We start from the raw sequence: 52,705 nt of genomic DNA on the forward strand, positions 1-52,705 counted from the left end.
AAGGCGAAGGATACAGGCTGAGCATCAAGCAGGGTGATGTTGATTTCGAAAGGCAGCGGAGCCATTTCGACCACCTTGCAGAGGAGGTGCCTTCCTACAGCGATTTTGTGGAGTGCCTGCTCGCAAGTGGCGTTATAACCTACGAAAACATGGAAAGGTTCAGGGATATGCTCAGTTCCTACCGCAGCCTGAGAAAGAGAGTGTATTTCTGTCCGGACACAAACGTCATCTACCACCGTTTCCTTACAGCCTCATCGCTTGTAAAGCATGGAGAGGTCATGCTCGTTGAAACAACGAGGGAGGAAATCGAGTCTTCCCTCAACTTCAAGTACACCCAGCCGACCATCTCGGAGCTGAAGAGACTCGCAAAATACCAGCCCTTCCTGCTGGACGAGTTCATCAACAGAAGGATGAAGAAGTCCAGACTGGCAGCGTACATAGCCATGAAAGAGTACAGGGAGCTGAGAAAACATGCGATCGAGATAGAAGGTGTGGAGCAGTCCACAGACGACAGAGAGGCGAACGACTTCACAATAGTCAGGACCCTCAGGAGATTTGAGAAGGAAAGGGCTGCGATGCCTGTTTTGCTGACAGCAGACAGACAGATGGCGGATATTTGCGAGGCAGAGAGCATAGAATACTTCCACTTCACAATACCCCATGCGGTCGATGCTGAATTCTGCAGCTGCAGATCCTTAATAGACCTGATCTACAGCCTTGCAAGCGTGTTCGGGGTTATAAGGCTGAACAGTGTCGTCATTTTCGGGGAGTTCAGGGGGAAGAAGAGCCATGACGAGCTTAAGCTGAGGTTCCTCGACGACCAGCTTTACCAGGACTTCAGCAGGCATTTCCGCATCTGCAGGAGGTTGATGGGGCTTGGCATCGAGAATTAGGGCCGTGATTTTCGATCTGGACAACACGCTGCTGGACTTTGTTGAGGCGAAGCTGAAGGCATGTAAAGCGGTGATAAGGCACCTCGGTCTGAATGAGGATGAGCATGAGCTGCTGGGCTACTTCCTCAGGGGGGTTCACGGTTTTGAGGACGTGAGGAGCATAGCCGACTACATGAGGGACAGGGGGGTTTACTGCGAGGAGAAGTTCAGAGAATGCTGCGAGATATACGAGAGGGTGAAGCTGGAAAATGTTGAACCATACCCGGGTGTCAGAGAGACTCTCGAAAGGTTGAGGAAACTGGGGCTCAAGCTGGCCGTTGTTACGGATGCAGTGAACGGCCATGCGATTGGCAGACTTAAGAAGGCAGGGATTCTGCACTATTTTGATGCTGTTATATCCTCAGACATGACAGGGAAGAGGAAGCCAGAGCCTGACTCGATTATTCTTGCTCTGAATAAGCTTGGGGTTGGGGCAGAGGAAGCAATCATTGTCGGAGACAGTCTGAGAAGGGACATTGAAGCGGGAAAGAGGCTGGGGATGATGACGGTGTATGCAAGCTACGGGGACAGGAATTTCTTTGAGGAGAGAAGTGGTGGGGCTGACTTCGTTATTGAGGACATCGGAGAATTGATTGGATTGCTGGATAGTTTTGTACCCAAAACTAAAATCAGCAATCGATAACCATGTTTCTCAACATTTCATTTCTTCGTGGCTCTCTGGTTTTGGGCCAATTGCTATCCTCTTATAGGCCCCTTACAAAATCACATCTCAGCCAGCCTCTGCAACACCTTCTTTTCCCTGAATCCCAGAGCAACAACCACGCCAACCAGAAGGACATTCAGAGCAACGAATTTATACACGGATCTCATCGTATAGCGATGCGAATTCCTCAATCCGAGTGATTTGGCCATCTTGACAGATACCCTCACGAGCTTAGCGGAGGAGAGCTGCAGAGAGCTGTCATTGCGAGAGCTATATCTCTGAAGCCGGAATTTATTGTATGCGACGAACCAACCTCAATGATCGATGTATCCACGCAGGCCTCAATAATCCACCTTCTAATGGAACTGCAGAGGAAATTCAAAGTGGCGTATCTTTTCATAACTCATGATGTCGAGCTTGCAAAGTTAATTGCGGACAGAATAGCGATTATGCATGACGGCAGGGTGGTGAAGGTAGTTGAGAATAATGGGGGCATTAAAAACGCTGACCTGCTTTCGGAAACACATACTCTTTCGACTTTTTAGATTTATGGATCCCTGAGCCTGTGTTTGCTTGCCTTTAACCACAGGCAGGGATTGGCTAATCAATCCTACCCTTCGTGCTCCTTACGTCTTCAGCTTCCTTCAAAGCCTGTCTTAACGCCAGAGCGAGAGCCTTGAATGCGCTCTCCATCTTGTGGTGTTCGTTCCTGCCCTTCACCTGAATGTAAACATTAACGCCGGCATTCCTGCAGAATGTGTCGAGGAAATGAACGGCGTTCTCTCCCCTTATTCCAGCATCTCCAAACTCTCCTTCAAGGACGAAATAGCCCCTCCCGCTTATATCAACTCCGCAAATGGCCACGCTTTCGTCCATCGGCACGATTGCCGAGCCGAACCTGGATAACCTCTTCCCCTCGATTGCCTTTCTGAATGCCCTTCCGAGGGTTATTGCGACATCCTCCACCGTGTGGTGCTCGTCAACGTGCAGATCCCCTCTGGCTTTGATCTCAAGCCCGATTCCCGAGTGAAAGGCGAAGCTTGTGAGCATGTGGTCAAGGAAGCCTATTCCCGTATCTATTTCAATCTCCCCACCTTCGAGAGACAGCTTCACGACAACTTCAACCTCTCTCGTCTTCCTCTCAACCCTGGTCATTTCAATCCTCCTCCAGGGGCAGCACATCTTCCAGCCTGAGTTTCCCGGTGTACAAAGCGCTGCCGATAACCACTCCGGCCGCACCGGCATTTTTAACCTTTTTGACGTCCTCTATGCCTGTTATCCCTCCTGACACTATTACTGGCCTGTTTGCAGCATCTACGACCAGCTTTATGGCATTCTCATCTATCCCCTTCATCAGACCCTCAACGTCCACATTGGTGAAGAGGAAGCTGACGTCAAAGTCGGAGTACATCCTCATGACCTCTAAAGGGCTCAGGCAGGTATTTTCCTTCCAGCCTTTCACGACAACCTTTCCATTCCTTGAATCTATCGCCACCATAACTCTTTCCGGATATTCGTCCGCAAGACTTTTCACGTCGTCCGACATCTCTATTGCCATTGTTCCAACGATAACTCTCTCAACTCCGAGGTCGAGCAGTCTTTTTGCCACTTCAATGCTTCTAATTCCTCCCCCGACCTGAACCTCTGCGAGCTCCGAAATTTTCAGTATCAGGTCTTCGTGAACGAGCCTCCCCTTAAAGCTCCCGCTCAAGTCCACCACATGCAGAACTTTCGCCCCTCTTTCAACCCAGGCTTCCGCGACATTTACCGGATCATCGCTTTCGAAAATAACGTCGTCCTCTTTTCCCTGTCTGAGCTGAACGCACTTTCCATCTTTGATATCTACGGCCGGAATAACTCTGAACATTCTTCAGGCTATACGCGAGAATAAATAAAAAATTTTCGTCAAAAAACAGCTCAGTACCTTATTTTTGGCTTCCTGTACTTTTTCCTCGGCGCATTAAGGAGCTCCTCAAATTCCTCGTCGCTCAGAGGCTTGAAATCGTCAAACTCACCGAACCTTTTTCTCCCCTTCAAGCCAGATCTGCCCCTCTTTCCAGCTTTTTTGTCAGATTCATGGTGCTGAATCAATATTTAACCTTTTTGTTCAGCCGGCGCGGGCACTCACATCGGTCGCGGCACATTTTTTAAGTCCTCGTTTCAAGAACTCCGGGATGGACATAGCAATACCCTCAAGTTCACTCATAAATGAGAGGGACGAAAAGCTGAAGGTGTACAAAATCGGAATGATAGCAAGAGCAGCCGCGATTTTCAGGATCAGGAGGATATATATTTACCATGACCCGCTGCTCGACGAAGCTGACATGATCAGAGAGGTGCTGGAGTACCTCGAGACTCCCCAGTACCTGAGGAAGTACCTGTTCCCCATCAAGAGGTCCCTCAGGTTCGCCGGGGTTCTTCCCCCCCTCCGCATCCCATCCCACAAGCCAAAAGATTTAAAAATCGGTGAAGTGAGAGAGGGGGTAATCGTCAGGGTTGCTCCTGACGGCACCGCGTGGGCTGATGTGGGTGCAAAAGCCCTGGCCCTCTACCGGGGAAATGCCAAGGAGAGGGCCCGCGTGACCGTCAGGGTCTGTTCGAAGAATCCGTTGGTGGTAGAAGACGCCCAGCCCGATGGGTACTGGGGGTACCGGGTTAGGAAGGCCCGGCTCAAGGATCTGGTGAAGAGGAAGGATGCGGTGATAGCGTCCCGCAGGGGTAATGTGCCGCACCTGCGGGATGTTGCGAAAAAGGGGCTGCTGATATTCGGCAGTCCAGCTGAGGGCGTGCACGAAATAGCTGAAAGGCTCGGAGTGAGCCTGAAGGGAGTGGATGTGTGGAACATGTTCCCTGATCAGGGTACTCAGACTGTGAGGCTTGAGGAGGCAGTAATGGGGAGCCTTGCGATAACAAACTATCTGAGGTATGTTGAGGGTGGTATGAGATGAAGGAACACAGGCCAAGAAGGGGTTCGCTGGGGTTTTCTCCCAGAAAGAGAGCGTCCAGCATCATTCCAAGGATAAGGGCTTGGCCCGTAACCAGTGAGGTCAAGGCACTTGGTTTTGCCGGGTATAAGGCGGGAATGACGCATGTTGTGATGGTGGATGACAGAAAGAACTCCCCCACGTACGGAGAGGAGATAGTGGTGCCGGTGACCGTTATAGAGACCCCGCCGCTCAAGGTGATGGGAGTCAGGGTTTACAGGAAAACGCAGTACGGTCTGCAGATAGCAGGAGAGGTGTGGGCCACCAACCTCGACGAGCACCTTGCAAGGAGGCTCAACCTGCCCAAGAATGGCAAGGATCCTGAGGAACTCAGGCAGATTGAAGACATCGCGGAGGTCAGGCTGATAACCTACACTCAGCCGTACAGAGTAACGGGTGTCCCCAAGAAGGTTCCCGACGTCATGGAGCAGAAGGTTGGGGGAGATGCTGCTGAGGCACTCGATTATGCGATATCCAGGCTTGGTGGGGAAATCAGGATCTCGGAGGTGTTCGGAGAGGGAGCCTTCGTTGACGTGCTGAGCATAACCAAGGGAAAGGGGTTCCAGGGTCCGGTGAAGAGGTGGGGCGTCATAACTCTCGACGCAAAGCACGCGAGAAGCAGCAAGCACAGGAGAGTCGGAACCCTCGGTCCGTGGAACCCGCACCACGTCAGGTGGACGGTCCCGCAGGCCGGTCAGATGGGGTTCCACCAGAGAACCGAGTACAACAAGAGGATTCTGAAGATCGGTGAGAACGGTGAGGAAATTACGCCCAAGGGAGGGTTCCCCCACTACGGCGTAGTCAGGAACGAGTATGTGCTTGTCGCTGGAAGTGTTCCCGGGCCCGTGAAGAGGCTCGTCAGGATGAGGGACGCGATAAGACCGCCGTTCGAGCAGTATGAGGGCGTCAATCTGATCTACGTCAGCACGTCTTCAAAGCAGGGTAGGTGATGTTGATGAGGGCTAACGTTTACGGTCTGAACGGAGAGGTTGTCGAGGAAATCGAACTCCCTTCGGCGTTTGAGGAGGAGTTCAGGCCCGACATAATCAGAAAAGCTGTTCACGCAATTCAGAGTCACAGGAGGCAGCCTTACGGGCCGAACCCCCTTGCGGGAACAAACTACTCGGCTGAAAACTGGGGTCCTGGACACGGATACGCGAGGGTGCCGAGGTGGAAGATTGGAAGCAGGGCGGTAAAGGTTCCGCAGGCTGTGGGAGGCAGGAAGGCTCACCCACCGAAGGTTCAGAAGAAGTGGGAGGAGAAGATCAACAGGAAGGAGATGAAGAAGGCGCTGAGGTCTGCACTGGCAGCGACAGTGAATGCTGAAATAGTGAGGCAGAGGAACCACGTTTTCGAGGGGGAGCTTCCGAAGATAGTTGTGGACGACTTCGAGGGAATTAAGAGGACGAAGGAAGTCGTTGACGTCCTAAGGGCTCTTGGAGTTTATCAGGACGTTGAGAGGGCAAAGGAGAGAAAGAGAGTCAGGGCTGGAAAGGGCAAGATGAGGGGCAGGAGGTACAAGATCAAGAAGAGCGTGCTCATCGTAACTGGCAACGACTCGGACGTGCTGAAAGCGGCGAAGAACCTCCCGGGTGTTGACGTTGTGGCTGCGAGAAATCTTAACGTCGAGCTGCTCGCTCCTGGTGGTCATGCGGGAAGGCTCGTGGTTTATACGAAATCTGCGATAAGCTATCTGGGTGAGTGGTTATGATCCTGAAGGCGTTCCTGATTACGGAAAAGAGTACGATGCTCCTGGAGAAGAACGTTCTCACGGCTATAGTTGACATCAGGGCCAACAAGAAGCAGATAGCAAGGGAGGTTGAGAAGAGGTTCGGCGTTGAGGTTGAGAAGGTCAACACGCTGATAACACCCAGGGGTGAGAAGAAGGCGTACATAAAGCTGAAGCCAGAGTATTCTGCGGAAGAGCTGCTTTCAAAACTGGGTGTGTTCTGAGGTGGTTTGAATGGGTAAGAGGATAATTTCACAGAATAGGGGAAGGGGAACACCAACCTACAGGGCACCCTCTCACAAGTATAAGGCTGATGTCAGGCATCTGAAATTCGGAGAGGGCGTGATAGAGGCGAAAATTGAAGACGTAGTCCACGATCCCGCAAGAAACGGACCGCTCTTCCTCGTCAGACTTCCAGATGGCAGGAAGGAGTATGTGCTTGCAGTTGAGGGCAAGGGCGTTGGAGACACGATAAAGGCTGGAGAGGGCGTGGAGATCGACGTGGGCAACATAACGGTCCTGAGGAACATTCCTGAGGGTACTCCGGTATGCAACATCGAGAGCGTGCCGGGAGATGGTGGAAAGTTCGCGAGGGCAAGCGGCACCTACGCGTTCGTGGTTGCCCATGAGGAGGACAGGGTTCTGGTTCAGCTGCCTTCGGGTGTGATGAAGTGGTTCCACCCCAACTGCAGGGCGATGATCGGGGTTGTGGCCGGAGCAGGAAGGACGGACAAGCCGTTCGTCAAGGCAGGAAAGAAGTTCCACAAGATGAAGAGCAAGGCCGCGAAGTGGCCTCGTGTGAGAGGTGTTGCGATGAATGCCGTGGATCACCCATTCGGTGGTGGTAAGCACCAGCACGTTGGAAGGCCCAAGACTGTAAGCAGGAACGCTCCTCCGGGCAGGAAGGTTGGTAGTATTGCTGCGAGAAGAACGGGTGTGAGGCGATAGCCATGGCGATGAAGGGTAAGGTTATCAGGCCGAAGGAGTTTAGGTATCGCGGTTACACGCTTGAAGAACTGCAGAACATGCCTCTCGACAAGCTCGCTGAGCTTTTGCCTGCAAGAGAGAGGAGAAAGATAAAGAGAGGCTTCACCGAGCAGGAGGAGAAACTTCTCAGAAAGCTCAGGAAGAAGGGACAGGCAAGGACGCACTGCAGGGACATGATAGTTCTGCCGGAGATGGTTGGCAAGGTGATTTTCGTCCACAACGGCAAGGAGTTCGTCAGGGTGGAGGTGAAGCCAGAGATGATCGGACACAGGCTCGGCGAGTTCGCTCAGACAAGGAGGTTTGAGAAGCACTCCGGACCTGGAGTTGGAGCTACGAGGAGCAGTAAATTCGTGCCGCTGAAGTGATGACCTATGGCGAGGGTGAAGTACGCTTACCAGCCTAAGGATGAACTGAACGCCGCAAGGGCAATGGGCTACGAGATGGACATCAGCTTCAAGCATGCAGTGGAGATATGCAGGGCAATCAAGGGGAAAAAGATTGACGACGCGATAGCGTATCTGGAAGACGTGGTTGCTATGAAGAAGGCGGTGCCGTTCAAGAACCACAAGAAGAAGGTGGCTCACAGGAAGGGTCTCGAAAAGTGGTACGCTGGCAGGTACCCTGTAAAGGCGTCGAGGGAGATAATAAAGGTGCTGAAGAACCTGAGGGCCAACGCCGAGTACAAGGGGCTCGAGGTCAACAGGCTCGTCATAACTCACGCACAGGCGAAAAAGGGCAGGGTCCTCAAGAGGTATATGCCGAGAGCGTATGGTAGGGCGACTCCGAGGTTTAAGGTTCTGACAACAGTAGAAGTTGTGGCCGAGGTGCGATAATGGCGGTGGAAAGAAAATTTGTTGAGGAGAGAGTTAGGAAGCTCAGGGTCAAGGAATGGATAGTGGACGAGGTCAGAAATGCGGGATTTGGAGGCATAGACATAGTCAGGACACCCCTCGGCACTCAGGTAACGCTCTTTGTTGAAAGACCGGGACTCGTAATAGGCAGGGGAGGAAGGAGGATACGGAAGCTCACAGAGAAGCTCAAGGAGTTCGGCCTCGACAATCCGCAGGTTGCGGTTGACGAGATCGAGAAGCCCGAGTTCAACGCTCAGCTCATGGCCTCACTCCTCGCGAGAGCACTCGAGAGGGGATGGTACTTCAGAAAAGCTGGCTACAGGTTCCTCTACAGGATCATGGAGTCCGGGGCGAAGGGATGCGAGATCGAGATAAGCGGCAAGCTCACGAGCGAGAGGGCCAGGACAGAGAAGTTCGTTGCTGGCACCATTGTGCACACGGGAGAGCCTGCGGAGAGCATGGTGAACGAGGGCTTTGACATTGCGATAAAGAAGCTTGGAGTTTACGGAGTGAGGGTCAGGATAATCCCGCCTGATGTGGAGCTTCCCGACGAGATTCACGTGAAGGACGTTGATCTCAGGAAGGAGGATCAGGCCGAGCAGCAGGTTGAGCAGACTAATGAACAGGAGCAGCAGGAGGGGGTGAAGGAGAGTGAAGATGCAGGAAATCAGGGAAATGAGTAGAGAGGAGAAGATAAAAAAATTGACGGAGCTGGAGAACGAGCTGCTGAGGCTGAGAACTCTGGTGAGGAGCGGAGGCGCTCTCGAGAATCCGGGACAGATAAGGGCTGTAAGAAAGGACATCGCCAGAATAAAGCTCGCGCTGAGAGAAGAAGGTTACAGGGTATAAGGGTGCTGGCGAGGGACTGGATAGGGTTAAGAGTGGAGGTTATGGAAAGTCCAAATCCATGTGAGGTGGGCCTGAAGGGCCAGGTCGTTGACGAGACGATGAACACGCTGAGGATCAGGACGGACAGGGGTGTGAAGACGGTAGCAAAGATGCACAGGGTCTTTGCTGTGGAGGTCGATGATGTCAGGTACAGGGTGGACGGGAAGCTGATAGCCTTCAGGCCCGAAGAGAGGATAATGAAGGGTATGGTGCTCGTTAGCAGGATAAAAGGGTGATCGGTATGAGGGATATTGGTATAAATGTTAAGGCTCCTGAAAAGGAATGCAGCGATAAGAACTGTCCGTTCCACGGGAATCTATCCGTTAGGGGTCAGATATTCAGGGGCAGGGTCGTGAAAACGTATGAAAAGTCGGCAGTAATTGAGAGGGAGCTCATAAGGTACGTGCCAAAGTACGAGAGGTACCTCAAGAAGAGGAGCAAGATGCACGCTCACAACCCTCCGTGCATTGACGCGAAGCCGGGAGACATCGTGACGATAGCGGAGTGCAGGCCAATTAGCAAGACCAAGAGCTTTGTTATAGTCGAGAAGGTGGTGGAAGAATGAAGGCGAAGAAGGCTTCAGTTCCAAGAGCCCTTCCGACAGGTGCAAGGCTCGTGTGTGCCGATAACACCGGTGCGAGAGAGCTGGAGATTATCGCGGTCAAGGGATACAAGGGTGTAAGGAGGAGGTATCCGGCTGCCGGGGTGGGTGACATAGTGATAGTTTCGGTCAAGAAGGGTGCTCCCGACATAAGGAAGCAGGTCCACTACGCCGTGATTGTGAGGCAGAGGAAGGAGTACCGCAGGCCAGACGGTACGAGGGTGAAGTTCGACGACAATGCTGCGGTAATAACAGATCCAAACGGAAATCCGAAGGGTAGCGAGATCAGAGGACCGGTCGCGAGAGAGGCTGCCGAGAGGTTCAGCAAGATCGGTTCTATAGCCACAATAATTGTGTGAGGTGGTTGAAATGTCCAAACAGCCCAGGAAGCAGAGGAAGAGGATCTACACCGCGAAGCTCCACCAGAGGCACAGGTTCCTGCACGCGACCCTCTCCAAGGAGCTCAGAGAGAAGTACGGCAAGAGGTCTCTGAGGGTCAGGAAGGGTGACAAGGTCAAGGTTATGAGGGGCAGCTATGCCGGCCACACCGGAAAGGTTCTGGAGGTCGACATGAAGAAGCTCAGAATCTACGTTGATGGTGTTGTCGTTAAGAAGGCCGATGGAACGGAAGTGGCGATGCCGGTGCACCCGTCGAACGTCATGATCGTCGAGCTTGGGGAGGAAGATTCTGTTAGAGAAAAAATCCTTAAGAGGTGATTGAGTTGCACCAGAAGAGGTTGAGTGCTCCGAGAACTTATAAGGTTCCAAGGAAGGTTAAGAAGTGGATAGTCAAGCCCTCACCGGGCCCTCACGATAAAAACGCAGTTCCGCTACTCGTTATGGTCAGGGACTTTCTTGAACTCGCGGATACTGCGAGGGAGGCGAGGAGGGTTATAGCAAAGGGCGAGATTCTGGTTGACGGTATCGTCAGGAAGAACTACAAGTTTCCGGTTGGCCTGTTCGACATAATAAGCGTCCCGAAAATGGACCTCAACTACAGGGTGGTTTTCGACGAAAAGGGCAGGTACGTTCCCATAGAGGTCGAGGATTACGACAGGAAGCTCTACAGGATCAACAACAAGACCATCGTCAAGGGCGGAAAGGTTCAGCTCAACCTTTTCGACGGAACAAACATCCTCGCGAGCAACGAGTACAGAACTAAAGACAGCATTCTTCTCAGGATCCCGGAGAAAGAGATTCTGCAGCACCTTAAGTTCGAGGAAGGTGCGCTCGTCATGGTCACAGGAGGCACGCATGCGGGTGAAATTGGGAGGCTCAAATCCTACAACGTCGTTAGAGGTTCGTCACCTAATCTGGTTACGATAGAGATTGGTGGCAGAGAGTACACCACTATAGAGCAGTACATATTCGTCGTGGGCTCGAAGGATGATGACAAGCCTGTGATTGACCTGGGGGTGTAGTTGAATGAACCCGATGAGGGAAGTGCTTATCGACAAGGTCGTGATAAACATTGGCGTTGGTGAGAGCGGAGAGAGACAGAAGAAGGCACTCAAGCTGCTTGAGGAGCTTACTGGCAGGACGCCAACCTCGACATACGCCAAAAAAACCATCAGGAACTTCGGCATCAGGAAGGGTGAGGCCATAGGTGCCAAGGTAACACTTCGCGGGGAGGAAGCACTCGAGTTTCTTAAGAGGGCTCTCGTGGTCAAGGAGAACAGGCTCAGCATCAGGCAGATTGGCGACGGGTATTTCTCTTTCGGCATTCAGGAGCACATAGATCTGCCGGGAGTGGACTACGATCCGGACATGGGAATATTCGGAATGGACGTTGCGGTTTCGCTGAAGAGAAGAGGTTACAGGGTTGCGAGAAGGAAGATAGCGCGGGGCAAGATCGGTAAGTCTCATCGCGTAACAAAGCAGGATACCGTGGAATTTCTCAAGTCGTTGGGTGTGGAGGTTGAATGATTATGGCGAAGGAAAGAACAAAGAAGTTTGGTAGGAATGCTAACCCCTGCAGGAGATGTGGCAGGAAGAGGGGTGTGGTGAGAAAGTACGGGCTGTACCTCTGCAGGCAGTGTTTCAGGGAGGTTGCGAAGGAGCTCGGATTTAAGAAGTACTGGTGAGGTGGTGGCGATGCAGAGCGACACGCTGTCAAATGCAATGTCTGCGATAAAGAATGCAGAGCTCGTTGGCAAGTCCAAGGTGGAGATCAGACCGGCCTCAAAACTGATAGGGAAGGTGCTCAACGTCATGAAGGAGTACGGGTACATCAACGGATTCGAGGTAAGGGACGACCACAAGGGAGGGGTGATAATAGTCGAGCTCAGCGGAAAAATAAACGACTGCGGAGCAATCAGACCGAGGTTCTCGGTGAAGAGGACTGAGTACGAAAGGTTCGAGAAAAGGTACCTTCCTGCAAGAGACTTCGGAATTCTGATCGTCTCGACAACTGAGGGAGTGATGTCTCAGAAAGAGGCGGTGGAAAGGGGGCTCGGCGGAGTTCTGCTGGCGTACGTGTACTGAGGTGGTAGCGATGGAGGAGAGGTTTGTGGAAGTGCCAGAAAACGTCACTCTCGAAATCACCGGTGATAGTGTTAACGGTTACACGATCAGGGTCTCCGGTCCAAAGGGGGACAACGAGAGGTTTCTGAAGTACAGAGGAGTGTTCATCGAGAGGACTGGGGATGGAAAGGTGAGGGTGTACACGCCTGAGAAGAAGTCCAAGGTAAAGGCAATGGTGGGTACCTTTGCTGCGCACATCAACAACCTGATAAGGGGCGTTACTGAGGGCTTTGAGTACAAGCTCAAGATTCTCTACTCGCACTTTCCGATGAAGGTCAGGGTAGAGGGCAGGGAGGTCGTGATCGAGAACTTCCTTGGCGAAAAGCACCCGAGGAGGGTGAAGATCTTTGGAAGGGCCGAGGTGAAGATCTCGGGGAACGAGATAATCGTCAGCGGTATTGACAAGGAGGAGTGCGGTCAGACGGCTGCGAATCTGGAGCAGGCAACCAAGAAGAAGAATCTCGACGTCAGGGTATTTCAGGATGGGATATACATTGTTGAGAAACCGTGAGGTGGTGTGAATGAATCCGAACCTTCCTAAGGAAAAGGTCAGGCTTCTCAGGCTCAGAAGAAGTCTCAAGTCAAGAAAGCCTGAATTCAGACACTTCGAGGCTCACAAAAAGCTCAGACTCCGGGACCTGGGCTGGAGGAGGCCGAGAGGAAAGCACAACAAGTGGAGAGAGAGGTACGGTGGGAAGTGGAGTGGCAGGGTACTCCCGAGTCCGGGATTTTCTGCACCAAAGGCTGTCAGAGGTCTGCACCCATCTGGATATGAGGAGGTTCTCGTGTTCAACGTGAAGGATCTCGAGAACGTTAATCCCGAAACTCAGGCGATCAGAATTTCGTCCAGGGTGGGGATGAAGAAGAGGCTGATGATTGAAGAGAAGGCAAAGGAATTGGGTTTGAAGGTGCTTAACCCCATTCAAAGGTGATTGAGATGAATCTGAAGTTCCAGAGGGAGATGGCTGCCAAAATCCTTGAGTGTGGCGTTAACAGAGTGTGGCTCGATCCCAACGCGCTTGATGAAATAGCGAGTGCCGCAACGAAGGATGATGTGAGGGAGCTCATAGAGAGGGGCCTGATAAAGAGGAAGCCCGTTAAGGGCATAAGCAGGGCGAGAATAAACAGGAGGAAGGCTCAGAGGAGGAAGGGAAGAAGGAGGGGCCATGGCAGGAGGAAAGGAAGAGCCACAGCAAGGATGCCGAGGAAGAGGCAGTGGATCATGAGGATCAGGGCCCTGAGGAAGAGACTGAGGCAGCTTAAGGAGGAGGGTGTTCTTGACAGCAGGACGTACAGGATGCTCTACAGGAAGGCCAAGGGTGGCGAGTTCAGGAGCGTATCCCACCTCAACCAGTATCTCGAGGCCCATGGTCTGCTGAGGTGATAGGAATGGCGAGGGGACCGAGATATAGGGTGCCGTACAGGAGGAGGAGAGAGGGGAAGACCAACTACAGGAAGAGACTCAAGCTTCTGCTCTCGAGAAAGCCGAGACTCGTCGTGAGGATCACAAACAGGAGGGTAATCGCTCAGATTGTTGAGTATCACCCTGACGGTGACAGGACACTGGTGTTTGCCGATTCCAAGGAGCTCGAGAGGTTTGGCTGGAAGGGCGATCTTAACAACACTCCGGCAGCGTACCTCACCGGCCTGCTGATCGGTAAAAAGGCCAGGGAGGCAGGAATAGAGGAAGCGATACTCGACATAGGTCTCAGAACACCATCGAGAGGTGCAAGAATTTTCGCCGTGCTGAAGGGCGCGGTTGAGGCGGGACTTGATGTGCCTCACAGCGAGGAGATTCTGCCGGACGAGTCGAGAGTGAGGGGTGAACACATCGCTGCTTACTACGAGCAGAATCCAGAGAGATTTTCAGAATACGAGAAAAGGGGTTTGAAGCCCTCAGATCTGCCGGGTCATGTTGATGAGGTAAAATCCAAGATAATGGGGTGATCAGATGGAGTGGACACCGAGAACAAGACTGGGAAGGCTGGTGGCCGAGGGAAAGATCAAGACTATCGATGAGGCCATAGCCAGTGGCCTCCCGATCAAGGAGCCCGAAATAGTGGACATCCTGCTTCCGGATCTTGAGGATGAGGTACTCGAGATAAATCTGGTACAGAGAATGACCGACAGCGGCAGGAGGCTGAAGTTCAGGGTTACTGCCGTCGTCGGCAACAGGAATGGGTATGTTGGAATAGGCGTTGGAAAGGCGAGCCAGGTGGCTCCGGCGATACAGAAGGCGATAAGGAACGCCAAGATAAACATATTCAAGGTCAACACAGGCTGCGGTTCATGGGAGTGCGGATGCGGTGGAGACCACAGCATACCTGCAAAGGTCACCGGCTCTGCGGGAAGCGTGAGGGTGACGCTGATTCCCGGGCCAAAGGGTCTGGGGCTTGTAGCCGGAGATGTGGCAAAGAAGGTTCTCGAGCTCGCGGGAGTCCGGGACGTATGGACGTTCACGAGGGGGCAGACCAAGACGACGATCAACTTTGCCAAGGCGACCTTCGAGGCGTTGAAGCAGACGGTTTATCTGAAGAGGTGATTGAGGTGTTCGCGGTAATCAGGCTGAGGGGAGAGATTGATGTTCACAGGAAGATAAAGGAGACTCTCAAGCTGCTCAGGCTCCACAAGAAGTACCACTGTGTTGTCGTTCCCGACACCCCTTCCTACAGGGGTATGCTCCAGGTGGTCAAGGACTACGTCGCCTACGGGGAGATTGACGCTGAGACACTCGCGCTTTTGCTCAGGAACAGGGGGAGACTCACCGGGAACAGGAGGTTGACCGACGAATACGTGAAGGAGACGACCGGTTACGAGAACATTGATGAATTTGCGAAGGCAGTTATAGAGGGAAAAGCGAGCCTGAGGGACATTCCGGAACTCAAACCCGTCTTCAGACTTCACCCCCCAAGAGGTGGGCTGAAGAGCATCAAGTGGCACTACGGGTACGGAGGAGATCTCGGCTACCACGGTAAGGACATCTCCAAGCTGATATACAAGATGAGGTGATGGTAATGCCGAAAAAGAAGGTCAAGAAGTATAGGGGTTCAAGAACCTGCGGCGGAGGAAGTGCAAAGAAGAGGCGGGGTGCCGGGCACAGAGGTGGCAGGGGAAACGCTGGCGTTCTCAAGCACAAGTACCTCAGAACGATCAAGCTCGTGAAGGAGGGGAAGTACGAGATCGGCAAGAGTGGGTTCACGAGACCCAGAGTGGTCACGAGGGAGTACAGGCTCGAAAAGGAGCTGAAAGAGAGGCTTATGGAGCTGAAGGCAGTCGGCGCGATTGACGATTACCTTTACGGCTACCTCAAGTCGAGACCCGAGATGAATGTTGGCGACCTGAGCGCAATTGCCGACAGGCTCGTCGAGAACGGGCTTGCGGAAAAGGAGGGAGATGTTTACAGGATCAACCTCGCAGACCTCGGCTACTACAGGCTGCTCGGCAGCGGGAAGGTGGACAAGAAGCTGCACATAGTTGTGGAGTACGCAACTCCCAAAGCCGTCGAGAAGGTCGAAAGCGCTGGCGGAAAGGTGGAGATACCTGAATAACTTTAAAATTTAAATTTTTGGGGTGTAATCATGGTAGGCCAGGCACTCAAGGCTTTGCAGCCGTATTTCGAAAGAATTCCGAGTGTTTCCAGACCAGTGGGGCATGTCCCCTTCAATCAGAAGCTGATGTGGACCATTGCAGTACTCCTGCTTTATTTCGTCCTGTCAAATGTTCCCGTTTTTGGCCTCGATCCCTCCTCTATCGACATATTTGAACAGTACAGGGCTCTTTTTGCCGGAGCCACCGGGTCCATAATCGCCCTGGGTATAGGACCAATCGTCACTGCGAGCATCATCCTTCAGCTCCTCGTTGGTGCTGGAATAATAAAGCTTGATCTGACTAATCCGGATGACAGAGCTGCGTATCAGGACTTTCAGAGGTTCCTCGTCTTCGTCATGATAGCTGTTGAGGCCCTCCCCCAGATCCTGGGTGGGTTCCTGAAACCAAATCCCGTCATTGCCGAGCAGCTCGGAGTATCGCTTGGCTTTATCGCGTTCCTCATCTTCATTCAGCTGTTCATCGGCGGCGTGCTCATAGTCTACATGGATGAGGTCGTGTCCAAGTGGGGTATAGGAAGCGGTGTATCGCTGTTCATACTCGCTGGAATCGCTCAGTCGATAATTACCGGTCTGTTCAACTGGGTCACACCTCCAAACGCAGAGATGCCGGCCGGAATACTCCCGAGGTGGTTCTGGATCGCTCAGAACTACGGTGTCGACGCTCTGCTCTCCGGCGACGGTCTTGCGTTCCTGATGATCCAGGGAGGTCTTCTCGCGCTGATAACGACAATCGTAATAATACTGCTCGTTGTGTATGCTGAGGGCACGAGAGTGGAGATTCCGCTCGCTCATGCTGCTGTGAGAGGTGCGAGAGGGAGATTTCCGATAAAGCTGATTTACGCCAGCGTCCTTCCCATGATCTTTGTCAGGGCACTTCAGGCGAACATCCAGATCATAGGGATGGTCTTGTACAACAGGGGAATAACAATATTCGGCGAGTACGTTGGAAGCCAGCCAATCAGCGGCATAATGTATCTTATCTCTCCAGTAACAAGTCCATATGACTGGGTACCCTCGCTCGTTAGGTCCAACCCCTACTTTGCCGACCTGCCGACCTGGATGATCGGCCTACACCTGCTTATAGACGCGCTCATACTTGTGGCTGGAGGTATACTCTTCGCAGTCTTCTGGGTGGAGACGAGCGGCATGGATGCGAAGACAGTGGCCAACCAGATTGCCAGGAGCGGAATGCAGGTTCCCGGATTCAGGAGAAGTCCGCAGGTGCTTGAGAGAATCCTGCAGAGGTACATTCCGAAGGTCACGATAATTGGAGGTGCGTTGATCGGAATTCTGACGCTCGTTGCAAACATGCTCGGAACAATCGGCAACGTGAGCGGCACAGGCCTTCTGCTTGCGGTGAGCATAGCATACAGGCTCTACCAGGACCTCGCCAAGGAACAGCTCACTGAAATGCATCCGATGATCAGGAGAGTGCTCGGTGAGGAGTGATGAAGGACATAGCCAAGAACTTCGTCAGGGCCCTCGGCATTACAATTTTTATAGGTATCTTTGTCAGCCACGACTTCAGGACAGCGCTTGGAAACATCCTCTCCCCAGTTCTGGATCCGCTGTACGCCAAGATTGGCGTTCTCTACACCATCATGGTTCTCGCGTTCATCACTGCCGGCTACAGCACCCTCATACAGAAGTTAACGGTTGACTACAAGAGGCTGAAGGAAATTCAGCAGAAGGTCATGGAGTTCAACAAGGAATACAGTGAGGCGGTCAAGAAGAACAACCAGGAGAAGCTGAAGAGGCTTGAAAAGGAAAGGGAGGAGATAATGAGGCTGCAGTCTCAGCTCATGAGCATGCAGTTTGACCCCATGTTTTACACGGTCGTGGTAACGATACCCATATTCATGTGGATGTACCACATATCCACCATGAATCCGGCTGTCCACGTTCCATTCGCTGGAGAGATCCACGTGGGGCAGTTTTACCTGATATTCCCCTGGTGGATATGGTGGTACATGTTCAACTCGATTGCCTTTGGCCAGATCGTAAGAAAAATTCTTAAAGTGGGACAGTAAACTGGGGGGAAATGAGGATAACGATCTCTGGTCCCCCGGGTAGTGGAACGACTACCGTAGCAAGAAAGCTTTCAGAAAAGCTTGACTTTCCCATGATTTCTGCAGGAGAGGTGTTCAGGAAGCTTGCGAGAGAACACGGAATGTCTCTCGAGGAGTTCAGCAGGTTTGCGGAGAACAACCCCGAAATTGACAATCTCGTTGATCAGAGGCAGAAGGAGGAGGCAGTGAGGTGTGAAAACGCTGTCGTGGAGGGCAGGCTCTCCGGATGGATGGTCCCAGCGGACCTCAAGGTGTGGATTTATGCCGACGAGGAGGTCAGGTACCGGAGGATTGCCAGGAGGGAGAAAAAGCCTGTGGAAATCGTAAGGCAGGAGACCCGACTCAGGGAGGAAATCGAGAAGCGGAGGTACATGAAGATCTACGGGATAGACATCGAGGACAGGCGAATATACCACCTCATGATCAACTCAGGACGGTTCAATGCGGATCAGGTGGTCGAAATAATTATGAGGGCTGTGGAGCTGATTGGAAATGAAGAACGGCGGGATAATCCCGAGAAGGAATTTTGAAGACACATTCTACGTGAAGGAAGAGGGGGAGCCGGGAGAACACGGCACGTACCCCTACAACAGGCCCTTGAGGGAGTACATCCGCAAGGGCATGGTGTGTGTGGACAAGCCCATGGGGCCGAGCAGCCACGAGGTTGTTGTGTGGGTCAGGAGGATTCTCGAGGTCGAGAAAACCGGGCACACGGGAACTCTCGACCCCAGAGTTACGGGCGTCCTTCCGGTGATGATCGAGGATGGAACAAAGCTCGTCAAGTACCTGCAGGAGTCGGACAAGGAGTACGTCACGCTGATGCACCTGCACGGGAATGCGAGGCGGGAGGACATAGAGAGGGTCGTTAGTACTTTTACGGGCAGGATATACCAGAGACCTCCGCTCAAGAGTGCGGTGAAGAAAAGGCTGAGGGTGAGGGAAGTTCGAGAGATCGAAATACTTGAGATCGACGGCAGGGATGTCCTGTTCAGGGTCCTGTGCGAGGCGGGAACGTACATAAGAAAGCTGTGCGTCGATATTGGGGAGGTTCTTGGCACCGGCGCGCACATGCAGGAGCTGAGGAGGACGAGAACCGGCATATTCGACGAGAGCAGGGCTTGCACTCTCCACGATCTGCTCGACGCGTACCTCTTCTGGAAGGAGGAGGGGGAGGAGAAGTACATCCGGAAAATCGTCATGCCGATGGAGGAGGCTGCGAAGACAATGAAGAAGATAATAGTCAAGGACACTGCCGTAGATGCCATCTGTCACGGTGCCCCATTGACTGCAAAGGGGATCCACTATGTGGAGAGGACGATCGAACCCGGGGACGTGGTTGCTCTGTTCACCCTCAAAAACGAGCTTGTGGCCATTGCGAGGGCCAAAATCGGTGCGGAAGACATTCTGAGGGTCAGGAGAGGCGTGGTGGCCGAAACCCTCAGAGTGGTTATGGAGAGGGGCACTTATCCGTCGTACTGGAAGGGAAGGCCGGATAAGTAAATTTAAAGAAAATTATAAATAATATTCCGTTTAATGGTCCCAAGAAGGTGGTAACGATGATCGACGTTATCATGGATGGCGATGTGCTGAAATCGATAACGAGGGCGATGGTCGCCCTTGTCAGCGAGGCGAGGTTTCACTTCAGGGAAGAGGGCCTCCACTCGAGGGCAGTGGACCCTGCCAACGTTGCAATGGTCATAGTGGATGTGTCCAAGGAGAACCTCGAGGCGTACAGCATAGATGAGGAGAAAACAGTCGGCGTGGATGTGAACAGGATCTACGACATCGCAAAGAGCATAAAGAAGAACGAGCTCGTTGAACTCAAGGTGGAGGACGAGGCGACTTTGAAGGTGAAGTTCGGCAGCGTTGAATACAGCGTGGCGCTCATAGACCCATCGGCGATCAGGAAGGAGCCGAAGGTTCCCAACCTGGAGCTTCCCGCCAGGATAGTGCTCGATGCGGGAGAGTTCAAGAAGGCAATCGCTGCTGCAGACAGGATAAGCGACCACGTCGTTTTCAGGAGCGACTCGACGGGCTTCTACATAGAAGCGGAGGGCGACGTGGACAGGATCGTCTTCCACATGAGCGAGGCGGAGCTCATCGAGTTCAACAGGGCTGAGGCGAGGAGCATGTTCAGCGTGGAGTACCTGAAGGAGTTTGTAAAGGTCGCGGGTTCTGGTGACCTGCTCACGATACACCTCGGCACCAACTACCCGGTCAGGCTCGTCTTCGAGACTGCCGATGGTAAGGCGAGGGTTGAGTACATCCTCGCCCCGAGAATAGAGGCAGAATGAAGCTTCTTCCGGTTTTACCAGTTATTTCCGACTATCCGTTTCTCAAACCCGCGAGGTTCATCGCAGCTGAGGTCAAGAGGGGGATCGTTTTCGACTACGCACTCGAAAGGGCTGAGGAGATGCTCGAACCCCTTCTGAAAAATGGGGTGGTTGAGCTAACTCCCTCTGACAAGACGCTTTACTGCTCTGCATGCGATTCCAGGTCATGCAGGGTGGTGTGCGAAAGAGGAGCGATGGCAGATGAGATACTTTGGGAGAGGTGCAATCTGTGTGGTGATTGCTTCAACAGCTGCTCCTACACGATAAGTTCTGACATCTACATGGAGTCTCTCGTAAGAGCGAGGGTGGCAGTTTACTCGTACATCATGATGAGGTCCGCGGTCTCTTCGAGTGGTGAGGCGGTCAGGAGGAGGTTTGCAACCTCTCTCGCGAGATCATACAGGATGATGATGGAAAACGATTCAAGCGACCTGCTCCCTGAGATCATGGCGTCAAACTTTTCAATAAAGGTTCGAAGGGATGATGGTCTGTGGGTTCACGTTTCCGATTACCTCACCGCATCGTCCAGAATCAGAAGTCCGGAGTGGAAGCTGGTGGCGAGAAACTTAAGAAAGGGGTACGTGGAGCTGAGCAGCAGGGAATTTTACAGGGTTGTTGAGGAGAGACTTAGAGATCTGTTTTTCGAGCCGTTCACAATACCCATAGAGGGCATAGAGAGCCTCAGGGAACTCGTCTCTGATTACGAGATGAGCAGAAGGGTGAGCAAAATCGATGGTGTGAAGGACTTTGAGCTCTTTCCACCGTGCATGAAAAAGATCGTCGCAGACCTGAAGGACTCCGCAAACGTCGCCCACACCGCAAGGTTCGCAATAACGACCTTCATGCTGAGCGTAGGGTACTCTGTGGACGAGATCCTTGACCTCTTCAGAAACGCTCCCGACTTTGACGAGGAGAAGGCGAGGTACCAGATCGAGCACATCGCCGGGCAGAGGGGGGCAGGAAAGGAGTATGATGTGCCGTCGTGCTCGACAATGAAGACCTACCACAACTGCGTGGCAAACTGCGGTGTTAGGCATCCAATGGAATACTACAGGAGGAGAGTTTATGAAGGTCGTGGAAGAAAGGCTGAAGGGGAGTGAAGGAGAGATAAAGCTGATTCCGGAGACTGTGGAGGACCTGTGGCACCTCAAGTACGTAATACAGCCTGGAGATGTGGTGTTTGCCCTAACAAAGAGGGCGAGCGAGAGCAGCGACAAGCTGAGAAGCGACAAGCAGATGGTGACAGTCAGACTCGGCGTTCAGGTGGAGAAGGTCGAGTTCCACAAGTTCGCAAACAGGTTGAGGATCTCGGGAAAAATAGTTGCGGGTGTTGACGACTCCGGGCACCACACAATCAACATCACGGAGGGAAAGGAGCTGAGCATAATAAAGGAGAGGTGGAGTGACGAGCAAATCGAAAGGATTAAGACTGCCGTCGAAAGCTCGAACAGACCGGAGGTCGTGGTTCTGACCATAGAGGAGGGGGAGGCATCCATAGGTCTTCTCAGGCAGTGGGGGATTGACGAGGTTGCGGTGATCAAAGGCAGTTACGGCAAGGACAGGGGAAACAGCAGACGGGAGTTCTTTGGGGACGTTTATTCAGCTCTTAAAAACTACGACTTCAGCTATCTGGTTGTGGCTGGTCCGGGGTTTACAAAGAACGACTTCTACGAATTCCTGAAGGAGAAGAGCCCGGAGATTGCCGAAAAGGTGGTGATTGCGGACACGTCCTCGATTGGAGTGCGGGGTTTCGTTGAGGTGCTGAGAAGGGGCGTAATCGACAGGATTGCCGGGGAGCTGAAGATCGCGAGGGACGCAGAGTACATGGAAAAGCTGCTTGAGGAAATTTCAAAGGATGGAAAGGCCGTGTACGGTATTGAAGATGTCAGGAAGGCATACGAATACGGAGCGCTGGAAATTCTGCTTGTTGCGGACGAATACCTCAGAAAGGAAAGGGAAAAGTGGGACATTGACAGCTTTCTGAGAGATGTGGAGAACATGAACGGAAGGGTTGTTATAATGAGCAGCGAATTTGAGCCGGGGAAGCAGCTGATGGCGCTGGGCGGGATCGCCGGGCTGCTGAGGTTCAAAATTTAGCATTTCTATCGCCTAACTCCTGTTTGTACGGTGCTGCTTCCAGTATTTATCAGCTTAGAGAAAATTCCATCTGACCATCCTTCATTTATCAGGTCTTCACACCTTTACGAGGTCATCACCTATGAATCTCCGGTAGAACTCCCACTGTCTTTTCGTCAGAATGTGGAACTCGAAGGGTGTGTGGAAGTATTTCTCAAAAAGCAGGTCGTAGACTTGGAGCTTTTTGTCTCTATCCTTGAACTCATCAGAAACGATTGCTACATCTATGTCACTCAGTCCCGGCGAATAGTCACCCCTTACAGCGGAACCAAATATGTAAATTTCGAACTCCTTAACTACTTTGTATATGTGTTCCTTCATCTCCCTTACAAACCTTTCGGGGCTTTTGAAATATGCTATTCTCTCCACAGGATCTCCTCCAGCTCGCTTAATGCTTTGAAAGCCTCTTCTACTTCATCTTCGAAGAACTCTTCAAAATAGTATCTGGATGTTATGTATGCTCTTTCCAGATTTCTCAGGACAACTCTGTACTTTTTCATAAAGTCATTCACACCTTCAACGTCTTCAAGCTCAGAGAGCAGTTTTCTGAGACTGTGCGTTTTCTCGAAGTATCCCTTGAGGTGAAGCAGCTTTGCTTTAATCAGGAGTTGCATGGCCATCTCTATGTGAAACATCGCCAGATCATAGTCGTTGTTCCTGAAATTAAACTCAGCATTTCTCCTGAACTTTTTTGCCCTGTCAAGGTACAGCAGTATCTCCTCTCTCATTTGAGTCATTGTAATTTCTGAACCCTTAATAATGTTACTCTTCTTTTCTTCAGAGGATGTGTTAACACAGGAATCTGAGCAATTCGTAGCTCAGCGCTGCTGAGAGAGGTATTGTGAGGTTATCCTCCCATTTCCTTCCATCAAGAAATGATGAAATGATTGCTGAAATGATAGCATATACTGGATTCACAGGCAGGAGAGAGATGAGGACAAGGCATGGCAGGATGAATGCCGGAAGTGCAAGCTCAGGCTTTACCCTTTTCGCGATTCCGGCAGTTCCATCTCCCGCAAACGCTGTAACTGCTGAAATTATGCATGCTCCCGTGCTGAAAAATGGGGTTATGATTGAAAAAGCAACACCCGTGTATATGTAGCCCGGGACCCTTTTCCTTTCGTAGTCCCTCAGCAGAACTTCAACGACCGTTTTCTTTCTCCTTCTCGCGATCTCGAAGATGATTGCAGCAACGGTGATGGCTGCAACGAGAAGGGCCGTGATGTCCTTCCCGAGGTAGATGATGGATGGTATGTACATCAAGCCTGAAATGTGGATGGATTTTCTCAGCAGCTCGTTTCTGAGCTTTTCGTCCATCTGAAATCACCACTGTCGGCTAACTCACACATGTGACACTGTCTCCACCGTTGCATTTAGCGGAAAGGCTGAATGGTCTGCTTGCACACAGGTAGATATGGGAGATATTTCTGAGGTCGTGAGGGCATGAATATGATTTTGACTGTTTAATTTCTTTACTCAAAGGTAAATTAATAATAAAAAGCCGGGCTTTTCTAACGATTTGCGAATTTATTAATCGTAATTAGTACTATTGGGCATTAGTGTCTATGGTCTTCCTTTGTAATTTGAAACTTACGGTAAATGCCTGGTATCCCCCTTTCCTCATCTCCACAGATTCTTTCAGATAATCTGGATCTCAACAATCCATCCTGTCATTTTTTGTACTGCGAGATTTACCGGATCGCTCAAAGTTGCCGTTTGAAGCATATTTCTTATAGCTGATAATGCTTCTTCTTCCGATGGGTCAAGATATGGTTTGCCCATTCCCTTAACATAGTTGTCTGGATCGAGAATATCGGTTCCTACTGGACTGGATATGTTTTGTATTGCCTGTTGTGTGAGTTTGGCATCAACTATTATCTTGCCGCTATTGAATATTTCTACTCTGTCTTCTTCGATTTTTATCAGGTACTGATCCGAACTGTTGTATAGTATGAATTCTATTTTTGGCTCATCGTTCTCTATTTTTATCCCGTTTTTGAGGATTATCTTGCTGGCATCATGTATCCCCGCCCATACAAATCCCGGGGACGTAACTTTAGTGGTATTGGAAGTTTCGCTCCAGACTTCTTCTTTTGTGGAGCGCACTATAGTGTTTATTGATGTACTATTCCCACCACTTTCAAATGTTATTGCTCCACCACCTTCTTTCATCGCTCTGAACTGGAATCTGGCAATTCCGCTGGCATCTGTTGTTTGGCTCGGCTCAATGGTACCGATGTCGCCCGTGATCGAGGCATTAACGATTGCATTTGGCACAGGATTTCCAAATCGGTCTCTGACAGTCACTTCAATTATTTTTGTATCTCCTACATACATTGTGAGTTCGGAAATATCTGTATAGGGTGCATACCAGTTTCTGAGGTCTGCAGAGCCCGACCCGAGAACCGCAATTCTCATGACAGTATTGGAAACGTTAAATGTTATGCTATCGTTTCCGGACACTGTAACATCAAGCCCCATGTCTTTGAGAGTATTGTACCAGTAGTCAGGATTCAGAGACTCGAAAGTGATTGTAGCATTTACAACGGATATCTTTCCACCAGATGATATTGGGGATATTGGTATGGTCAACACATCCCCCCCGCTGACCGATCCGAGATTGGTTTTAAGAATGTATAGCATCAGGGAGTTATTGTTGAAGATATTCTGCCCCACAAGAGTTGCCGAACCGCTTGACCTGACGAACACATAGCCGTGCTCGTAGATGAATTCTGTTTCGGGCAGGTAGAAATATATTGGTTTGGCGATTATTGCAGTCGTTGTTATGTTGAGCGTCTTTACAGGAGATATACTTCCATTTGGCAGCATTTCTCGGTATTTGATTGTTATTCTCTCTTCCTTAGTCGTTACTGACGTTGCTGTGTCTGGGGGGGTTATGAGGAAAGGGTAATCCCCTCTGTCCACTCTAAGCGGGAGGGTGATGACATTCGGATTTCCCGAACTGGCTGAGAGGGATATAAGTTTTGGGATTGAGGAAAACTCATTTCTAAACGTCTGATAATGTACCCATTCATCATTTTTTATCCATGCAGGAACGAAAAACTGCTGCACCACCCCGATACCACCAACGATAATCGCGAAGGCCAGCACTAACCCGAGGACAGGTGAAACCGCATGGTTGTTGATACTCCTAATTATTCTCATCAAATAGATATTTTAAAAGTCAAAATTAAAAAACTTACCGTATCTCATAATGAGCTTCTGTCCGGGATGGAGATTCGGGAAAAAGAAAAATGAGTTTTGCTATTCTATGCTTTCAAATCTATCCTTCAGCCTGTCCATAACCTTCGGCAGAGTGGTGTACTCCATGTCTTCCATAGGCAGTCTGTGTGGCTCGAACGGGCCGTGCCTCCTCATGTACTCTGCTATCTCAACGGCCTTCTGTCTGGTGTAGTCGTAAGCCGGGTCGTCGAACAGGTCTACAGGACCTACAAGCTTCCCGTTGGCGAGCTGGAAGCCTGCGGCTATGACCCTCGGAGGACCGTCAAACCTGGTGCACTTGGAGTAGTGGAACGGCACCGGCATTAACGGGCCGTTGTGGGAGCCGCGCATCCACCCGCTGACCAGGTGCGGGAAGGCAAATGGCTCCAGCACTTCTCCTACTGCAGGCAATCCACTTTGAGCTCTGACAAGTGCAACGGGGTCATCCTTGCCCACGTACTCTCCGGCAATCTGGTACAGCTTCTCCGTGCTTATCACGGCTACAGGCTCATCTGCTGGAAGTTTTCCACCCTTCTTTGGAAATACCCTCTTGATGACGAACCTTGATTTTGCTCCTATGAGCGCGAGAATGTCGTACATCTCTTCTGGCGAGCTCATCAAAACCCTCTTGTGCTCGTAGATGTCCCATATTTCGAAAACAAAGCCATTGTGGAGGTTTGGATCGATGACCAGACCGGCGGTGTTGAAAGGATCGGCAAACATCCTGAAGATTGGCAGGTTGAATGCTCCGGGCTCGGTTTTGTCCATCATGAACGCAATTACCGGCTCCGCCCCCCTTTCCGTGAACTCCATCTCAGCAACTCCAGGCCCCATTCCTCTCACGTTGCCTGAAAAAGCGTCGCTCAGCAAATCCTGACCTGCGCCATAGAGCTTGAGCTCCTTTGCTATTGCCGTTGCCTTCTCAAAGGTCTCCCAGGCGAGCTTGTGGATTTCTTCGCTGTCCACGCCCTTTCTGTGAGTCATCACAAGTTCGAGATCGTCTCCCGCCCGGAAAACCCTGAAGTCTATTATCAGCCCGCTGTCCTTTGCAACCTGAAGGTTCTCCTCAGCGGCCTTTATAAGCTCATCAGCAACGGTCACGTGTCCGGGCAGACCGCCAACGTCCGCCTTGATCAGGCTAACGGTAATCCTGCTCATGTTCCTTAGGTGGTTTTGATGCTTTTTAAGCTTTCAGGTTAATTTTATATACTTGATTATCATAATGGGGAGAGGTATCATTACTTTCATGATGAGGGGATGGTCATGCTGGAGAGGTGCCCAACTGGCATTCCGGGATTTGACGAGCTGTGTGGTGGAGGGCTGATAAGGGACAGAAGCTACCTTATATCAGGGCCTTCCGGAAGCGGTAAGACAATATTCGCGATGCAGTTTCTGTACAACGGAGCTAAAGAGTACAATGAGCCGGGGATATTCATAGCCACCGAGGAGAGGCCTCAAAACCTCAGGGAGAATTTCTCGGTATTTGGCTGGGATCTGGAAAAGCTTGAAGAGGAAAACATGCTGGCGATAATCGACGCGACTTCAGCGAAGATAGGGTTGCCGACTGACGAGAGGTACGTGGATGTGAGACCGTTTGACACCAGGAGCCTGATAGACAACATCATCACGATACAGGACGAGATAGGAGCATTGAGAGCGGCGCTGGACTCGACTACTGCAATGGGGTTTGCGATGCAGGACCCTTCGAAGTTCAGGGTTGAGCTGCTGAAGATCTCCACGACTCTCGAAATCCTAGGACTCACAACGATAATGACTGCGGAGGCCATAGAGAGCGGGATGATCTCGAGGTTCGGGGTCGAGAACTTCGTTACAGAGGGTACGATAGTGCTCTACTACACTAGGAGCGAGAATGTAAGGATAAGGAGCCTCGAGATCTACAAGATGAGGGGAACAGACCACAGCAAGAAAATACACCCCTACGACATCACGTCCGAGGGGATCATAGTGCACTCGAGGGAGGAGATGTTCTGAGGTTCAGGAGTACTTGTTTATTATTTCTTCAAAGCTGTCTATCACGTACTTCAGATCCTCCTTTCTGAGACCGTAGGTCGACAGCTTGAAGTTCTTTGTCAGGCCCGGTTTGATTCCGTGGATTCTCCTCTTCTTCAGCTCTCTGTAGAGGAAAAACCTCCCGTCCTTCGCTTTTTTAGAGATCTCGTAGAGGACAGGAGCCTCGAAGAACATCAGATCGTGGTTGTGCGGTCTCTCCCCCAGCTGCACGATGCCGAGATCCTCCATTTTGCTTGAAAACCACCTGGCCTTGTCCACCTCTTTCTCCCACCTCTTCACCCTCTCCAGAACGTGGTCGAACGACGCGAGCAGGGTCATCACCGTAACCCCTCTCGCCGTACAGCCGAGAAACTCGACTTCCTTGTTCCTGTACCTTTCAGACTTCCTCGTTATTGCCACGGCGAATTCCTCATTGAATCCGAGGACTCCCACGGGTCCAGCGGACGCCATCGACTTGTGCCCGCTACCCACGATGAAGTCCCCTCCCAGCTCGTCGAGCTTCACTGGCATCCTGCCGACCGCGTACGCACCGTTTACGAGGAGCGGCACGTCGTACTCCTCGCAGATTCTGGCTATCTTGCCCACATCCGGCAGGTTTCCGTAGTTTCCGTCCGGGTACGTCACCACTGCGAGCCTCACTGTACCCCTCTTCCGCGTTTCCTCAATGACTTCAGCGAACCTCTCAGCCGGAACCGTGAATTCCGGATAGCCAGTGTTCTCCACGAGGGCCACCCGGTATCCCGCTCTCTCAGCGGCCACGTAGCTCGAGTAGTGCGCGTTGCCGTCCATGACGACCCACTCGTCATCACCCTTCCCTTTCAGAGCGTGCATAACTGCGAACTTGGCCTCTCTGGCTCCGTTCGTGATCCTCGAGTACTCCGTTCCGAGGAACTCAGGCAGTGTGCTGGTGACGAACGTGTGAATTGGGGGTGTTTTTATCTCGAACAGCGACCCTGTACAGAAATCGCACACGGAGTATCCGTCTCCCCACTCCTGAAGAACTCTCCTCGCGTCATCGCTGAGCTTTCCCCCAGTCTGGAGGGGGTCCACGTTGATGAAACCTCCGGTCTTCCTCTCGTAAAGCGCCATGCGGCACACCTCACCCTGATCTATCTCCTCCTGATCGAGAACCTCTTGAATCCGGGGGAGGTGAGGGCAACGCACCAGTACTCTATCTCCTGCCTTGCGGACTCGTCGAGCACCTCGAGCCCTTTCTCGGAAAGCAACCCTGCGAGCTCCCCATCCACAAGAAACCTGACTTCCCTGTCGTAAACCTCTATTTCGAGAGGGTTGTCGAAAATAACGAGGCAGTTCCCGCGATCAACGCATCTGTCCTTCATGATCAGCCTGAGGGCCGGCTTCAGTTCGACAATCCTTTTCAGGGCTCCCTCCCACTCCACGGGTGAACTCTGACAAAATATTAAAAACCTTTCTCCCCACAGCCAGCCTCATGGACTACGATGTCGTTGTGGCCGGAGTCGGAGTTGCCGGGGCGTTCACCCTTCACAGTCTTTCGGATGACGTGAAGGCGGTGGGCATAGACAGGAGGGAGAGGCTCGGCTATCCTGTGGAGTGCGGAGAGATAGTTCCGTCAAAGAGGGAGATGGAGAAGCTCCTTCCTGACCTTGACGATCACTCGATATTTGAAATTCCTGAAAGGTTTACCGTAAACAGAACGAAGAGGTTCGAGTTCGTGCTGCCAAACGGAAAAAGCATTGACGTGGACTTCGAGATGCTCGTTTTGAACAGAGACGAGATGATCCGGACGGTGGCGGAGGAGTCCGGGAAGGAGCTGATCACGGGGAAAAGGTTCGACTACCGGGATGGCGTTGTGGTGGACGGCGAGAGGATTGGCTCGAGAGTTGTCGTCGCGAGCGACGGGGCGAACTCTGTTATACGGAGGAGGATGGGGATCAGGGGATTTGAGCTGTCTCCTGCGAAGCAGTACGTAATGGAGGGGTTCGAGGGCGACGAGGACACTATATACATGTATGTCGGGAAGAGGATCTGTGCCGGGGGGTATGCCTGGATAATTCCGAAGGGCAACGGGATCGCGAACGTTGGTGTTGGCTTCAGACACGAGTTTGCGGAGAGAGGGGACAACATACACAGGGCTCTCGACAGGTTCGTGAGGGAGTGGCCTCACAGCAGCGAGATGCTGAAAAGGGCAGAGGTTGTGAGCAAAATCGGTGCGGTCGTCCCCGTTGACAGGCCCCTTGAGAGGACGGTTTACGGTAACGTTCTCTTCGTGGGTGATTCGGCAAGCATGGTCATCAGCCACGTCGGGGCGGGCATCCCGACCTCCATGGTTGCGGGGAAGATTGCCGGAGAGGTGGTGTCGAGGCACATAGCTGAGGGCCTCCCCCTCGAGACCTACGAGCGTGAGTGGAGGAAGAGGATGCTGAGGGCGATGGAGAACGGATATTACATCAAAAAGCTCTGGGACAGAATGGCGGAGAGTGACGAGAGGGTGGTACGCTACTTCAGGCTTGTTTCGAGAGGCGACCTCTCTGCGATCCTTCGCTCGAGGGTGCCCGTAAAGGTCAGGCTGGCGGGCGCGCTGATGCCAGCTCTCAACCTGTTCTTTTAGCTAACCCATTCCTATGTTCCTTTTAACTGCTCTTCCAAGCTCTGAGAGTGTGTGGTTCATCAGGATCGCATGACCTGCAAGCATGATGTTGCATATGATGCTAATGCATCCCTGACTGAACTTCGAGAGCATCGCAAAACCGAACAGCGTTAACGCGAGGTTGAGCTTGAGAATGAACGGGTAGAAGTCGATGTTCTCCAGGAGGTGTCCCTTCCTCAGCAAACTGAAGTATTTGAAAAGCAGGTACATCACGTAGATTGACAGAAAAACAGATATCGTGAAAATTCCGCTGAGAGATATTGAGACTGTGTAGGCTATCTGCGAGAACTCGGTTCTGATTATGTTGAGGTATATCCAGAAAACCGTCAGGCCCTGCACGATCAGCAGGTTTGGAATGTTTATCTGAGGTACGAGCATCTTGAAGTGCCTGTGGCTGGCGAAGAGTATGTAGGAGCACCCGATAATTGCCAGCAGGTACAGCACCATTACGATGTCAAGAAACTTCAGGCTGAGCGTGGTCTTTCCGGCCAGGAGCAGTATCAGGTTTATGGACTCGAACGCCGAGAGGAGAAGGTATACGAATGTTATGAACGTGAACGAGATGATTATTCTTGTGGCGTATCTGTTAAGCTCCATTTCGACTATTTTCTTTCTGTTTCCAGTTGAGTTCAGCATCGTCGTGTTGTACAGGGTGAGCAGTGCGAGAAGCAGGGCGAGGTACAGTTCAAACATCCCTTCAGGCTTTGCCAGTTTTAAAAATAAATTTTTTGGTGCAGTGCCGGAGTATCAGGTTGTCCTGAGATCACGGATTTTCATTATTATGGGCAAAAGATATTTATTGGTGTGGTGGTATTCAGTATGCATGGTCTTCGGACTCGAGCAGGGTGCTGAATACGACGATTACGGGGATCGGCTGGACGAGTTTGATCTGATGTTTGCCCTGTCGATACTCGTGTCGGTTTTTGTGTTCGTCTACCTCTCTCTGACAGCATGAGTGGTTGAGCGTACTGGAGAATATATCGTAGCATAAATTATAAATTCAAAGCATCAGACTGGGTGCGGGGGGAAATGAATGGGCATGGAAAAGCTGTTCCTGCATGAGAAGGCAGTGGAGGTCCTTGTAAAAATATACGAGGCTGAGAAAAACGGGGATTATGCTTATCCCCTCAGCATATCTCGGGATGTGGGGTCTCCGTACAGTTACATATCCAAGGTGCTCGGTGTTTTTGAGGAGAACGCACTGATCGAGAGCGAATTCGAGGGCAGAATAAGGAAGGTCAGGTTAACCGAGGATGGCAGGAAGGTCGCGGAACTCCTGATTGAGCTGAAAAATCTGCTCAAAAGGGATTTCGTTGCAAGGAAGAAGATAAGAATGCTCGAAAGTGCTATTTACAGCCTCAACGGCCAGAAAGGTGAGGAAGCCCTCAGGATCCTTCTGCCGGTCAAGGCCGAACTGGACAGGCTCGAAACCCACGACGAGGAGGTTCTTGAGAGGGTCAAGATTCTGAAGAAGAGGGTAGAGGAGATAATTAATGGCTGACATTCTCGAGGAGATCGAGACAATTAACGACCACAGGGAAAGGGCGGTTGAAATTCTTTCGAAGCTCATCGAAATAAGGGCGCTCTCCCCAGAAAACGGTGGAGACGGGGAGTGGGACAAGGCGGAGTACATCCACTCCCTTCTCGACTTTGCTGACAGCGTGGAAAGGTACGATGCCGAGGACGACAGGGCCAAGAATGGTGTGAGGCCCAACATAGTGGCGAGGATAAATGGAAGGCAAAGGAGAACGCTCTGGGTGGTCAGCCACATGGATGTTGTTCCGGAGGGCGACGCCAGCCTTTGGAGCGGAGATCCGTTCACACCGAGAGTGGAGGGGGATCTAATCTTCGGAAGGGGGGCAGAGGACAACGGGCAGGCCATAGTCTCCACCCTCCTTGCAGGCATGTTCCTCGCCGAGCACAGGCCTGATCTGTCCTTCGGGATGGTATTCGTCTCAGACGAGGAGACCGGGAGCAGGTTCGGAATTCAGCACCTTTTGAAGCAGGACATTTTCAGGAAGGATGATCTCTTCCTCGTTCCAGACACCGGCAGTCCGGATGGCAGCCTCATAGAAGTTGCGGAGAAGAACATCCTGTGGCTGAAGCTCGAAATCCACGGAAAACAGGGCCACGCGTCGAGGCCGGACATGTTCCTCAACGCCAGCAGAAGGGCCATGAACGTCATCCTCGAGCTTGACAGGATGCTTCACGAGAGGTACAGTGCGAGAAACGATCTGTTCGAGCCACCGTACTCGACCTTTGAGCCCACCAAGAGGGAGAGGAACGTGGACAACCCCAACACGATTCCGGGCCTTGACGTGAGCTACATCGACTGCAGGGTTCTCCCGGAGTACTCGAACGAGGACGTGATTGAATTCGTCAGGAAATACCTTGAACAGGTGGAAAAGCGCGACGGATACCCGTGCAGGCTTGAGGTGGTTCAGAACGAGAGCAGTCCGCCAACTCCCGAGAACAGCGAGATCGTTTCAAGGCTCAAAAAAGCACTTAAACTCGCGAGGAACATCGAGGCCAAGCCGGTCGGAATTGGTGGGAACACGTGCGCATCGTTTTTCAGAAAGGCCGGATTTGAGACGGCAGTTTGGAGCACACTCGACGGAAAGGCCCACGAGCCCAACGAATATGCGAGAATCTCCAACGTTGTTGAGGACGCGAAGGTGTTCGCTCTTCTGACATTTGACGTTTAAGAGAGGTGATTCTGGTGGATTTTGACATCACGAAAAAGCCGTTCATAATCTTCTGGGAGATCACAAGGGCGTGCATGCTCGCGTGCAAGCACTGCAGGGCAAGAGCAATGAGAAAGAGGCACCCTGACGAGCTGACCACCGAAGAGGCTTTCGACGTGGTTGACCAGATAGCGAAATTTGGCAGGCCACACCCACTCGTGGTGTTCACGGGCGGAGATCCGCTGATGAGGGAGGACATTTTCGACATCGTCGAGTACACCACCGGGAAGGGCATTCGAGCAGCGATTGCCTTCAGCGGCACCAGGCTTGCGACGAGGGAGAGGCTGGAAAAGCTGAAGGATGCAGGCATTTCGAGAATCGCGATAAGCCTTGACGGCAGCAATCCGGAGATCCATGACTACTTCAGGGGTGTCAGCGGAACTTTTGAGACGAGCCTGAAAATTCTCGAAATCGCGAGAGAGCTGGACATATCGCGGCAGATCAACACGACTGTTACGACGTTCAACCTGCACGACCTTCCAAACATAGCTAGGATCGGCGTGGAGTACGAGGTCGCGCTGTGGGACGTCTTCTTCATCGTCCCGACCGGCAGGGCAAAGGCGGAGTACATGCCATCCGCTCAGGAGTTTGAGGACGTCCTTAACTGGCTTTACGATGTCTCGAGAAAAACCCCTCTGAACGTAAAGAGCTCTGCTGCAACACATCTGAGGAGAATTGAGTACATGCGCGACAGGGGAATCTACACCTTGGAGCACGGGGAGCTTTACCACAGGCTGAGAGCTGAACTGACTGCCCTGCCCGAGGGGGGTTCGAAGGAGATAGTCGCAGGCGCTCACGGGAGGAGCATGGCAAGGGATGGAATACGCAGAATGATGGGCATAACTGACGGTAGGGGGATGTTCTTCATAAGCCACGTTGGCGAGGTGTATCCGAGCGGATTTCTCCCCTTGGTCTCGGGCAATGTAAGGGAGAGCACTCTCGGCGAGATATACAGCGAATCCCGGGTGTTTGTGGATCTGAAGGATCCCGACAGGCTCAAGGGCAAGTGCGGAAGGTGCGAGTACAGGTACATCTGCGGGGGGAGCAGGGCGAGGGCGTATGCGATGACAGGCGACTATCTCGCGGCCGAACCGAGGTGCATTTACAGACCTCAGGGTGGTGAGGTCGTGAGGTGATCGCGTTTATTATTTTTCCACCAAAATTATCATGATTTTTAGTAACAATAAAATTATCCAATAAATTTAGCAAAGCTTATTAATCATTAATTTTAGTCCGCAGGTATGGACGTTGTTATCGTCGCTTTACTCTCAGTACTTGCAATGGTCTTCGGAATCGGAGCATGGATAACCAAGGACAACTTTTACTCAGCGATCTACATGTCCGCAGTGATGCTGAGCGTTGGCGGGATATTCGCGTTCCACGGAATTCACTCGGTCTTCGTGCTGATAGCATTCATATTCATTGGAGCCATAGGGATCGTCACGGTGGCACTCGCAGCAACATACAGGTTCATAAATCCGAGGGAGATCAGCGAGAAGTGGCTGATTGTTACTGAGCTCGTCGCTGTTGTTCTTGCCGTGACGGTCGGTCTCAACACCTTCATGGTTGGCGAGTTCAGCGACGCATTCAGCGGGGTTCTCACGGATTACCTGACTCTTGTCACGTTTCTGATCGTTCTGACCGCTCTGCTCATGATCTCTGCTGTCAACATGTTGAGGAGGGATAGCGCATGATAGAGACTGGAGCATCTCTCGTGCTGCTGGTTATAGGGTACATGATCGCGATATCAGCGAGGGACGTAATCAGGCTGCTCATATCCCTCGAGCTGATGTTCTCGGCCGTTTTTCTGTCCATAGTGCCGCTGTTCACGAACCCTGCCATGGTTGTGGAAGGTAACGCCATAGCGATACTCACCGTGTTTACCAGCGCTGGAGAACTTCTCATCCTGATCTCGGCCATAATCTTCCTCGACAGAAAGTTCAGGACGACGTCTATTGAGGCGGTCAGTAAGGGAGGGGATGCACTGTGATTGAGGCGATATTCATTCCGGTAATTGCGATAGTGCTCGCACCGTTTATAAGGGGGAGGGGCGCCGCGTACCTGTCAGCCCTGGCGTTCCTCGCATCTTTCGTGTTCGTTCTCTACGATCTGTTTGCACAGAACAGCTACAAGGTGTTTCTGTTCAGCGCTCTTGAACCTGTTGGCAAGATATACCTGCTCGGGGACACGGTAAGCCATGCGTTCGGCTTCACGATCGCCGTAGTGTCTGCGATGGTGGCCCTGTACTCGTATCCGTACATGAAGCACAGGTTCGAGGAGATGGAGCTCGACCCTGACAGGGAGTTCAGGAAGTACTGGTTCCTGTACAACCTGTACGCGGCCGCAATGCTCTGGCTTGTGTACGCCGGCAACCTGCTGCTCATCTACGTGTTCTTCGAGATTTCCCTCATAGCCTCATTCCTGCTGATCTACTACTACGGCTACGGCAACAGGGTCTGGGTTGCTCTGCTGTACTTCGTGTGGGCCAACATCGCAGGTGTTCTGGCTCTCGTGGGATTCCTGATGGTGGGCTTTGAAAACGGAACCATGGCGCTCGATGGGATAGTGGCAGTCAGCTCGCTCGCGTGGCTGCTGATCTTCATCGGAATGATGGTCAAGCTTCCCGGACTCGGTCCGCATGTGTGGCTTCCGTGGGCTCATGCTGAGGCACCAACCCCGGTTAGTGCTCTGCTAAGCCCCCTCACCGTCGGTCTTGCGGCGTTCATCCTCATCAGGGTGTACCTGGTGGATCCATCATTCATAATCGCTCACAGGTGGGAGATCTTCCTGTACGGTGTTCTCACGAGCGTGGTTGCCGGTTTTGCCGTTTTCAAGCAGACGGATCACAAGAAACTGCTCGCCTACTCAACAGTTTCACAGATGGGATACATCCTGATTGCACTCGCACTCGGCACGGCAGGGATCGTGGGAGTTATAATACAGTACATATCTCACGCTTTCGGAAAGTCCATCCTGTTCATGAGTGCGGGAGCGATAATCGCAACATACCACGGTCTCAGGGACCTTGAGAAGATGGGAGGGCTCCACGAGCAGATACCCACAATAGCCAACGCAGCACTTCTCGGATTCATGAACCTCAGCGGAATTCTGGCGATCGGTATGATTGGCGAGTTCTTCATACTCAAGGGGCTTGTGGACACATTCGGGCTGAGCCTCGACGCGATACTCCTCGTCGTCTTCGTCTTCATAATCTCAGGACTTTACAGCTTCTACACCATGAAGAGGGTATACTACGGCAGGGTTAAGGACTTCGAGAAGGTGCGGGTAAACAGACTGCTCGACACACCGCTTTACATAATCGGAGCCCTTTCGATACTGTTCATCCTTCCGCCACTTGCGACGTGGTTTGTTGATGCCGTCGTGACTTTCCTCGGAGGTGTTTGAGATGGAAGCCAGCACGATTCCAGAGCTTGTGGAGCTTCACCTCAATCCAGCGGTATGGCTTGCACTCTTCTTTACACCGATACTCGCGAGCTTCCCGATAGCCTACGTGTGGCCCAAGAGGCAGGACGACTTCGCCAGAAAGCTTCCTGTGCTGAGCGTATTCGGACTCTTCGTGTCGTTCCTGATAACCCTCTTCATACTTTTCAGGGTTGAGGAGGGAAGGTACGTTTATCCGTGGCTTCCAACGCTCGGAATAAACTTCGTCTTCGTCGTGGACTACCTCAGCAAGTACATGGGCGCACTGACAGGGTTCATCGCCTTCATAATTGGCGTGTACGGCCTCGAATACATGAAGGAGGACTACAGGCTCGGCTGGTACTGGTTCTTCTTCAACCTCTTCACGGCCTCGATGCTGCTCGTTGTTTACAGCGACAATCTGTTCATGCTCCTCATCGGATGGGAGGGCCTGGGTATTGCGTCCTGGGGGCTGATAGGCCACTGGTTCAGGGATGACGACGAGCTGAGCTACGTCGGAGTTCTCAACAGGAAAGTTGGACCACTCAAGATGTTCTGGAGTCCGAGCACCGGAGGGTGGAGAGCAATATCTACCATAAGGGTTGGAGACATGCCCATGTTCCTGGCAGTAGCGGCGATCTACGCTCTCACCGGATCGCTCGACATATCCCAGATTCACTGGGAGCAGCTCTTTGAGAGCATCGGAACTGCGGGCACGGTGATACTTCTCATAGCGTTTCTGATGGGTCCGTTCACGAAGTCGGCACAGCTCCCCTTCAGCGAGTGGTTGATGACTGCCATGACCGGCCCAACGACCGTCTCGGCACTGCTCCACTCCGCGACCATGGTTGCTGCCGGAACGTACCTCTTCATGAGGATCAGCTGGTACATCCAGCCGTGGAACGTCCACCTTCCTGGAGTTGAGATGATCTACCTGTTCGTGCTCTTCCTTGGACTGGTTAGCAGCCTTTACGGTGCGCTTGTGGCCCTCGCAAGCAGGGAGAGAAAGGTCCTCCTCGCAGCCTCGACGATGTCGAGCCTCGGTCTCATGTTCGCAGCCGCTGCGGCGAGCAAGTGGGTGGGCCTCTTTGCTATACTGGTTGCCTTCTGGTACCTCATCACCCACGCGTTCGCCAAGGCTACCCTCTTCCTCGTGGCCGGTCACATCATCCACGAAACCCACGACAGGTTCCTTGGTGGGGACAGGGAGGTATTCAGCAAGATGAAGGTGACTGCGATAGTCACGCTGTTCGCAACAATCGTCCTTGCGGGAATACCACCGCTCACAGCCTACTGGGTCAAGTCGGCGATGGATGAGGTTCTGCACGAGCTCATCTACGAGGTAAACGTCCTACCCTTAGTGATGCTCGTAGCGATCTCGGCCATATATTCTGCGTTCCTCGCCAAGTTCTTCGCACTCAACTTCTGGAAGGGCAAGCACGTGCACCTCCACCTGCACGGCGGAGGAGTCATGAAGACCGCATACAGCCTGATGGTGTCGATGCTCCTCGTTCTGCTTGCTGTGATCCTGCTCGGAGTTGACGAATATGCGGGAGAATTCGTGCACGCGGGCTTCGCAACGACCTCTTTCATGGTTGGACTGCTCGTCCTCTCTACCTACGTGATCGGTTTCGTAAAGCCGGAGTACGATAGCAGGGTCGGGCAGGTGCTCTACGACAGGTTTTACATGATGGCGCTGAACGACTACATAGTTCCCAAGGTGGGCTGGGCCGTTGCGTGGGTGGTAGACATCTTCAACAGGGCGGTGGACTTCTTCGCCCACACGTTCATTCCCGGACTCTTCGAGGCGCTGTCGTATGCTGTGAGGGTGATCCAGAACGGCAGCATGGAGAGGTATGCGAAAATCGTGGTGAGCGTGGTGCTGTTAATTCTTGTTGCTGTCTCTGTAGCGGGGTGGTGGTAAATGGAGCTTGCAATAATCTCACTGCTGATTCTCGCGATAAGTGGAGCGCTGTCGGTCAAGCAGAAGTATATAGGACTCGCAGGAGCACTCGTCAGCATCCTGATAATGACCGTCAACAACCCACTGCTTCTGATGATACTCGTCGTGGCACTGCTGAACCTCGCTTCCCTCGACCTCATGAAGGGGTTTCTCAGAGGCGTGGATTACGCCCTGGTCGGTCTGATATTTGTTGCAACGGTGTACGCTTTCTACTCTCAGAGCCTTGCGTTTCTGCTGACGATGTTCGTCGTGGCGAGCGTGCCAACGTACATGCTGGTGATGGCGAGCGATAAGGAGATCAGGATGGAGGTGGGCATAAAGTACATAACTTTCATGGTCATAGCCACGGTTCTGTTCATAATTGGTGCGGTTCTCATGGTTCACGCGAGCGCCACCGACAGCTCGGCCCTGTACTACATCGGCTTCGCGATGCTCCTGGTCGGGCTGGCCATAGAGGTTGGAGCCGCCCCCTTCCACGAGTGGGTTCCGGATGTTTTCGATACCGCAGACCCCATACCGATTTCAGTCATAGCGAGCGTTGCCAAGTTCGTTCCATTCGTCGTCGCCTACAAGATAATTTACTCAACGTACGACGGTGGGGCGGGGGTGATATTCCTCACCGGCGTAATTGCTGTGGTTTCGATGCTGATTGGCAACATAGGTGCGCTCACCACTGACAGACCAGCCAGAATTCTCGCGTACTCCACCGTTGCGAACATGGGATACATACTCGCGACTCTGGCCGTGATGGTGAGGGAGGAATTTCTCTACTTGGCGTTTGCAGGAGCGATGCTCCAGCTCCTCACGAACTCCTTCGGAAAGATCGGGTTCTTCATCGGCATCAAGGAGAAGTCGATGCCAACTGCAGAAACCTACCTGCTTGCCCTCTCATTCATTGGAATCCCACCGCTGATGGGGTTCTGGGGCAAGGTGTACATCCTCACGTCGCTTGTATACGCGAACCTCATATGGATTGCAGTGATCCTCGTCATAAACTCGGCGATATCGGTGCCGTATTACGTCAGGCTCATAAGGCTCTTCGAGGGCACATCCGGTTACAGAAAGACGGCAGGATACCTAATCACAGCATCTGCAGCGCTGATGCTTCTGACACTCGTTCCACCCAACTGGATCGTGGAGTCAAGCAGGATTCTGATGAATTACCTGCCAATTGGAGGTGTGTGATATGGAAGAGGCTATTGTTGTTGGCTTCGTCATAATTCTCAGCGTCGTCACCGATGTGCTCATCTACGGGCTCTCGAGGATACTGCCGAAGAGGAATCCCACCGACCTCAAGTACCTCCGATGGGAGTCCGGCAACGTGTCGGTAGGACTTCCAAAGTACGTTCTGCCAATGCAGTACTACGGATTTGTGGTACTTTTCATGGCCTTTGAGCCGGTGGTGGTGCTCCTGCTGCTATTTGCCGCGTTTCCTGGAGTTGACTACCTTAAGTTGCTTGCGATATCCATGATCGCTCTCCTTCCGGGATTATACTTCGCGTACCGCATATCCTCTGATGCAGCAAACAGGAGGGATGTGTATGGATGAAATGATAGAGTTCCTTCATAAGGGTCCTCTTGCACCCATCAAGAAGTGGGGTACGAAGTGGAGCATCTGGCCGACCCATCTCGTCACCGCATGCTGCGGTGTGGAACTCGCGCACGCCTTCGCGAGCGGGTATGATGGTGAGAGGCTCGGTGTTCTCAACTTCGGAATGGCGAGGCAGACGAACTGCATAGTCGTCGAGGGTGCGATAACGAGGAAGATGGCAAGAGTGCTGAAGATGACCTACGAGCAGATGCCCGATCCCAAGTTCGTGATCGTGATGGGTGTGTGCGGTATAAAGGGTGGGCTGTTCTGGAACGGCTACAACATGGTGAAACCCTTCGAGGTTGTGCCGGTCAAGTACTTCGCTCCCGGGTGTCCTCCGACTCCAGAGTCTCTGCTGAGGTGCTTCAGGGCACTTCAGGATGAGATCGTAACCGGTGAGGCGAAGAACACCATCATCTATCCCATCCTCAAAAGGGAGGAGGTTGAGGGTGAGAAGGGGAGGAAGAAGAGGCCCAAGCGAGTGCCACCCTCTCCCAAATACGTGGCTGAGAATCCCTCCGTTGTTGTGGACGTTGACAGGAGTGACAGGTGGAAGGAGGGGGAGGAGTTCAGGAAGAAAGTTTCTGACATCCTCGGGGAGCTTGCCAGGAAGGTGACAATAACCGGAAGGAACAGGATCAGCGTCAGGGTGGACAGGGAGAACTTCGTCGAGGCCGGAGAGAAGATGCTCGAGGCGGGATTTGATCACGTGAAGTCAGTGAACGTCATCGACGTTCCGCACGAGAGGAAATTCATAATCGAGTACACTGTGTCGAGCTACCTCAGGCCGGAGTTCGTCAGACTCCTCGTGACACTCGTTTCGGAGGTCGACAGGGATGACGCCATGTTCCCGAGCATGATCGACGTGTGGCCATCCGCAGATTACCTCGAGAGGGAGCTTCACGACCTCTTCGGCGTGTGGTTCGACGGCAACCCCTGGATGGGCAGGAACTTCCTGCTCGCCCCAGACACACCCAAGAATCCGCTCAGGAAGGACTTCAGGCTTGAACAGGAGGTCTACATCGGAGGTGATGGTAAGTGAGGGAATACGCGATTGACGTTCCCGTGACCCCTCCCAAGGAGTACGAGGCTTACTTTGTCCCGGTCCCAAAGGAGTTCTTAGAGGATGCTTACAGAAGCGACGATTTCGTCGTGTTTACCGGTCCGCAGCACGGTGGAAGCGGGCACATGAGACTGATCGTCAGGGTCAAGGGTGACTTTATCGAGGAGGTGATCCCCGATCCCGGTTACGTACACAGGTCGATGGAAAAGCTCGCAGAAACGAAGCTCTACATTCAGAACATCCCCCTGTTCGAGAGACCCTCGATAATAGACTTCGGAAACTACAACCTCGGTTACGTCAGGGCAATCGAGGAGGCCCTCGACATAGACGTCCCGGAGAGGGCGAGGTACATCAGGACCCTGCTCGCTGAACTCGGGAGAATCGGCACGCACCTGTACGATGCGGGAATTCTCGCCGTCTTTCTCGGACACACCACGGGATTCATGTGGCCGTTCGCCCTGAGAGAGTACATAATCGAGACGTTCATCAGGATCACAGGTACGAGAATTACCGGCTCGTTTATAGTTCCCGGTGGTGTGAGAAGGGACATTGACCAGAAGACCCTCGACATGATAAAGAGGATGACCTACGCGATGGAGAACAGGCTGAAGAAGTTTGAAAGGGTTTTCATAAAGAACCCAACCACGATAGCGAGGCTCAGGGAGGTGGGCGTGCTCACGAAGGAGGAGGCTGTGAAGTTCGGCGTCGTTGGCCCCTTCGTCAGGGCCTCAGGAGTTGAGTACGACGTCAGGAAGATAGATCCCTACGAAGCGTACAGCGAGATAGACTGGGATATGGTGGTGGGTTACGACGGAGATGGGTACACGAGGTTCCTCGTGAGGGTTGAGGAGGTCGCTCAGAGCCTGTCCATGATCAGGCAGCTGGTGGACAACATGCCCGAGGGTGACGTGCTGAGCGACGACATAATCGCGTTCAACAGAAAGGACATCAGAGGTAGCTTCTTTGAGGCCTACGCAGACTTGGTGCTGCCAGAGGGTGAGTTCACGACACTCACGGAGTCTGCGAGGGGAACGCTGCTCTTCAGCATAGTGAGCGATGGAGAGTCAACCACCCCTTACAGGGTCAGGATAGTGACACCGGGATGGATGTACCTCAAGGGGTTCATGGAGGCCTGCAAGGGGCACAGGCTTGCAGACCTGCAGGCGATATACGGTAGCTTCGGGTACTTCCCGCCCGAGGCGGACAGGTGAGGTGGTGAAAATGGCGGAATCCGAAATTGTTTTCACGATCCTTGACAAGATCCTCGGAATATTCACGAAGAATCTGGTCAGCATTCCGGCAATCAACCCGCTGGTCGAAAGACTGCTCGACATACCTTTCCTCAACGTGCTCGTGGCGTTTCTGCTCTGGAAGCCGATATTCCACGTGCTGATTCTTCCAGGACTCATAGGGATGACTCTCGTGCTGCTCTTCATAATCTACTTTGAAAGGAAAATAACCGCGAGGGTTCAGTGGAGGGTTGGACCGAAGGAGGTCTCGAGGAGAACCGGAGGAATCATTCAGGCACTTGCGGACGGTATGAGGTACTTCTTCCAGGAGGTCATAGTCCACAGGGACGCACACGCGTTCTACTTCCTGCAGTTTCCACTGATATCCTTCCTTCCAGTCCTCCTGCCGCTTCTGTTCCTGCCGGCCGGAGGCACTTACGGTATAAAGAGCCTTTATGCGATTCCGATAGCGATGGCACTGATCTCCCTCATACCGGTGTTCATCATAGCAATGGGGTGGGCCTCGAACAGCAAGTTTGCCTACATAGGCAGTGTGAGGGAGGCTTTCATGTACTTTGCCTACGAGATACCCTTCATAGTTGCCGTGATCGCGATGATTCTGGTTTATCAGACTGCTGACCCGTTCGAAATCGTGGCAAGGCAGAGCGTGCCGGGATTTGTCCTCAACCCGATCGCCTTCCTCGCGTTCTTCATAACCGTCCTGATAGCCACATCCAGACTTCCGTTCGACATACCCGAAGCGGACCAAGAGGTCGCTTTCGGACCTTACGTGGAGTACTCGGGGATCCTGTTCGGCCTGGTCATGATGCTGCCGTACGAAAAGCTCTACCTCCTGTCAATGCTTTCGGTGATACTGTTCTTTGGAGGATGGAACGGGCCAGCCATAGCGCCTCTCGGGGACCTCGCTCCGGTGATATGGTTGTACATTAAGACTGTAATCTTCATGTGCGTCGTCTCGCTCGCGAGGTCGATCTACGCGAGATACAGGCTCGACCAGACTCTCAGGCTTGGCTGGAGCGTGATAATGTCAATGGCGCTGATAGCGCTCTTCATTTCAGCGGGGTGGGTGGCATGGTTAGGGTTGTGAAACCTCCCGAAAAGAACCTGATCAGAAGTGCAGTCGGTCATCTCAGGGCCATAACTGAGGTTGCGAAGGAAGCGGTCAGTCCGGGTACGATCACCATTCACTACCCGAGGGAGAGGAGGAAGCTCCCCGACAACTTCAGGGGGCTGCTGCTGTTTGAAAAGGAGGACTGCATAAGCTGTTTCAGGTGTGCCCACATCTGCCCGGCAAATGCGATTCAGATGTACGCTGACGATGCGGGCAGGTATTACCCCGGAATTGACTACGCAAAGTGCATCCTGTGCCACTTCTGTGTCGACTCCTGCCCGACTGCAGCGTTAAAACCGTCAAGGATACACGATGTGGCGTTCAAGGATGTGGACTCAATGGAGATAACGCCGGATCAGATGGAGAACGAGCCCGAGATTGTCAGGGAGGACGAGAAGACCGTCGAGTACGACTTCGAGGGGGACATCAAGCTGATCAAGAGGAAGGAGAGGGAGAGACTCACAGTTGAGATTGAAAAGCCAGACAGGCCGAGGTTCTTTGCCGTTCCGGAGAATCCAGAGAACTGCATAGGGTGCAGGCTCTGCATGCTCTCGTGCCCGGTGGATGCGATCTCTTCGAAGCTCGAGGGAACGAAGGTATCTCTCGAAACTGACTACGAAAAGTGCACCGGATGCGGTATATGCGTGAGGATCTGCCCAACCGAGGTGCTCGTGCTCGTTCCCGTGAAGGAGGTGAAAGAATGACGATCCCGAAGGGCTGGGTGAGCATAGACTTCAGAGAGCTCGAGGACCTCCCGTGCCTGAGGTATGCAGAAAAGCCGGACAGGTCGAGCAGCTGGAAGCTTCTCAAGGAGAAGGTTGTTGATACCGGAATCTGCAGTCACTGCGGAACGTGCACGATATGTCCCGTGGACCTCATAATCCTCGAGGACAGACCGGTGGACTTCGATCCAAAGAAGGGGTGCATGGGCTGCGGCGTCTGCGTTGCTGTCTGTCCGAGGTACAACTACAGGCCGATAAGCGGTCTCGGAGAGTTCATTGAGGCTGTTGCAGGGAAGTCGAAGAGGTTCGTCGGACAGGACGGTGCGATGGTGTCGGAGTTCATGGCGACAGCCCTCGAAATGGGTGAGATTGAGGTCGCCCTGTTTGTGGCGAGGGACGAGATGTTCAGACCCTACGTCGTGCACGTCAGGGATCCGGACGAGCTGCTCGATCAGAGAATAACCGGCACGAAGTACAGCTACGCCAACGTCATGCCAGAGATGCACAGGATAATAAAGAGGGTGGACAGCGTGGGGATAATAGGAACTCCGTGCATGGTCTCCGGGCTGAGGAAGCTCCAGAACAAGGTTCCCCTTTACAGGAAAAAGGTGAAGCTCGCAGTCGGTCTGTTCTGCACGGAGAACTTCTACTGGCACGAGCTCTACGACTTCCTCAAAGAGAGAGGAGCGGATTTGAAGAATGCCGTGAAGACAGACATAAAGAAGGGTAACTTCATCGTAACGTTCAGGGACGGGTCTGAGTTCACTATCTCTGTCAAGGAGATGGAGGAGATCGTTCCGAGCGGATGCCACGTGTGTCAGGACTTCTCGGCGATTGAGGCGGACGTTAGCGTGGGAAGTGTAGGAAGCAAGGCGGGATTCTCGACCGTGCTCATAAGGAGCGAGACGGCAAAGAGAATCTACGACTACATGCTTGAGAAGGGATACATAGAGACTGGGGAGGCGAAGCTGAACGTCGTGCAGAAGCTCTGTGACTTCAAGGTGAAGATCCACCCCTACACGCCTGAAAGCGAGGGGTGCGAGGCAGAGGAGAGCGGTGAGAAGGAAGGGTAAATCTTTTATTCACTCGTTTTCATAATTTTATACCCGCCGTTGCGGCCAGAGGCAGCTCTGGCTACGCGATGAAGGGCCGTCGGCAAGCCGCCAATTACAATTTTACAGGTCCGTTGGTATGTCCAGGAACTCCACCTCAAGCCCGAGTTTGTCCTCCACGACGTTCATCAGCGCCCTGATGCCGGGAGTCTCGCTGCTGTAGTGTCCTAAGTATATCACGTTCATTCCTCCATCTTTGGCCGTGTGGTATGCCGAGTGCTCGATCTCGCCGGTTATCAGCAGATCCACGCCGCTCCTCATTGCCTCCTCTATGTACCCCGCACCCCTTCCCGAGACTGCCGCGACCTTCTCCACGATGTCGTCTCCGAACTTCATGTATCCGACTTCTCCAAACCTCTCCTCGAGCTTTTCCAGAATTTCCTCGAACTCGGCGCTGGTGTATCCTGCGTAGCCTATTTTTGTCCCCCTGTACTCTCCGAACTCCTCTTCGGGCTCCACACCTATGCCCCTCAGAATCATCGCGTTGTTGCCAATCTCCGGATGTGCGTCAAGGGGCAGGTGGGCAGCATACAGGGAGATCTCGTTTTCGAGCAGAAACTTGAGCCTCTCCCTGATCAGCCCTGTAACCCTCTCGATTCCGTTCCATATGATGCCGTGATGGCAAACGAGCATGTCTGCCTCGACCTCGACGGCATACATGAAGCTCTGCATGGATGCGTCCACCGCAAAGGCCACCTTTTCGACGCTCTCCGAACCCTCAACCTGGAGCCCGTTTACGCTGCTGTCGGGATATGCTGAGATGTTCAGGTAGTCGTCCAGAAATCCAACGACGTGCCGGAGATCCATGCTTCTCATATTCTGGCCAAGTTAAAAAACTATCTGAAGTTATTAGGGGTTAGCGATATATACGTGAGGATTCAACATGTCATTGAGGTGAAGGAAATTGGTTGATGAATCACAGGTTGTGGAACGGCTGAAAAAGGTCATGGACCCTCACACGGGACAGAGTGTGTGGGACATGGGCCTCATAGAGGACCTGAAGGTTGAGGGCAGCGAAGTCAGCCTGACGTTTCGGCCCTCATCTCCCTTCTGCCCCATCGGACAGCAGCTTGCGTTTGCCATAAAGAGGAGTGTGGAGGAGCTGGGCGTAAAGGCGAAGGTGAAGGTAGTCGGGTACGTGAAGGAGAAGGAGCTCAACGAAGTGCTGGGGAAGTGATGTCATGCCCGAGAAGCTGGATGTTCGGGGCCTCCCGCACCCCGAAAGACCACCGCTCATCATGCAGAAGCTGAAGGAGCACGGAGAGGTGGAGGTGCTGGTTGAGGTGGAGCCAAAGCCGTTGATGAGCATGCTGAAGCAGCAGGGCTATCAAGTCGAATCCAGGTTCGACGGGGAAAAGTGGGTGGTCCGCATCTGGAGGGAGTGAATGTCCACGGTTGTCTGGAGAAACCTCCCGCTCAGGTTCCTGTACTCTGGACTTGCGTACCTGATCGTTTCAGCACTCATCGGAATTCTCAACGTTTTTGGCTACCCGTACAGACCCATTCACTCTCACCTGATGCTTGCCGGTTTTGTGAGCCTCACGATAGTGGGCTCCATGTACCAGCTCGTCCCGACAGTCACAGGCACGGAGCTCAGGCTCAGCCGGCTTGCAGAGCTGAGCTTCTTTCTGATAAACGCTGGCATCATACTGCTTCTGGCATCATTTTTCGGCGTTCTTCCCTTCAGCGTTTCCGGGGCGGTGTACCTGCTCGGAGCGCTGACCTTTGCGGCGGCAATCTTCTCAACGCTGCTCGGGATGAAGCTTAAGAGCGTTGCCGTGCCATTCTTCGGAGCGGCGATAGTTTTTTACATTTCCGGGATTCTCTACGCAACTCTCGGTCTTGCCGGTGTGATCCCCTTCAGGATTGCGGTTCACAACCACCTGCTCACCGCTGGGTGGATCGGGCTGACGACGTTTGGCGGACTTTACGAGCTCTTTCCAATGCTCGCACTCAGGAAGCTCAGAAGCCAGAAGCTGGCGTGGCTCACGTTTCCGCTCGCAACTCTCTCGCTCGTTGTGATGCTGTACGGCCTGCAGACAGATCAGGGTTATCTCGTTGCCGCAGGTGGTGCCGGCTACGCAGCTTCATTTGCGGTGATGGTTGTGAACCTTCTCGCGACACTCATCAGCAAATCGGAAACTCCGGCGCCACTCGACATAAGCGTGAAGTTCTTCGTTCCTGCGCTGATTTTCGGCCTTGCTGGAGTGGTGGCGGGGCTGACGTATGCTGACAGATTTCTGCACTCTCACCTAATGCTCGCTGGCTGGATAACGCTCACGATAATCGGGGCGGAGTATCACATAATACCCATGATCACCTGGATGGAGAGGTACTCGGATAAGCTCGGGATCGAGAGTGTGCCGATGATAGGTGAGCTATTCAACCTCCGGCTCGGAGAGGCGCTTCTTGCCCTGTCCGTGATCGGAACGACAGCTCTTCTCATCCCGCCACTTCGGGCAGCAGGTGGTTTGCTCTTGTTTGCAGCCTTCTTGGCGTTTTCATGCGACATGGCCATGGTTCAGAGGAGGTAGTTGTAGATGAGAAAACTTTAATGATTTTTTAACCCACATGGCTCGATGACCTGCAGGCACTGCGGAAAGTGCTGTGTCGAAATGGGGACGAGGATATACGCCACGCCCGATGACGTGAGGAGGTGGATCAGGGAGGGGAGGACTGACATTCTGAAACATGTCATGGTTTACCACTATTACGACATATTTGAGGGAGATGTGATAGAGGGAGGAGAGCTGTGGTTCGACGAGTACGGAAACAGGCTTGAAAGGTGCCCGTTCATTGATGAGCGGGACGGAAGGATTTACTGCAGCATACACGAGACCAAGCCCCAGCAGTGCAGGGAGTACAGGTGCTGGTGATTCTGCCCACCCTGTCAACACCAGTGTGCAGGTTTTTGCATAAATTTTTAATCATTAAAAATTTAAAAGTGTGATTCATGGAAGCAGATGCCCGCGGGCACGTGCATTTCACGAGAGCCGAGAAGATAATCGTGCTCATAGCCGCAGCGATAGGGTGGTCGCATGACGCCGTTGGACTGACTCTGCTGAACTTTCTGGCTGAGCCCATAATGAAGGAATTCGGAGTTTCCACGCTCGAGGTCGGATTCGTTTTCTCCGCGCAGTACATCCTTTCCATTTTTGGCGCGATGCTGTTCGGGGAGCTCGGTGACAGGTTCGGGAGGAAAAACGCGCTCATACTCTCGATCCTGTGGGTCGTCATTTTCAGTGTTCTCTCAGCACTTGCACCGAACTTCTGGACTCTCGCGGCCCTCAGGCTGATATCTGGGATGGGAGTTACGTGGGGACTCGCGTTCACCTACGTCTCGGAGGTCTACTCTCCGAAGAGGAGGGGGCTGTTTGGCGGGATCATCCATGCCACGTTCATATTCGGGTTCATAATATCTGCCCTATCTGTGTCATACATCTACCCCCTCTACGGGTGGAGGGCGAGCTTTCTCGTAACACTCTACCCGGTTCCGTTTCTAATCCTCTTCGCGAAGTACCTGCCCGAATCGAGGATATGGGAAAAGCACTCCAGTGAGGAGGAAGTCAGCCGGATAAAGCTGAGGGAAATCGCGAGCAACCGGTACCTGCTGAAGCTGATGGTTCTGAGCACGTTCCTCTTCTGGCTTGCAGAGTTCGCATATCACGCGGTGGTTGACTGGTCCCCAACGTTCATCATAAGGCAGTTCGGGTACTCTCCGGAGGAAGCAAGCAGACTCGTGATGAAGATCTCGCTGGTCGCGCTCGTGGTCCTTCCCCTGTTCGGCCTTGCCAGCGATTACATAGGCAGGAGGACGAGCTTCGCAACTTCAGCCGTCCTCGGGCTCATCGGCTGCGTGATGCTCGGCTACTTCACGCTGGTGGACTTCAACCTGGTCATGGCCATGGTGAGCCTGTTCATAATTCCGCTGGGATTTGGCTCGCACGCCCTTTTTGGGGTGTGGAGCAGCGAGCTGTTTCCAACAAAATACAGGGCCACGGCCACGTCAGTTATCTTCAGCGTGGCGAGGGGGCTGTCCTTCGGTGGACTGATAGTCGGGTATGTGGCGACGTTTGCGGAGCTCATTTACGGAATGCTTCTGGGAGGTATTGCATTTGCGCTCATGGCAGTACTCCCCTGGCTGCTTCCTGAAACAAAGGGCAGAAATCTTGAGGAGTTCTGAGAGGTGGTGGTGTATGAACGGGGCTGAGCTTGTTGCCAAGGCAATAGTGAGTGAGGGTGTAAGGAGTGTGTTTGCGCTTCCGAGCGGGGAAATTCTTCCCCTGTGCGAGTACCTCAGTGAAGAGGGAGTGGATGTCGTGTTTGCCAGACACGAGCAGGCCGTTGGTAATATGGCCGATGGGTACGCGAGGGTCACGAGAAAGGCAGGAGTTGCGATTGTTCCAACAGGCCCTGGACTTGCGAGCCTCATGCCTGCCCTCGCCCAGGCTTATTACTCCAGCACACCCATGGTGGCCATAGCCGGACACTCGAAGTTTGAGAACCTCGACAGGAACGCGTTTGAGGAGATCGAGGGGTACAGGTGGGTCGACAAGTATGTGAAGTGGGCGAGAATGCCGGTCTTTCCGGAAAGGCTTCACGAGTACGTGCAGGATGCGTTCAGGCATGCGATGAGCGGAAAATTCGGCCCCACTCTTCTCGAGATTCCCAAGGACGTTCTGAACGCGGACTTTGAGGGTGACGTGGCGCTGCCTCCCCCTGAAAGGTACAGGTTCACCGGAAGGGTTGTTTGCGAGCCTGCTTACGTTAAAAAGGCGATCGAACTCATCAGGTCTGCTGAGAGGCCCGTGATGGTCGTTGGCAGCGGAGTCTACTGGTCTGGCGCGGAGGACGAGGTGAGGAGGCTTGCTGAGCTGCTTTCCATCCCCGTTGCCGTGAACGGCATGGCGCTGGGGTGTCTCCCCACGACCCACCCGCTGTACATTGGTCCTGCGCCGGGGAACTTGATTCTCAGGAACGCCGACCTGGTTATTGTGATCGGCACGAGGTTGGACGAGTTCCTCGGGTTCGGCAGGCTCTTCGCGGAGGACGCGAAGGTAATCCAGGTTGACATAGACTGGCATCAGATCGGCAAAAACAGGCAGGTGGAACTCGGGATCGTCAGCGACGCAAAGGCGTTTCTCCTCGCGCTTCTCGAGATGGTGGACGAACCCAGAAGGTTCGACAGCTGGGCATCTGAGGTGCGGTCGATCGCCGGGGAGGTCATGTCCTCTCTATCTCGACCGTCCGGAGGTGGTGAGGGTGTGAAGCCTCAGGAGATGATGAAAATTCTCTCCGGCATAATTTCCAAGGACGACATCGTTATTCTCGACGGAGGGGAGACAACAGCCTGGGGCATGCTGCTGCTGAAGGCAGAGAGAGTCGGCAACGTCTTCAACTCGCAGGGTGAGCTCGGACACCTTGGAGCGGGAGTCCCAATGGGTATAGGAGCAAAGTCAGCAAATCCGGAGAAGAGGGTGTTCGTCGTAACCGGTGACGGCAGCTTTCTGTTCAACGGGATAGAAATCGACACAGCTGTAAGGCACGATCTGCCCCTGACGGTCATAGTAGCCAACGACAGCGCGTGGGGAATGGTCTGCCACACGCGTTACCTCTCCACGGGTTCGAAGGAGAGGGCATGTTTCGGAACGATCCTCAACGAGGACGTGAGGTATGACAGGTTCGCTGAGAGTCTCGGAGCGTACGGAGCCCTCGTGGAAAAACCCGGTGAGCTGAGGGAGGCTATTATGGAGGCAATTCGCTCCGGGATGCCTGCGGTCATCGACGTCAGAATATCGCGGGATGAGCTCTCTCCGCTCGCCTACATGCTCGCGGGAGTTGAGGGCTGATGACGGTTCTCGTTACAGGGGGGACGGGTTTCCTCGGCTCATTCATTGCGAGACACATCTGTGACTCTGGCGGGAATCCCGTGCTCATGGACACGCACCCCTCTCTCTGGAGGCTCAGAGGGTATGAGGACCGCGTGGTTGTTGAGCAGGGGAGCGTGACGTCATGGGCTGACCTTGTGGATGCTGTCAGGAGACATGACGTTACCGCAATCGTTCACACCGCTGCCGACCTGTCATTAAGGGCGGAGAAATCGAGGGTGGAATCCTTCAGAACAAACGTTGAGGCAACTCTGAACGTACTCGAGATCGCGAGGATGTTCGACATCCAGAGGGTTGTGTTCACCAGCAGCCTCTCCGTCCTCGGGCGCAGAAGCGTGCCTGTGGCCGAGACATCTTTCAGGGATCCCTCGACGTTTTACGGCTCCACCAAGGCGTGCTCGGAGATTCTCGGTAGCTACTACTCAAAGGCTCACGGTATTGAGTTCGCGGCCGTAAGGTTTCCGACGATCGTCGGGCCCTACAGGCGGGGAGAGGGGGCAATGGTGGCAGTGTCGTCTTTCATCGACGAGGTCGTAACGTCAGGGAAGTCCACGGTTACCTTACCTCCCGAAGCCGCGGTTCCGCTGCTATACGTAAAGGATGCGGTCAGGCTCGTCCACCTGATGCTCGAATCTGAAAGGCGATTGAGGGACATATATGTCGTCGGGGGCGTGGTTCTCTCTGTCGGGGAGCTCGTTGAGGCTGTTAAAAGAGCCGTTCCCGGTGCGGAGATTGACTACCGTATTGACGACGCGTCGAGGAGAATCGCCGAAGAGTGGGTGGAGCTCACTGAAATGGCAGTGAAGAGCGGTCTGATCGAGCGGTTTAGGCGGATAGATGATTTCAACTGGAGTATTGAGTTCGACAGTGTGGAGAAGATGGTCAGCGACCATGTGGCGACACTGAGGCGGGAGGTGAGCGTGTGAGGGCCCTCGTCGTTGGAGCGGGCCTGATGGGCAGGGGAATAGCGATCGAAGTATGCAGAAGGGTCGAGACGGTGACACTTTTTGACGTCGATGAGGGTGCACTCAGATCGGCGAAAAGGTGGATCCAGGCATCTCTCAAAACACTCGAAAGCCACGGCCTTGCGGAGGAGTCCATGATCGACAGGATCGAGTTCACGAACTCCATGGAGCAGTGCAGTAATGTGGACATCGTTTTCGAGGCTGTGCCAGAGGACGTGTCGCTTAAAGGGAGAGTGCTCGGCAACATCGAGAGGACTGTCGGAGAGAGCGTGCCCATATGCACGAACACGTCCGTCATAAGGCTCAGCGAGCTCGCCCGCTTCCTTGAGCGGAGAAGCAGGTTCCTCGGGGTTCACTGGATGAACCCTCCTTTCGTTATGCCCCTGGTCGAGGTCGTGGTGACGGACGGGACGGATAGAGGGGTGGTGGATTTCGTCAGGTCGTTTCTCGAAGAGGTGGGAAAGACGGTCGTCGTCTGCAGGGAGCTCTCGGTCGTAAACAGGTTCAACGCTGCGGTCCTGAGCGAGGCGCTCAGAATAATGGAGAGCGACGAAATGTCTCATGAGGATATCGATGCGGTGTGGAGACACCACCTTGCGGTCCTGTATCTGCTCTTCGGGCCGTTTGGCAACCTCGACTACATTGGCCTCGACACGGTCATGCTCGCCTTCAGGCATCTTGTTTCGGGG

70 protein-coding genes and 1 pseudogene (1 of these 71 cut by a window edge) are annotated in these 52,705 nt (G+C 53.0%); 60 read left to right on the forward strand and 11 right to left on the reverse strand.

What is annotated here, in order from left to right:
• From ACXJJC_RS01750 to ACXJJC_RS01765, 4 genes and pseudogenes are all read left to right on the forward strand, one after another.
• A partial coding sequence (locus tag ACXJJC_RS01750; protein WP_456368923.1) for a PIN domain-containing protein occupies positions 1-893 on the forward strand: 893 nt, incomplete at its 5' end.
• Positions 877-1,575, forward strand: coding sequence for an HAD family hydrolase (locus ACXJJC_RS01755; RefSeq protein WP_456368925.1), 699 nt, complete (start codon positions 877-879; stop codon positions 1,573-1,575). The genes ACXJJC_RS01750 and ACXJJC_RS01755, both read left to right, overlap by 17 nt.
• 242 nt (positions 1,576-1,817) lie before the next feature.
• A pseudogene (locus tag ACXJJC_RS01760) lies at positions 1,818-1,901 on the forward strand (hypothetical protein); the annotation flags it as partial.
• A 12-nt stretch (positions 1,902-1,913) separates the two neighbouring features.
• Positions 1,914-2,141, forward strand: coding sequence for a hypothetical protein (locus ACXJJC_RS01765; RefSeq protein WP_456368927.1), 228 nt, complete (start codon positions 1,914-1,916; stop codon positions 2,139-2,141).
• A gap of 55 nt (positions 2,142-2,196) precedes the next feature.
• Here the strand turns inward: ACXJJC_RS01765 and hisB are convergent, their stop codons facing one another.
• Together hisB and hisA are read right to left on the reverse strand one after the other, a co-directional pair.
• Positions 2,197-2,751: an imidazoleglycerol-phosphate dehydratase HisB gene (gene hisB / locus ACXJJC_RS01770; RefSeq protein ID WP_456368929.1), complete on the reverse strand. Its 555-nt coding sequence runs from the start codon at positions 2,749-2,751 to the stop codon at positions 2,197-2,199.
• A 1-nt stretch (position 2,752) separates the two neighbouring features.
• Positions 2,753-3,463, reverse strand: coding sequence for a 1-(5-phosphoribosyl)-5-[(5-phosphoribosylamino)methylideneamino]imidazole-4-carboxamide isomerase (gene hisA / locus ACXJJC_RS01775; RefSeq protein ID WP_456368931.1), 711 nt, complete (start codon positions 3,461-3,463; stop codon positions 2,753-2,755).
• A gap of 307 nt (positions 3,464-3,770) precedes the next feature.
• Here hisA and ACXJJC_RS01780 point away from each other — a divergent pair, with 307 nt between their 5' ends.
• From ACXJJC_RS01780 to ACXJJC_RS01930, 31 genes are read left to right on the forward strand one after another with little or no spacing between them, the layout of a single operon-like run.
• Positions 3,771-4,544 carry a putative RNA uridine N3 methyltransferase gene (locus ACXJJC_RS01780; RefSeq protein ID WP_456368933.1) on the forward strand — a complete coding sequence of 258 codons (774 nt, stop codon included), beginning with the start codon at positions 3,771-3,773 and terminating at the stop codon, positions 4,542-4,544.
• Positions 4,541-5,530: a 50S ribosomal protein L3 gene (locus ACXJJC_RS01785; RefSeq protein WP_456368935.1), complete on the forward strand. Its 990-nt coding sequence runs from the start codon at positions 4,541-4,543 to the stop codon at positions 5,528-5,530. Before ACXJJC_RS01780 ends, ACXJJC_RS01785 begins: the two co-directional genes overlap by 4 nt.
• Before the next feature lie 5 nt (positions 5,531-5,535).
• On the forward strand, positions 5,536-6,291 hold the full coding sequence (gene rpl4p, locus ACXJJC_RS01790) for a 50S ribosomal protein L4 (RefSeq protein WP_456368937.1): 756 nt from the start codon (positions 5,536-5,538) through the stop codon (positions 6,289-6,291).
• Positions 6,288-6,533, forward strand: a complete 246-nt coding sequence (locus ACXJJC_RS01795; RefSeq protein ID WP_456368939.1) for a 50S ribosomal protein L23 — start codon at positions 6,288-6,290, stop codon at positions 6,531-6,533. The genes rpl4p and ACXJJC_RS01795 overlap by 4 nt, the downstream gene beginning before the upstream one ends.
• A 10-nt stretch (positions 6,534-6,543) precedes the next feature.
• Positions 6,544-7,257, forward strand: coding sequence for a 50S ribosomal protein L2 (locus tag ACXJJC_RS01800; protein ID WP_456368941.1), 714 nt, complete (start codon positions 6,544-6,546; stop codon positions 7,255-7,257).
• Between the two features lie 23 nt (positions 7,258-7,280).
• Positions 7,281-7,661: a 30S ribosomal protein S19 gene (rpsS, locus tag ACXJJC_RS01805; protein WP_456369076.1), complete on the forward strand. Its 381-nt coding sequence runs from the start codon at positions 7,281-7,283 to the stop codon at positions 7,659-7,661.
• A gap of 6 nt (positions 7,662-7,667) precedes the next feature.
• Entirely contained in the window at positions 7,668-8,129 is a 462-nt protein-coding gene (rplV, locus tag ACXJJC_RS01810) for a 50S ribosomal protein L22 (protein WP_456368943.1), read from the forward strand.
• Positions 8,129-8,830: a 30S ribosomal protein S3 gene (locus ACXJJC_RS01815; protein ID WP_456368945.1), complete on the forward strand. Its 702-nt coding sequence runs from the start codon at positions 8,129-8,131 to the stop codon at positions 8,828-8,830. The genes rplV and ACXJJC_RS01815 overlap by 1 nt, the downstream gene beginning before the upstream one ends.
• Positions 8,805-8,996 carry a 50S ribosomal protein L29 gene (gene rpmC / locus ACXJJC_RS01820; RefSeq protein WP_456369078.1) on the forward strand — a complete coding sequence of 64 codons (192 nt, stop codon included), beginning with the start codon at positions 8,805-8,807 and terminating at the stop codon, positions 8,994-8,996. The genes ACXJJC_RS01815 and rpmC overlap by 26 nt, the downstream gene beginning before the upstream one ends.
• A gap of 2 nt (positions 8,997-8,998) precedes the next feature.
• Complete coding sequence (locus ACXJJC_RS01825) at positions 8,999-9,271, forward strand: ribonuclease P component 1 family protein (protein ID WP_456368947.1); 273 nt, start codon at positions 8,999-9,001, stop codon at positions 9,269-9,271.
• 5 nt (positions 9,272-9,276) lie between these two features.
• Positions 9,277-9,600, forward strand: coding sequence for a 30S ribosomal protein S17 (locus ACXJJC_RS01830; protein ID WP_456368949.1), 324 nt, complete (start codon positions 9,277-9,279; stop codon positions 9,598-9,600).
• Positions 9,597-9,995, forward strand: coding sequence for a 50S ribosomal protein L14 (locus ACXJJC_RS01835; RefSeq protein WP_456368951.1), 399 nt, complete (start codon positions 9,597-9,599; stop codon positions 9,993-9,995). Before ACXJJC_RS01830 ends, ACXJJC_RS01835 begins: the two co-directional genes overlap by 4 nt.
• Before the next feature lie 10 nt (positions 9,996-10,005).
• Complete coding sequence (gene rplX / locus ACXJJC_RS01840) at positions 10,006-10,353, forward strand: 50S ribosomal protein L24 (protein WP_456368953.1); 348 nt, start codon at positions 10,006-10,008, stop codon at positions 10,351-10,353.
• 5 nt (positions 10,354-10,358) lie between these two features.
• Positions 10,359-11,057 carry a 30S ribosomal protein S4e gene (locus ACXJJC_RS01845; protein ID WP_456368955.1) on the forward strand — a complete coding sequence of 233 codons (699 nt, stop codon included), beginning with the start codon at positions 10,359-10,361 and terminating at the stop codon, positions 11,055-11,057.
• A gap of 4 nt (positions 11,058-11,061) precedes the next feature.
• Entirely contained in the window at positions 11,062-11,562 is a 501-nt protein-coding gene (locus ACXJJC_RS01850) for a 50S ribosomal protein L5 (RefSeq protein ID WP_456368957.1), read from the forward strand.
• A gap of 2 nt (positions 11,563-11,564) precedes the next feature.
• Entirely contained in the window at positions 11,565-11,720 is a 156-nt protein-coding gene (locus tag ACXJJC_RS01855) for a 30S ribosomal protein S14 (RefSeq protein WP_048094428.1), read from the forward strand.
• A gap of 10 nt (positions 11,721-11,730) precedes the next feature.
• Entirely contained in the window at positions 11,731-12,120 is a 390-nt protein-coding gene (locus ACXJJC_RS01860; protein WP_456368958.1) for a 30S ribosomal protein S8, read from the forward strand.
• Positions 12,121-12,130: 10 nt separating this feature from the next.
• Positions 12,131-12,670, forward strand: a complete 540-nt coding sequence (locus ACXJJC_RS01865) for a 50S ribosomal protein L6 (RefSeq protein ID WP_456368960.1) — start codon at positions 12,131-12,133, stop codon at positions 12,668-12,670.
• A 10-nt stretch (positions 12,671-12,680) separates the two neighbouring features.
• Positions 12,681-13,091, forward strand: coding sequence for a 50S ribosomal protein L32e (locus ACXJJC_RS01870; protein ID WP_456368962.1), 411 nt, complete (start codon positions 12,681-12,683; stop codon positions 13,089-13,091).
• 5 nt (positions 13,092-13,096) lie between these two features.
• A complete protein-coding gene (locus ACXJJC_RS01875) occupies positions 13,097-13,543 on the forward strand; it encodes a 50S ribosomal protein L19e (protein ID WP_456368964.1) in 447 nt (148 codons plus the stop codon).
• Positions 13,544-13,548: 5 nt separating this feature from the next.
• Positions 13,549-14,106: a 50S ribosomal protein L18 gene (locus ACXJJC_RS01880; protein WP_456368966.1), complete on the forward strand. Its 558-nt coding sequence runs from the start codon at positions 13,549-13,551 to the stop codon at positions 14,104-14,106.
• 4 nt (positions 14,107-14,110) lie between these two features.
• Entirely contained in the window at positions 14,111-14,701 is a 591-nt protein-coding gene (locus ACXJJC_RS01885; RefSeq protein ID WP_456368968.1) for a 30S ribosomal protein S5, read from the forward strand.
• A gap of 5 nt (positions 14,702-14,706) precedes the next feature.
• Positions 14,707-15,168: a 50S ribosomal protein L30 gene (locus ACXJJC_RS01890; RefSeq protein WP_456368970.1), complete on the forward strand. Its 462-nt coding sequence runs from the start codon at positions 14,707-14,709 to the stop codon at positions 15,166-15,168.
• A gap of 5 nt (positions 15,169-15,173) precedes the next feature.
• Positions 15,174-15,707 (forward strand): uL15 family ribosomal protein, encoded by a 534-nt coding sequence (locus ACXJJC_RS01895; protein WP_456368972.1) that lies wholly within the window; start codon positions 15,174-15,176, stop codon positions 15,705-15,707.
• A gap of 30 nt (positions 15,708-15,737) precedes the next feature.
• On the forward strand, positions 15,738-17,216 hold the full coding sequence (gene secY, locus ACXJJC_RS01900) for a preprotein translocase subunit SecY (RefSeq protein ID WP_456368974.1): 1,479 nt from the start codon (positions 15,738-15,740) through the stop codon (positions 17,214-17,216).
• On the forward strand, positions 17,216-17,797 hold the full coding sequence (locus tag ACXJJC_RS01905) for a DUF106 domain-containing protein (RefSeq protein ID WP_456368976.1): 582 nt from the start codon (positions 17,216-17,218) through the stop codon (positions 17,795-17,797). Before secY ends, ACXJJC_RS01905 begins: the two co-directional genes overlap by 1 nt.
• Before the next feature lie 11 nt (positions 17,798-17,808).
• The gene (cmk, locus tag ACXJJC_RS01910; protein WP_456368978.1) at positions 17,809-18,366 is read left to right on the forward strand and encodes a (d)CMP kinase; all 558 of its coding nucleotides are present in this window, start codon (positions 17,809-17,811) and stop codon (positions 18,364-18,366) included.
• On the forward strand, positions 18,329-19,336 hold the full coding sequence (locus tag ACXJJC_RS01915) for an RNA-guided pseudouridylation complex pseudouridine synthase subunit Cbf5 (RefSeq protein WP_456368982.1): 1,008 nt from the start codon (positions 18,329-18,331) through the stop codon (positions 19,334-19,336). The genes cmk and ACXJJC_RS01915 overlap by 38 nt, the downstream gene beginning before the upstream one ends.
• A gap of 56 nt (positions 19,337-19,392) precedes the next feature.
• The gene (locus ACXJJC_RS01920) at positions 19,393-20,130 is read left to right on the forward strand and encodes a DNA polymerase sliding clamp (RefSeq protein ID WP_456368984.1); all 738 of its coding nucleotides are present in this window, start codon (positions 19,393-19,395) and stop codon (positions 20,128-20,130) included.
• The gene (locus ACXJJC_RS01925) at positions 20,127-21,269 is read left to right on the forward strand and encodes a DNA primase large subunit PriL (RefSeq protein WP_456368986.1); all 1,143 of its coding nucleotides are present in this window, start codon (positions 20,127-20,129) and stop codon (positions 21,267-21,269) included. The genes ACXJJC_RS01920 and ACXJJC_RS01925 overlap by 4 nt, the downstream gene beginning before the upstream one ends.
• On the forward strand, positions 21,235-22,266 hold the full coding sequence (locus ACXJJC_RS01930; RefSeq protein WP_456368988.1) for an mRNA surveillance protein pelota: 1,032 nt from the start codon (positions 21,235-21,237) through the stop codon (positions 22,264-22,266). The genes ACXJJC_RS01925 and ACXJJC_RS01930 overlap by 35 nt, the downstream gene beginning before the upstream one ends.
• A 96-nt stretch (positions 22,267-22,362) precedes the next feature.
• Here ACXJJC_RS01930 and ACXJJC_RS01935 read toward each other — a convergent pair whose 3' ends face one another.
• The 5 genes from ACXJJC_RS01935 to fbp form a co-directional block, all read right to left on the reverse strand.
• The gene (locus ACXJJC_RS01935) at positions 22,363-22,674 is read right to left on the reverse strand and encodes a nucleotidyltransferase domain-containing protein (RefSeq protein WP_052400308.1); all 312 of its coding nucleotides are present in this window, start codon (positions 22,672-22,674) and stop codon (positions 22,363-22,365) included.
• Positions 22,662-23,033, reverse strand: a complete 372-nt coding sequence (locus ACXJJC_RS01940; protein ID WP_456368990.1) for a HEPN domain-containing protein — start codon at positions 23,031-23,033, stop codon at positions 22,662-22,664. Before ACXJJC_RS01940 ends, ACXJJC_RS01935 begins: the two co-directional genes overlap by 13 nt.
• A gap of 61 nt (positions 23,034-23,094) precedes the next feature.
• Positions 23,095-23,622 carry a hypothetical protein gene (locus ACXJJC_RS01945; protein WP_456368992.1) on the reverse strand — a complete coding sequence of 176 codons (528 nt, stop codon included), beginning with the start codon at positions 23,620-23,622 and terminating at the stop codon, positions 23,095-23,097.
• 321 nt (positions 23,623-23,943) lie between these two features.
• Positions 23,944-25,470: an Ig-like domain-containing protein gene (locus ACXJJC_RS01950; RefSeq protein ID WP_456368994.1), complete on the reverse strand. Its 1,527-nt coding sequence runs from the start codon at positions 25,468-25,470 to the stop codon at positions 23,944-23,946.
• Positions 25,471-25,569: 99 nt separating this feature from the next.
• The gene (fbp, locus tag ACXJJC_RS01955; RefSeq protein WP_456368996.1) at positions 25,570-26,685 is read right to left on the reverse strand and encodes a fructose-1,6-bisphosphate aldolase/phosphatase; all 1,116 of its coding nucleotides are present in this window, start codon (positions 26,683-26,685) and stop codon (positions 25,570-25,572) included.
• 99 nt (positions 26,686-26,784) lie between these two features.
• On the opposite strand from fbp, the gene ACXJJC_RS01960 reads away from it, so the two are divergent.
• On the forward strand, positions 26,785-27,519 hold the full coding sequence (locus ACXJJC_RS01960; protein WP_456368998.1) for an ATPase domain-containing protein: 735 nt from the start codon (positions 26,785-26,787) through the stop codon (positions 27,517-27,519).
• A gap of 3 nt (positions 27,520-27,522) precedes the next feature.
• Here the strand turns inward: ACXJJC_RS01960 and pscS are convergent, their stop codons facing one another.
• Positions 27,523-28,647: an O-phospho-L-seryl-tRNA:Cys-tRNA synthase gene (gene pscS, locus ACXJJC_RS01965; RefSeq protein ID WP_456369000.1), complete on the reverse strand. Its 1,125-nt coding sequence runs from the start codon at positions 28,645-28,647 to the stop codon at positions 27,523-27,525.
• Between the two features lie 20 nt (positions 28,648-28,667).
• Positions 28,668-28,958: a hypothetical protein gene (locus ACXJJC_RS01970; protein ID WP_456369002.1), complete on the reverse strand. Its 291-nt coding sequence runs from the start codon at positions 28,956-28,958 to the stop codon at positions 28,668-28,670.
• 50 nt (positions 28,959-29,008) lie between these two features.
• Between ACXJJC_RS01970 and ACXJJC_RS01975 the strand changes: the two genes are divergently transcribed.
• Complete coding sequence (locus ACXJJC_RS01975; protein ID WP_456369004.1) at positions 29,009-30,148, forward strand: geranylgeranyl reductase family protein; 1,140 nt, start codon at positions 29,009-29,011, stop codon at positions 30,146-30,148.
• On the opposite strand, the gene ACXJJC_RS01980 is transcribed toward ACXJJC_RS01975, so the two are convergent.
• Positions 30,149-30,880, reverse strand: a complete 732-nt coding sequence (locus ACXJJC_RS01980; protein ID WP_456369006.1) for a hypothetical protein — start codon at positions 30,878-30,880, stop codon at positions 30,149-30,151.
• A gap of 130 nt (positions 30,881-31,010) precedes the next feature.
• Between ACXJJC_RS01980 and ACXJJC_RS01985 the strand changes: the two genes are divergently transcribed.
• The 15 genes from ACXJJC_RS01985 (at position 31,011) to ACXJJC_RS02055 (ending at position 45,124) form a co-directional block, all read left to right on the forward strand.
• A complete protein-coding gene (locus ACXJJC_RS01985; RefSeq protein ID WP_456369008.1) occupies positions 31,011-31,142 on the forward strand; it encodes a hypothetical protein in 132 nt (43 codons plus the stop codon).
• Positions 31,143-31,220: 78 nt separating this feature from the next.
• On the forward strand, positions 31,221-31,688 hold the full coding sequence (locus tag ACXJJC_RS01990) for an ArsR family transcriptional regulator (RefSeq protein WP_456369010.1): 468 nt from the start codon (positions 31,221-31,223) through the stop codon (positions 31,686-31,688).
• A complete protein-coding gene (locus tag ACXJJC_RS01995; RefSeq protein WP_456369012.1) occupies positions 31,681-32,892 on the forward strand; it encodes a M20 family metallo-hydrolase in 1,212 nt (403 codons plus the stop codon). The genes ACXJJC_RS01990 and ACXJJC_RS01995 overlap by 8 nt, the downstream gene beginning before the upstream one ends.
• Before the next feature lie 14 nt (positions 32,893-32,906).
• A complete protein-coding gene (locus tag ACXJJC_RS02000) occupies positions 32,907-34,067 on the forward strand; it encodes a TIGR04053 family radical SAM/SPASM domain-containing protein (RefSeq protein WP_503421136.1) in 1,161 nt (386 codons plus the stop codon).
• Between the two features lie 105 nt (positions 34,068-34,172).
• Entirely contained in the window at positions 34,173-34,625 is a 453-nt protein-coding gene (locus tag ACXJJC_RS02005; protein WP_456369014.1) for a hypothetical protein, read from the forward strand.
• A complete protein-coding gene (locus ACXJJC_RS02010; RefSeq protein WP_456369016.1) occupies positions 34,622-34,921 on the forward strand; it encodes an NADH-quinone oxidoreductase subunit K in 300 nt (99 codons plus the stop codon). The genes ACXJJC_RS02005 and ACXJJC_RS02010 overlap by 4 nt, the downstream gene beginning before the upstream one ends.
• Entirely contained in the window at positions 34,918-36,336 is a 1,419-nt protein-coding gene (locus ACXJJC_RS02015; RefSeq protein WP_456369018.1) for a complex I subunit 5 family protein, read from the forward strand. Before ACXJJC_RS02010 ends, ACXJJC_RS02015 begins: the two co-directional genes overlap by 4 nt.
• 1 nt (position 36,337) lies before the next feature.
• The gene (locus ACXJJC_RS02020; protein ID WP_456369020.1) at positions 36,338-38,275 is read left to right on the forward strand and encodes an NADH-quinone oxidoreductase subunit 5 family protein; all 1,938 of its coding nucleotides are present in this window, start codon (positions 36,338-36,340) and stop codon (positions 38,273-38,275) included.
• Complete coding sequence (locus ACXJJC_RS02025; protein ID WP_456369022.1) at positions 38,276-39,499, forward strand: proton-conducting transporter transmembrane domain-containing protein; 1,224 nt, start codon at positions 38,276-38,278, stop codon at positions 39,497-39,499.
• Between the two features lies 1 nt (position 39,500).
• Complete coding sequence (locus tag ACXJJC_RS02030) at positions 39,501-39,863, forward strand: NADH dehydrogenase subunit 3 (RefSeq protein ID WP_456369024.1); 363 nt, start codon at positions 39,501-39,503, stop codon at positions 39,861-39,863.
• Positions 39,856-40,947: an NADH-quinone oxidoreductase subunit NuoB gene (nuoB, locus tag ACXJJC_RS02035; RefSeq protein WP_456369026.1), complete on the forward strand. Its 1,092-nt coding sequence runs from the start codon at positions 39,856-39,858 to the stop codon at positions 40,945-40,947. Before ACXJJC_RS02030 ends, nuoB begins: the two co-directional genes overlap by 8 nt.
• The gene (locus ACXJJC_RS02040; RefSeq protein WP_456369028.1) at positions 40,944-42,179 is read left to right on the forward strand and encodes an NADH-quinone oxidoreductase subunit D; all 1,236 of its coding nucleotides are present in this window, start codon (positions 40,944-40,946) and stop codon (positions 42,177-42,179) included. The genes nuoB and ACXJJC_RS02040 overlap by 4 nt, the downstream gene beginning before the upstream one ends.
• Positions 42,180-42,189: 10 nt before the next feature.
• Complete coding sequence (nuoH, locus tag ACXJJC_RS02045; RefSeq protein ID WP_456369030.1) at positions 42,190-43,305, forward strand: NADH-quinone oxidoreductase subunit NuoH; 1,116 nt, start codon at positions 42,190-42,192, stop codon at positions 43,303-43,305.
• Positions 43,290-44,033, forward strand: coding sequence for a 4Fe-4S binding protein (locus ACXJJC_RS02050; RefSeq protein ID WP_456369032.1), 744 nt, complete (start codon positions 43,290-43,292; stop codon positions 44,031-44,033). Before nuoH ends, ACXJJC_RS02050 begins: the two co-directional genes overlap by 16 nt.
• The gene (locus ACXJJC_RS02055) at positions 44,030-45,124 is read left to right on the forward strand and encodes a Coenzyme F420 hydrogenase/dehydrogenase, beta subunit C-terminal domain (RefSeq protein ID WP_456369034.1); all 1,095 of its coding nucleotides are present in this window, start codon (positions 44,030-44,032) and stop codon (positions 45,122-45,124) included. The genes ACXJJC_RS02050 and ACXJJC_RS02055 overlap by 4 nt, the downstream gene beginning before the upstream one ends.
• Positions 45,125-45,226: 102 nt before the next feature.
• Here ACXJJC_RS02055 and ACXJJC_RS02060 read toward each other — a convergent pair whose 3' ends face one another.
• Positions 45,227-45,970: a Nif3-like dinuclear metal center hexameric protein gene (locus ACXJJC_RS02060; RefSeq protein ID WP_456369037.1), complete on the reverse strand. Its 744-nt coding sequence runs from the start codon at positions 45,968-45,970 to the stop codon at positions 45,227-45,229.
• A 97-nt stretch (positions 45,971-46,067) separates the two neighbouring features.
• Between ACXJJC_RS02060 and ACXJJC_RS02065 the strand changes: the two genes are divergently transcribed.
• The 8 genes from ACXJJC_RS02065 to ACXJJC_RS02100 all read left to right on the forward strand — a co-directional run.
• Positions 46,068-46,340: an iron-sulfur cluster assembly protein gene (locus tag ACXJJC_RS02065; protein WP_456369038.1), complete on the forward strand. Its 273-nt coding sequence runs from the start codon at positions 46,068-46,070 to the stop codon at positions 46,338-46,340.
• 4 nt (positions 46,341-46,344) lie between these two features.
• The gene (locus tag ACXJJC_RS02070; RefSeq protein WP_456369040.1) at positions 46,345-46,548 is read left to right on the forward strand and encodes a DUF2249 domain-containing protein; all 204 of its coding nucleotides are present in this window, start codon (positions 46,345-46,347) and stop codon (positions 46,546-46,548) included.
• A complete protein-coding gene (locus ACXJJC_RS02075) occupies positions 46,549-47,697 on the forward strand; it encodes a hypothetical protein (RefSeq protein WP_456369042.1) in 1,149 nt (382 codons plus the stop codon). It abuts the gene before it with no gap.
• Positions 47,698-47,742: 45 nt separating this feature from the next.
• Positions 47,743-48,039: a YkgJ family cysteine cluster protein gene (locus ACXJJC_RS02080; protein WP_456369044.1), complete on the forward strand. Its 297-nt coding sequence runs from the start codon at positions 47,743-47,745 to the stop codon at positions 48,037-48,039.
• A gap of 77 nt (positions 48,040-48,116) precedes the next feature.
• Entirely contained in the window at positions 48,117-49,346 is a 1,230-nt protein-coding gene (locus tag ACXJJC_RS02085) for an MFS transporter (RefSeq protein ID WP_456369046.1), read from the forward strand.
• A gap of 13 nt (positions 49,347-49,359) precedes the next feature.
• Positions 49,360-51,012, forward strand: a complete 1,653-nt coding sequence (locus ACXJJC_RS02090; RefSeq protein ID WP_456369048.1) for a thiamine pyrophosphate-binding protein — start codon at positions 49,360-49,362, stop codon at positions 51,010-51,012.
• Positions 51,012-51,977 (forward strand): NAD-dependent epimerase/dehydratase family protein, encoded by a 966-nt coding sequence (locus ACXJJC_RS02095; protein ID WP_456369050.1) that lies wholly within the window; start codon positions 51,012-51,014, stop codon positions 51,975-51,977. The genes ACXJJC_RS02090 and ACXJJC_RS02095 overlap by 1 nt, the downstream gene beginning before the upstream one ends.
• Positions 51,974-52,705: the 5' portion of a 3-hydroxyacyl-CoA dehydrogenase family protein gene (locus ACXJJC_RS02100; protein WP_456369052.1), read on the forward strand. 168 nt of this gene lie beyond the right edge of the window; only the first 732 of its 900 coding nucleotides appear in the window; the start codon lies at positions 51,974-51,976; its stop codon lies off the right edge, out of view. The genes ACXJJC_RS02095 and ACXJJC_RS02100 overlap by 4 nt, the downstream gene beginning before the upstream one ends.

Source organism: Geoglobus sp. (genome assembly GCF_054018175.1).

Excerpts from the sequence above, each read along its gene's own strand:
- ACXJJC_RS01765 (WP_456368927.1), top strand. The coding sequence starts at position 1,914 with ATGATCGATGTATCCACGCAGGCCTCAATAATCCACCTTCTAATGGAA.
- hisB (WP_456368929.1), bottom strand. The coding sequence starts at position 2,751 with ATGACCAGGGTTGAGAGGAAGACGAGAGAGGTTGAAGTTGTCGTGAAG.
- hisA (WP_456368931.1), bottom strand. The coding sequence starts at position 3,463 with ATGTTCAGAGTTATTCCGGCCGTAGATATCAAAGATGGAAAGTGCGTT.
- ACXJJC_RS01780 (WP_456368933.1), top strand. The coding sequence starts at position 3,771 with ATGGACATAGCAATACCCTCAAGTTCACTCATAAATGAGAGGGACGAA.
- ACXJJC_RS01785 (WP_456368935.1), top strand. The coding sequence starts at position 4,541 with ATGAAGGAACACAGGCCAAGAAGGGGTTCGCTGGGGTTTTCTCCCAGA.
- rpl4p (WP_456368937.1), top strand. The coding sequence starts at position 5,536 with ATGAGGGCTAACGTTTACGGTCTGAACGGAGAGGTTGTCGAGGAAATC.
- ACXJJC_RS01795 (WP_456368939.1), top strand. The coding sequence starts at position 6,288 with ATGATCCTGAAGGCGTTCCTGATTACGGAAAAGAGTACGATGCTCCTG.
- ACXJJC_RS01800 (WP_456368941.1), top strand. The coding sequence starts at position 6,544 with ATGGGTAAGAGGATAATTTCACAGAATAGGGGAAGGGGAACACCAACC.
- rplV (WP_456368943.1), top strand. The coding sequence starts at position 7,668 with ATGGCGAGGGTGAAGTACGCTTACCAGCCTAAGGATGAACTGAACGCC.
- ACXJJC_RS01815 (WP_456368945.1), top strand. The coding sequence starts at position 8,129 with ATGGCGGTGGAAAGAAAATTTGTTGAGGAGAGAGTTAGGAAGCTCAGG.
- rpmC (WP_456369078.1), top strand. The coding sequence starts at position 8,805 with ATGCAGGAAATCAGGGAAATGAGTAGAGAGGAGAAGATAAAAAAATTG.
- ACXJJC_RS01830 (WP_456368949.1), top strand. The coding sequence starts at position 9,277 with ATGAGGGATATTGGTATAAATGTTAAGGCTCCTGAAAAGGAATGCAGC.
- ACXJJC_RS01835 (WP_456368951.1), top strand. The coding sequence starts at position 9,597 with ATGAAGGCGAAGAAGGCTTCAGTTCCAAGAGCCCTTCCGACAGGTGCA.
- rplX (WP_456368953.1), top strand. The coding sequence starts at position 10,006 with ATGTCCAAACAGCCCAGGAAGCAGAGGAAGAGGATCTACACCGCGAAG.
- ACXJJC_RS01850 (WP_456368957.1), top strand. The coding sequence starts at position 11,062 with ATGAACCCGATGAGGGAAGTGCTTATCGACAAGGTCGTGATAAACATT.
- ACXJJC_RS01855 (WP_048094428.1), top strand. The coding sequence starts at position 11,565 with ATGGCGAAGGAAAGAACAAAGAAGTTTGGTAGGAATGCTAACCCCTGC.
- ACXJJC_RS01860 (WP_456368958.1), top strand. The coding sequence starts at position 11,731 with ATGCAGAGCGACACGCTGTCAAATGCAATGTCTGCGATAAAGAATGCA.
- ACXJJC_RS01865 (WP_456368960.1), top strand. The coding sequence starts at position 12,131 with ATGGAGGAGAGGTTTGTGGAAGTGCCAGAAAACGTCACTCTCGAAATC.
- ACXJJC_RS01870 (WP_456368962.1), top strand. The coding sequence starts at position 12,681 with ATGAATCCGAACCTTCCTAAGGAAAAGGTCAGGCTTCTCAGGCTCAGA.
- ACXJJC_RS01875 (WP_456368964.1), top strand. The coding sequence starts at position 13,097 with ATGAATCTGAAGTTCCAGAGGGAGATGGCTGCCAAAATCCTTGAGTGT.
- ACXJJC_RS01880 (WP_456368966.1), top strand. The coding sequence starts at position 13,549 with ATGGCGAGGGGACCGAGATATAGGGTGCCGTACAGGAGGAGGAGAGAG.
- ACXJJC_RS01885 (WP_456368968.1), top strand. The coding sequence starts at position 14,111 with ATGGAGTGGACACCGAGAACAAGACTGGGAAGGCTGGTGGCCGAGGGA.
- ACXJJC_RS01895 (WP_456368972.1), top strand. The coding sequence starts at position 15,174 with ATGCCGAAAAAGAAGGTCAAGAAGTATAGGGGTTCAAGAACCTGCGGC.
- secY (WP_456368974.1), top strand. The coding sequence starts at position 15,738 with ATGGTAGGCCAGGCACTCAAGGCTTTGCAGCCGTATTTCGAAAGAATT.
- ACXJJC_RS01905 (WP_456368976.1), top strand. The coding sequence starts at position 17,216 with ATGAAGGACATAGCCAAGAACTTCGTCAGGGCCCTCGGCATTACAATT.
- cmk (WP_456368978.1), top strand. The coding sequence starts at position 17,809 with ATGAGGATAACGATCTCTGGTCCCCCGGGTAGTGGAACGACTACCGTA.
- ACXJJC_RS01915 (WP_456368982.1), top strand. The coding sequence starts at position 18,329 with ATGAAGAACGGCGGGATAATCCCGAGAAGGAATTTTGAAGACACATTC.
- ACXJJC_RS01920 (WP_456368984.1), top strand. The coding sequence starts at position 19,393 with ATGATCGACGTTATCATGGATGGCGATGTGCTGAAATCGATAACGAGG.
- ACXJJC_RS01925 (WP_456368986.1), top strand. The coding sequence starts at position 20,127 with ATGAAGCTTCTTCCGGTTTTACCAGTTATTTCCGACTATCCGTTTCTC.
- ACXJJC_RS01930 (WP_456368988.1), top strand. The coding sequence starts at position 21,235 with ATGAAGGTCGTGGAAGAAAGGCTGAAGGGGAGTGAAGGAGAGATAAAG.
- ACXJJC_RS01940 (WP_456368990.1), bottom strand. The coding sequence starts at position 23,033 with ATGAGAGAGGAGATACTGCTGTACCTTGACAGGGCAAAAAAGTTCAGG.
- ACXJJC_RS01945 (WP_456368992.1), bottom strand. The coding sequence starts at position 23,622 with ATGGACGAAAAGCTCAGAAACGAGCTGCTGAGAAAATCCATCCACATT.
- ACXJJC_RS01950 (WP_456368994.1), bottom strand. The coding sequence starts at position 25,470 with ATGAGAATAATTAGGAGTATCAACAACCATGCGGTTTCACCTGTCCTC.
- fbp (WP_456368996.1), bottom strand. The coding sequence starts at position 26,685 with ATGAGCAGGATTACCGTTAGCCTGATCAAGGCGGACGTTGGCGGTCTG.
- ACXJJC_RS01960 (WP_456368998.1), top strand. The coding sequence starts at position 26,785 with ATGGTCATGCTGGAGAGGTGCCCAACTGGCATTCCGGGATTTGACGAG.
- pscS (WP_456369000.1), bottom strand. The coding sequence starts at position 28,647 with ATGGCGCTTTACGAGAGGAAGACCGGAGGTTTCATCAACGTGGACCCC.
- ACXJJC_RS01975 (WP_456369004.1), top strand. The coding sequence starts at position 29,009 with ATGGACTACGATGTCGTTGTGGCCGGAGTCGGAGTTGCCGGGGCGTTC.
- ACXJJC_RS01980 (WP_456369006.1), bottom strand. The coding sequence starts at position 30,880 with ATGTTTGAACTGTACCTCGCCCTGCTTCTCGCACTGCTCACCCTGTAC.
- ACXJJC_RS01985 (WP_456369008.1), top strand. The coding sequence starts at position 31,011 with ATGGTCTTCGGACTCGAGCAGGGTGCTGAATACGACGATTACGGGGAT.
- ACXJJC_RS01990 (WP_456369010.1), top strand. The coding sequence starts at position 31,221 with ATGGGCATGGAAAAGCTGTTCCTGCATGAGAAGGCAGTGGAGGTCCTT.
- ACXJJC_RS01995 (WP_456369012.1), top strand. The coding sequence starts at position 31,681 with ATGGCTGACATTCTCGAGGAGATCGAGACAATTAACGACCACAGGGAA.
- ACXJJC_RS02005 (WP_456369014.1), top strand. The coding sequence starts at position 34,173 with ATGGACGTTGTTATCGTCGCTTTACTCTCAGTACTTGCAATGGTCTTC.
- ACXJJC_RS02010 (WP_456369016.1), top strand. The coding sequence starts at position 34,622 with ATGATAGAGACTGGAGCATCTCTCGTGCTGCTGGTTATAGGGTACATG.
- ACXJJC_RS02020 (WP_456369020.1), top strand. The coding sequence starts at position 36,338 with ATGGAAGCCAGCACGATTCCAGAGCTTGTGGAGCTTCACCTCAATCCA.
- ACXJJC_RS02025 (WP_456369022.1), top strand. The coding sequence starts at position 38,276 with ATGGAGCTTGCAATAATCTCACTGCTGATTCTCGCGATAAGTGGAGCG.
- ACXJJC_RS02030 (WP_456369024.1), top strand. The coding sequence starts at position 39,501 with ATGGAAGAGGCTATTGTTGTTGGCTTCGTCATAATTCTCAGCGTCGTC.
- nuoB (WP_456369026.1), top strand. The coding sequence starts at position 39,856 with ATGGATGAAATGATAGAGTTCCTTCATAAGGGTCCTCTTGCACCCATC.
- nuoH (WP_456369030.1), top strand. The coding sequence starts at position 42,190 with ATGGCGGAATCCGAAATTGTTTTCACGATCCTTGACAAGATCCTCGGA.
- ACXJJC_RS02050 (WP_456369032.1), top strand. The coding sequence starts at position 43,290 with ATGGTTAGGGTTGTGAAACCTCCCGAAAAGAACCTGATCAGAAGTGCA.
- ACXJJC_RS02055 (WP_456369034.1), top strand. The coding sequence starts at position 44,030 with ATGACGATCCCGAAGGGCTGGGTGAGCATAGACTTCAGAGAGCTCGAG.
- ACXJJC_RS02060 (WP_456369037.1), bottom strand. The coding sequence starts at position 45,970 with ATGGATCTCCGGCACGTCGTTGGATTTCTGGACGACTACCTGAACATC.
- ACXJJC_RS02070 (WP_456369040.1), top strand. The coding sequence starts at position 46,345 with ATGCCCGAGAAGCTGGATGTTCGGGGCCTCCCGCACCCCGAAAGACCA.
- ACXJJC_RS02075 (WP_456369042.1), top strand. The coding sequence starts at position 46,549 with ATGTCCACGGTTGTCTGGAGAAACCTCCCGCTCAGGTTCCTGTACTCT.
- ACXJJC_RS02080 (WP_456369044.1), top strand. The coding sequence starts at position 47,743 with ATGACCTGCAGGCACTGCGGAAAGTGCTGTGTCGAAATGGGGACGAGG.
- ACXJJC_RS02085 (WP_456369046.1), top strand. The coding sequence starts at position 48,117 with ATGGAAGCAGATGCCCGCGGGCACGTGCATTTCACGAGAGCCGAGAAG.
- ACXJJC_RS02090 (WP_456369048.1), top strand. The coding sequence starts at position 49,360 with ATGAACGGGGCTGAGCTTGTTGCCAAGGCAATAGTGAGTGAGGGTGTA.
- ACXJJC_RS02095 (WP_456369050.1), top strand. The coding sequence starts at position 51,012 with ATGACGGTTCTCGTTACAGGGGGGACGGGTTTCCTCGGCTCATTCATT.